Origin of the sequence: Nesterenkonia rhizosphaerae (genome assembly GCF_039544555.1) — a bacterium.
GTDB lineage: Bacteria > Actinomycetota > Actinomycetes > Actinomycetales > Micrococcaceae > Nesterenkonia > Nesterenkonia rhizosphaerae.
The window spans coordinates 1,746,046-1,801,845 of the sequence record NZ_BAABLW010000007.1 but is presented as its reverse complement, the minus strand read 5'-3'; the positions used below and the strand labels follow the sequence as shown (position 1 = coordinate 1,801,845).

Below are 55,800 nucleotides of genomic sequence, written 5' to 3'. Positions count from 1 at the left end.
CTGATCATGTCTCTGGGGCAGCCTGAGGCTGAGGTCGAAAGCCATGCTGGCTTCACCGTCAGCCTGCAGGGCTTCGATGGGCCCTTTGACCTGCTGCTAGGCCTCATCGCCAAGCGCAAAATGGACGTCACCAAGGTCGCCTTGGCGGAGGTCACCGACGAGTTCATCGCTTATGTGCGCACCCTGGACGCGCAGAAGGCCCTGGATGAGTCCTCCAATTTCGTCTTTGTGGCGGCGACCTTGCTGGACCTGAAGATCGCTCAGCTGCTGCCCGGGGCGCAGGTGGAGTCAGAAGAGGATATTGCGGCGCTGGAAGCTCGTGACCTGCTCTTTGCGCGGCTGCTGCAGTACCGGGCGTTCAAGCAGATCGCCGAGCAGCTCAATACAGCAGTTTCCGAGAACGCAGGCCGCTTCCCGCGCCGCCCAGGAGTGCATCCGGACTTAGCCGGTCTGCTGCCGGAGCTGGTGTGGAACACCACCGCCGCAGATATCAAAGCCCTTGCCGAACGCGCCTTCTCGCGGAAAGAGCTCGAACCAGACCATGTAAAGCTGGAGCACCTGCACGCCCACGCGGTCAATGTCCGTGAAGAGATGGCGCTGATGACCCAGCAGCTGCGGGCTGGCGGGGAGTCCACTTTCACGGAGCTGGTCGCCGAGGCCGATAACCGGCTGGTCGTCGTCGTGCGTTTCTTGGGCCTGTTAGAGCTGTACCGGGACCGGCAGGTGGAATTTGACCAGGAGATCCCGTTAGGCGAGCTGCTGGTGCGCTGGTCAGGAACCGACGACGACGCCGCCAGCTCAGCTTCCCGCGCAGCTGCCGAATGGGATCAGGACGATCAAGAGGAAGAACCGGATGACAGCGACACCTGAACGCGAGCAGCTCAGCCATGAAGAAGCCCTCGCAGCGCTCGAGGCTGTGCTGATGGTGACCGAGGAGCCTGTCACCCCGGCAGAACTGGCCACCGCGGTGAAGCTGCCTGAGCACCAAATCGTCCCGCTGCTGGATGAGCTCAAAGCAGACGCCGACGGCACGCCCATCACCGGGACTCCGGAAGAAGCCCGCCCAGCCAGACAGCGCGGGTATGAGCTGCGCGAAGTTGCCGGTGGCTGGCGCTTCTACTCGCGTCTGCGCTACGCGGAACAGGTATCAGCCTTTGTGCTGGGAGGTCAGACCTCGCGGCTCTCCCAGGCCGCTTTGGAGACCCTGGCGGTAGTGGCCTACCGACAGCCGGTCTCCCGCTCGGCGGTGGCAGCCATCCGCGGTGTCAACGTGGACGGCGTCGTCCGCACCCTGGTCCAGCGCGGACTGCTGGACACCGCGGGCACAGACCCCGTGACCGGTGCCACCCTCTACACCACCACAGCGGAATTCCTGGAGCGGCTGGGTCTGGACTCCATAGCGGACCTGCCCCGGCTGTCTCCCCACCTGCCCGGGGTCGAAGACCTCGATGAGGTTGATGAGGCCGGGGACCGCTAGAATTCTTTACCATGACATCTTCGGGAAAGCGCCGCCAGAACAAGCCGGCGCCGCGGGCAGCGCGGGCCGCTCGCACCCCGAACCCGGGGCAGCGCGGCGGGCCGTTTGCAGGCGAGCATCCGGAACGGCTGATCGTCTCCCAACCGCAGCGCTCCAAGCCCCGCCAGGACGAGGCTGAAGCCAACTTCGAGGCAGTGCACACCCCCGATGGCGTGCGCCTGCAGAAGGTCCTGGCCCAAGCCGGAGTGGCCTCGCGTCGGGTCTGCGAAGACCTTATCGCCGAGGGGCGGGTCAGCGTGGACGGCAAAGTCGTCGTCGAACCCGGTGTGCGGGTAGATCCGCAGCAGGTGACTATCCACGTCGACGGCGTGCAGGTCAACCTCGATGTTGAGCACCAGTACGTGATGTTCAACAAGCCGGCGAAGGTGATGTCCACCATGAGCGACCCAGAGGGTCGCCGCAGCATTGACGACTTCCTTAACTCCGAGCAGCGTCGGGCCAGGCTCTTCCACGTGGGCCGTCTGGACTATGACACCGAGGGTCTGTTGCTGCTGACCAACGACGGCGAACTGGCCAATCGGCTCAGCCACCCCTCCTATGAGGTGCCCAAGACCTACCTGGTGGAGGCTGCCGGCAGCGTGTCCAAGCAGACCGCCAAACAGCTTGAGCGCGGCATTGAGCTGGAGGACGGTCCTATTGCCGCTGACACCTGCCGGATTCTGGGCTCTGCCGGCCGGCGCACCATGGTGGAGGTGACCCTGCACTCCGGGCGCAACCGGATTGTGCGCCGCATGTTCGAAGCGATCGGCCATCCCGTCCAGCGTCTGGTGCGCACCGGCATCGGCCGCATCACAATCGGTGACCAGCCACAGGGTACTCTGCGGTCGCTGGGCCCGCAGGAGATCGGTCACTTAAGAGATCTGGCATCAGGCACGGCGGAGGAGCGCTCATGATGGTCGCTCCTGTCACCGCCCCCATCCTGATCCGCGGCACAGGTCTGCTCGGTACCAGCATCGGACTGGGACTGCGTGCTGCCCACTACACCGTGCTGCTCTCAGATCCTTCCCCGACGGCGGAAGCCATCGCCCAGGACATCGGTGCCGGCATCCGTCTTGGTGACGCAGGCGAGGACCTCCCAGGGCTGGTGATCGTTGCCGCCCCACCTGAGGCTGTGGCCGTTGAAGTCGCCAACGCGCTGGTCAGCTACCCGGAGGCCGTCGTCGTCGATATTGCCTCAGTGAAAATCGGGATCCTAGCGCGGCTGCTGGAGATGGCAGCTGATGCTGAGACTGCCCTGACCCGCACCGACCTCAGCCGCTATGTGGGCACCCACCCGATGGCCGGCCGGGAGAAATCCGGTCCGGTTGCCGCCCGTGGCGAACTGTTCACCTCCATGCCCTGGGTGGTGTGCCCGGCAGTTGATCTGAGCACCGGCGAGCAACTATCGGCAGAGACTGCAGTCGCCGACGCCGTCCAGCTGGCCCGCACGCTCGGGGCCAGCGTCCACCGCATGGACCCTTCCACCCACGATGACTCTGTGGCGCTGATCTCACATCTGCCGCAGGTGGCGGCCTCGCTGGTGGCCTCCCGCCTCCAGGACGCCCCAGCAGATGCTCTGGCGCTCTCTGGAAATGGCCTGCGTGATGTCACCCGCATCGCCGCCAGCGATCCGAATCTGTGGGTGCAGATCCTCTCAGCCAATGCGCAGCCGGTGGTGGAGATCCTCTACGGGCTGCGAGAGGACATCCAGCGCCTGATCACCACCTTGGAGGCCCCCACCGCCCCTGGCGGACAGGCTGATATTGCTCAGCTGATTGCCGAGGGCAACGCCGGTGTGGCCCGAGTGCCCGGTAAACATGGTGCCCCACCGCAGTCCTTCGCCGTGGTCACGGTGATCGTTGATGACAAGCCCGGACAGATCGCTGCGGTGCTCAATGACATCGCAGACATCGGGGTCAACGTCGAAGACCTGCGCATGGAGCATTCCGCGGGCCACCAGGTAGGTATGGTGGAGGTGTCCGTGCTTCCGGGCAAGCGTGAAGAACTGGCCCAGGCGCTGACGAATATCGGATGGAAAGTGGTGCTTTCGTGAAGGACAGACTGATCATTGCCGTGGACGGGCCCTCCGGCTCCGGCAAGTCCAGCGTATGCCGGGCTGCAGCAACTCAGCTGGGCGCCGACTACCTGGACACCGGTGCCATGTACCGGGCCGCTACCTGGTACTGCCTGGACCAGCAGGTGGATCTGGATAACGAGGACGCTGTTGCCTTCGCCGTGGAGGAACTGCCGCTGAAAATCTCCACCGACCCGCAGCATCAGGTGATCACCATCGGTCAGACCGACGTCACCGAAGCCATTCGCGAGCCCCGTATTTCCGAGGCGGTCAGCGAGGTCGCTACCAACCGCAAGGCTCGCCAGCTGCTGATCAACGCGCAGCGCCGCATCATTGATGAATCCGGGTTCATTGTGGCCGAAGGCCGCGATATCACCACTGTGGTGGCTCCCGACGCCCAGGTCCGGGTGCTGCTGACCGCCTCCGCCGAGGCCCGGCTTCGCCGTCGTGGTCTGCAGCTGGAGTCAGAATCCGGGGCGGCACAGTCCGCAGAAGCCCTGCAGCGACAGGTGCTGGAGCGGGACAAGAAAGACTCCGCGGCATCGAACTTTACCGAGGCCGCCGACGGCGTGGCCGTTCTGGACTCCTCAGATCTGAGCTTCCAGGAGACCGTGGACTCGCTGCTGAGCCGTATTGCGGCCGTACAGCAGTCCGACACTAAGCAGAAAGCACTGTAGATGGCAGACGAAGAGGAATACACGCCCACCGGTGATGAGGACCGGCTGGCCGAGCGGCTCGCCGCCATCACCGAGGATGAGGCCGAGGCCCGCGCAGCGGCTCTGCGCGCCGGGCTCGAAGACTATGAGCTGGACGAGGAGGACGCCTACCTCCTGCAGCATCAGGACGACGACGGCGACTACATCCCCTATGTGCCCGCGCCCCCGGTGCTGGCCATCGTGGGACGCCCCAATGTGGGTAAGTCCACCCTGGTCAACCGCATCATCCGTTCCCGGGAAGCCGTGGTGGAGGACGTCCCCGGGGTGACCCGGGACCGCGTCTCCTATGACGCGGAATGGAACGGCAAGGACTTCACCCTGGTGGACACCGGCGGTTGGGAGGCTGACGCCAAGGGCGTCCATAAGCGCGTGGCCGAACAGGCAGAGATCGCCGTGGACGAGGCCGACGCCGTCGTCTTTGTGCTCGATGGCCTGGTGGGCGCCACCGCGGTGGATGAAGCCGTGGTCAAGATGCTGCGCCGGAAGAAGAAGCCGGTGCTGCTGGCGGCCAATAAAATCGATTCCACTGTCCAGATGAGCGAGGTCTACCCGCTGTGGAACCTCGGCCTCGGCGAGCCGTTCCCGGTTTCAGCTCTGCACGGCACCGGTACCGGTGACCTGCTGGATGCCGCAATGAAGGCGCTGCCGGATACCGCTCAGCACGGAGGAATGATCCCGCTGGGCGGTCCGCGCCGCGTGGCCCTGGTGGGACGGCCCAATGTGGGCAAGTCTTCGCTGCTGAATAAGTTGGCCGGGTCTGAGCGCGTGGTGGTGGACAATGTCGCCGGCACCACGCGTGATCCGGTCGATGAGCTGATTGAGCTCGGCGGCGAGCAGTGGCGCTTTGTGGATACCGCCGGCATTCGGCGTCGTCAGCATATGGCCTCCGGTTCGGAGTACTACGCCATGCTGCGCACCCAGCGCGCCCTGGATAAGGCCGAGGTGGCGGTGGTGCTGCTGGCTGTTGATGAGCCGGTCTCCGAGCAGGATGTGCGCATCATCCAGATGGCCGTGGACTCCGGACGCGCCCTGGTGCTGGCCTATAACAAGTGGGACCTGCTCGATGAAGAGCGCCGGTACTACCTGGAGCGTGAGATCGAACGCGATCTGGGCCATGTGGCCTGGGCACCGCGGGTCAATGTGTCGGCGAAGACCGGTTGGCATAAGGACAAGCTGGCACCTGCGCTGTCCACTTCGCTGACCAACTGGGAGCAGCGGATCTCCACTGGTCGGCTCAACGCCTTCCTCGGCGAACTGGTGGCGGCTCATCCGCATCCGGTGCGTGGTGGGAAGCAGCCGCGTATTCTCTTCGCGACCCAGCCTGCCTCGCGTCCGCCGAAGTTCGTGCTGTTCACCACTGGATTCCTGGACCCCGGTTACCGGCGGTTCATCACCCGCCGACTGCGCGAGACCTTCGACTTCACTGGTACGCCCATTGAGGTGCAGATGCGGGTGCGCGAGAAGCGCAAGCGCCGCAAATAAGTTGCTTGACGTAGGCCCACAGGATGCAGCTGGTGTGTCTGCTTCACACGGTGGCGCAGTTTGACGTTATTTCTGGCTTGTTGAGGAGCCGAATACGGTCAGAGTGCGCCACCGTATGCGTATCGGCTAGCGGTAGCCCAGGGCTGTCTCGACATCGCGGGTGATTCCGGCCAGGGCGTCCCAGCTGGAGCCTTGGCTCATGATGCTGATGACATAGCTGCCTCCGGGATGGCGCACAATGGCGGCGTCGTGGAGGTAGCCGTTGATGAAGCCTGGCTTATTCAGGACCTGCCCGGTGCTGCCGGCGGGGATCCCTTGCCGGTGGATATTGGCGCCCAACGCATTGCGCAGCCGGTCATGGCTGCCTCCGCTCATGTTCAGCTGCCCTGACTCCAGACGCAGCAACAGAGCTGTGAGGTCGTCGGTGGTGGTCTTGATGCCGGAGTTGCCCTCACCGGGCCCGGTGCCGGTGGCACCTGCTGCGCGGGCGTCGTCGTAGATGCTGGGCCAGCCGAGCTTGGGGCCCAGCACCTCGGGGCAGGGGTTATCGCTGAGCACGATCATGTCCTGGAAGCACTGGGCAACATTGCGACCGCCGGTGACGGGTTCATCCCAGCTGAGACTGCCGGCCTCTACCCGGCGCAGGATGCTGTAGGCCAGGTAGAGCTTATAGGTGCTGGCGGTGGTGTATCGGGTATCCCCGCCTACTGAGGCGCGGCGCCCCTGTCCGCCGACCTCCACCAGGCTGATGGAGATCTGTCCAGGGTAGCTAGCCGCCAGCTGAGCCAGATAGGCGCTGAGGTCACCGCTGAAAACCGTGGGCTCAGAGAACGACGGCGGGGGAGTCGGCTCAGCAGTGGGCACTGGTTCTGCCTGACGGGCTTGTTCCGCGGCGGACTCTTGTGTCTGAGCCTCTGCCTCAGCGCGCTGTTGTTCTGCGCGTTCCTGTTGTGTGCGTTCTCGTTCAGCACGTTCTTCGGCTTCGCGCTGCTGGCGGGCTTGTTCGGCGGCTTCAGCTTCCTGCCGAGCGGCTTCTTCTTGTGCTGTGTGGTGTGCTTGGGCCAGTGAGGCGGCGAATGACCGGACCTCATTGCGCGGCAGCACCCGATCGGTGAATCCCCGCTGAGGATTCGTCACAGTGCGGGCGTGTTCCGAGGTGGCCGATGCTGACTGGGGCTGTGCGCCCTGGTAGGAAGCACTCAGCCGGGCCGCCAGGGAGCTGGCCGCGGCGCGTGCTGATAGTTCCTCCGGCGAGGTGGCGGCAGCTGAGTCCGGGCTCGGGGACTGCTGGCTGACAGTCAGGACTGCAGGTTCGGCAGAGAGGGGCGCGCCAAAGGCAGCGGATGATTCAGCAGGCGGTGTGCATCCGGTGATCAGCAGTGCAGCGGTCAGCGCACCGGCAACAGATTTCCCAGGCACACTCGCTAAAAGGGGAAGACGCGAGTGCATAGGGATCAGAGTAAAAGGATGAAGGCTGAATCCCTGGGATTTCGACGGCGCGTAGGATGCCATGCATGAAACAGCCACCCCTGTCTTTGATCGTGGAGATCCAGCAGAAGTTCGCGGCCCGGGGTATACACAGCGTGGTGGGCGGCTCGGCGGTGCCCGCTTCTTTGGGTCTGGTGGAGGAAGTCCAGGACTGGGATCTGCTCACCGATGCGGCACCCGAGGCGGTTCAGGAGGTCCTGGAAGTGCTGGAGTGCCGCTATGAGCGGCTAGGACCGGCAGGCGTCTTCCGCTCCGCGGGGTTATTCCGGGTGAGCGCTGAGGACCACGCCATCGACATCATTTCCAGATTCACGATCGAGACCCCCGAGGGGCCGGTGCACATACCTGCCCGCGCGGGGGATCAGTGGCAAGGACTGGTGCTGGCCCGTCCGCAGGAGTGGGAGCTGGCGTACCGGCTGATGGGCCGTACCCAGCGGGCTGATCTGCTGCGCGACGCGCAAGCGGCGAGAGATTAACGGGTCAGCGGGTGCACTTTTGGGTGAGACTGAGCGCCCTCCCGCAGGGGCAGGGCCTAGGAGTCGGGTTCCATGAGCAGGATCAGCGTCTCAGCGTCGAGATCGCACTCCAGCTCATAAGTGCCTGATTCCGGAACCTCAACCGCTGCGAAGGCGAAATGCGTTTGACGGCGGCCCTCAGCGTCCAGGCTCTGCGGTTCTGGGATATTGAGGTTTTCGCTTGCCTCTCCCAACGGGAGCTCGCCGATCGTGCAGTCTTGGGGGCCGACATGCGGCAGGCTGGCGCGGCGAGTCAGCAGCCACAGCCTTCCTGTGTGAGGTGTCTCGATGACCGTCTGGCCGTGCGTTTCGCCGTGAATCTCGTCCATGGACTCGAATCGGTCCTGGACCTCACGCAGCTCGGGGTCGTTGGCTGCAGATTCAAGCTCGTCTGCGATGACGGCTTCGCAGGCGCTGGTACTGATTACGGTGATCATCAGCGCGGCGCAGGCCAGTAAGACTCTAGGATTCATGGTTCTTGGCACGGCACCAGTTAATCACTAAACATAGCGCCTGGGCGAGAGCATGCAGGGTGCATAAAAAAGCCCCTGCTTTCCGCATAATCGCTGGGAAGCAGGGGCTTAACTGTTGGTCGGGCTAGCGGGATTTGAACCCACGACCTTCCGTCCCCCAGACGGACGCGCTACCAAGCTGCGCTATAGCCCGAAACCGTGACTTGCCGAGTCAGTTTCCTGTCGGAAGCACCGGAACAGTCTACATCATAAAAATAGCCTGCGTCTCATCGGACACAGGGAACCCGCCGTCGGGCCGCAAGAAAAGCCCGCGGTATACGGCTGAAAATAGCGTCGACTCCTGCTTTTTCGCTGAGTGCAGCCTTGAGCTCAGGTGGGAGTCTGCACTGAGCTGGGAGTTTCCTTAGAGTTCACTTCTGACCTGCAGTTTTAGCTACAGAATCATCGACGATGAAGGGCCGCGGGGGTTACTCTGCCACTGTGCGGACCACTTGGTTCGCTTCACAGACGAAGGTAAGGAGACTGTTTATGCATCGCCTCACCGCAAGAATTCTCGGCGTCGTAGTTCTTTTGCTGGGCGTCGTCGGCCTCTTCATTACCGATGATCACCTGCTGGGGATCATGAATGTGGATCTCCCGCTGGACATCATCCGCATCATTATTGGCGCGGCGCTGCTGTACGTGGGCTTCGGTCCGGCTAGCCATGCCGCCGCCAAGACTCTGATCATCATCGTCGGTGCCATGTATGTGCTGATGGGTCTGCTGGCTCTTGCAGATGACACCCTGTTCGGGCTGCTGCCCACCGGATTTACCGGCTTTGATATCGGCTTCCACTTGGTGGTGGGCATTGCTGCTCTCACGATCGCCTTCATGCCGGTGCGCGACCACGACCGCCATTCGACGATCACTGGTCGACACTGAGCACTCAGGCAGCGTGAGACGCTGACACACTGATATGGGGCGCGGTAGCCTCTGGCTATGACCGCGCCCCATATCTATGTCACCCGGTCCCTGCCCGGGAACTCACTCAGCGCCCTGCACAGCAATGAGCTGCCGGCCGTGGAATCACCACCGGACACCCCAGAACCACCAAGCCGCGCCGAACTGCTCAGCGGGGTCGCTGGAGCGGAAGCTGTGCTCAGCATGGTCACTGACCGCATCGACGCCGAGTTCCTCGAAGCCGCCGGTCCGCAGCTGAAGATCGTGGCGAACATGGGGGTCGGCTACGACAACATTGATCTGCACGCGGCAGCCCAGCGCGCGGTGACCATCACCAATACTCCGGGAGTGCTCGACGACGCCGTGGCTGATCTGACCATGGGCCTTCTTCTGGGCAGCGTGCGTCGGATTGCAGAAGCCGACAGATTCATCCGCAGCGGCACCGCGTGGACCTGGGGACCGCGAGACTTCGTCGGCCTGGACGTCTCCGCCGGTGCGGTGCTGGGCATTGTAGGGCTCGGGCGCATAGGCATGGCAGTGGCTCGACGCGCTCAAGCCTTCGGCATGCGGATCCTGGCTACTGGCAGCCGCGCGACCTCTGAGGAAGCTCGTGCCCTCGGCGTAGTACCCTCCACTCTGGATGACCTGTTGCCGCACATCGATGTGCTGAGTCTGCATTGTCCGCTCGATCCGAGCACTCGTCACCTGATCTCCGCAGCGCAGATGCAGAGCATGAGACCTGGGTCCTGGCTGATCAATACGGCGCGGGGCCCGTTGGTGGATGAGGAAGCACTTGCGGACGCGCTGGAGAACGGACACCTAGCAGGAGCCGGTCTAGACGTGCATGAATTTGAGCCGCAGGTCAATGAGCGTCTGATGGCTCTGGACCAGGTAGTGCTGCTGCCGCATATCGGCTCGGCCGGTGATGCGACGCGGCATCGGATGGCAACCCTGGCAGCCCGCAATATCGCTGAGGTGCTCGCAGGCCGCGGCCCGTTGACCCCCGTGGCGCTTCCGGGGGCCTAAGCAGCAGGGTTAAGCCTTGCGCCCCTGATAGCGTCCCAGTGCCTCATCGCGGAACTCATAGAAGCGGCCCTGTGTGATGGACTCGCGGATCTTATCCACCAGGGTGACGGTGAAGTACTCGTTGTGGATGGTGCACAGTGTGGAGTACAGCATCTCCTTGGCCTTAAAGAGGTGATGCAGATAGGCCCGGGAGTAGTTCTGGCAGGTGTAGCAGCCGCAGGACTCCTCAATAGGGGAGAAGTCCCGCTTGAACTTGGCCTGCGGAATATTGAAGTAACCATCGGCGGTGTAGACCCGGCCGTTACGCGCCACCCGTGAGGGCTGCACGCAGTCGAAGGTATCAGCGCCGTTCTCAATGGCGGTGAAGAAGTCCTCCGGTTCGGAGATGCCCAGCAGATGACGGGGCTTATTCTCCGGCAGTTCCTCAGAGACCCAGCCCACAATGGTGCCCAGATTCTCCTTCTCCAGGGCGCCGCCAATGCCGAAGCCGTCAAAGGACTGCCCCTGAACCTCCATGGCGCCAAGATCCTGGGCGGCCTTGCGACGCAGATCCTCGTACTGTGCCCCCTGCAGCACACCAAAAAGCGCCTGATACGGGCGGTGGCTGCGTTCAGCGGTCAGCTCCCGATGGGCCACCAGGCAGCGCTGCGCCCACAGGCGTGTGCGCTCCAAAGACTCCACCTGGTACTCGCGGGTGTTGAACAGCGTAGTCAACTCGTCGAAGGCGAAGATGATGTCCGCCCCGATCTCATGCTGCAGCTTCATGGAGATCTCAGGGGAGAAGCGGTGGATGGTCCCATCAATATGGGATTTGAAGGTCACGCCGTCGTCATCCACAAACGCGCGGCGCTCATGCTCAGGGGCCACGGCGTCGTCGTTAGCTACCCGCGAGGAGTCCATGGAGATGGTCTTCTTGAACCCCGAGCCCAAGCTCATGACCTGGAATCCGCCGGAATCGGTGAAGGTGGGGCCCGGCCAGTTCATGAACTTCCCGAGCCCGCCGGCGGCGTCGAGGATATCGGTGCCCGGCTGCAGGTTCAGGTGATACGCGTTGGCCAGCACCGCCTGGGCGCCGAGTTCGCTCATCTCATCTGGACGCACGGCCTTGACCGTGGCCTTAGTGGCTACCGGAATGAAGGCCGGGGTCTGAATCTGACCATGCGGGGTGTCGATGGTGCCGGTACGTCCCAGTGCTCCTTCGATCCGGTCATGGACCTGATAGCCGAAGCTGTCCCGGTTCGCCTGGGGATGTGGGGGCGCGGATTCCGGGCTCGGGGCGAAGGGGTCGGCGGCTGGGGCAACAGGTGTATCGGGCACCCGTCGATTCTAGTCGGGCCGACCAAACCCGGATCCGCGCTGGTTTAGCGGACGTAGATGTTGCCGGGATCCTCCGCCAAGGACTGTGCAGCGTGGGGCACCGCGCGCCTCCTAGACTAGGCCGGTGCCTGACTTCACCTGGAACAACCTGCAGCGAACCGCCTACCGGCTCTGGCCGGGGGTGGCGCTTGCACTCATCATCGCCGCTGCCGCCCACCGGCTGATCGCAGAATGGGTTCCGGTCTCCAGTCTGCTGGTAGCCATAATCCTGGGTATCGCTCTGCGCACGCTGGGGTGGGTCCCGGACTGGGCAGAGACCGGGCTGAAATGGTCCGCGAAGTTCCCGCTGCGGCTGGGCATTGTGCTGTTGGGGCTGCAACTGGCGGTAGGGGATGTGCTTGGGCTCGGGGCCGAGGTCATCGTCATTGTGCTGGTCACCGTGGTGGTGACCTTCTTCGGGATGCGCCTACTTGGTCCCTTGATGAGGGCAGATAAGACGACGACGGCGCTGCTGGCCACCGGTACTTCCATCTGCGGCGCATCGGCAGTGGCTGCGGCCGCTTCAGTACTGGACCGTGGCGATGGACGCGATGCTCAGGGCCGGCACATTGAGTCGGCCACCGCCACCGCACTGGCTGTGGTGACTCTCTACGGCACCGTGGCCATGCTGGTCCTGCCGGTCCTGGTTCCGATGCTGAGTTTGGGTGAGCGTGAAGCCGGCGTGTGGATCGGGGCCAGTGTTCACGAGGTGGGGCAGGTGGTGGCCGCGGGTGGCCTAGTAGGCGCCACTGCACTATCGGTGGCCACCATGGTCAAGCTAGCCCGAGTCCTGCTGTTGGCACCGGCAGTGGTGACGCTGCGGCTGGGGGAATCCCGCGGGCAGGCGAAGGGCCAACAGGGCCTCGCGGGTGGAAAGCGACCACCGCTTTTGCCATGGTTCGTGGTCGGCTTTCTGGCCGCAGTAGCACTGAACTCGCTCTGGCCTCCTGAACCAGGAGCCGCAGACTTTATTGCCCAGGTGACCACCATGTTGCTGACCGTGGCGATGGTGGGAATCGGTGCGGCGGTGAACCTCAAAGACCTCCGACGCACAGGCGGCCCGGCACTGGCACTGGGCGCGGCAGGTTCCCTCATTGCTGGCGGAGTTGCGCTCTTGGGAGTGTGGCTGCTGCTGTAGGGGAGGAGCGCCGACCGCGAGACCTCGACACCTGCCCTCGACACTGGTTCGAATCTATGTTCGAATAGGTGCATGCGATGGCAGGGCCAGAAGATTGCTGACGACGACGGCGCGGCACTTCTTCCTATGAAGGGCTTGGTCCGCAGTGTGCGCACTCCGGACTTTGAGGGCGTGACCTTCCATGAGGTTGCCGCAAAGAGTGCGCTGAACCGGGTTCCGGAGCAGTCGAATATGCCGTTCCGTTGGACCGTGAATCCCACTCGCGGATGTCTCCACCGCTGTGTCTATTGCCTGAGTCCCGAAACGCTAGTCCTCATGGCTGATGGGCGGCATAAACCTATTGCAGAGATAAAAGTGGGCGATCGAATAGTAGGTACAGAGCTCAGAGGGCGCTACCGCTACTTTGTTGCCACAGATGTCAGTGCTGCCTGGCGCACGAGGAAACGTGCACAGCGCATTACCCTCGCGGATGGTACGGAGCTGGTCGCGAGCCGAGATCACCGGTTTCTGACTGAACGCGGATGGAAGTTTGTTGCACAAGAGCCTGCCGTAGCGAGCCAACGACCGCATTTGACGGTCAACAATAAACTAATGGGTTTTGGTCTGGGCGGTGCCCTAGCTGGTTATATGCCGCCACAGCAGAGTCTCGAGTATCGACGCGGCTACTTGGGTGGCATGATCCGGGGTGACGGAATGCTCGTCGATCGAACATACACACGGAAAAGCACGGGAAAGCCCTACAGGGTGACGATTTTCCGGCTCGCTTTGGCCGACTCAGAAGCGCTGATACGCAGTCACGAGTTCCTTGCCGCCGAGGGGGTTTCCACTACCTTCCGGCCATTCACGACGCAAACTGAAAAGCGTGCGGCTATGACAGGTATTTTCACCGCGACACGGGACGGTTATCAGCGTATTAAAGAAGTGATTCGTTGGCCAGAAACACTGAGTGAGGACTGGTGCAAGGGGTTCCTATCAGGCATATTCGATGCCGAAGGATCATTGTCGGGGAGCGCGCTAAGGGTCTCGAACAAGGATGATGAAATCCTGTGGCACCTAGAGAGTGCATTAGGTGTCTTGGGGATTCCATTCATTCGGGAACCTGTTGCTCCGAATGGAGTGACGACGATCCGAATCACCGGGGGCAGGGCCTCGTACCGCCGCTTCTTTCAGCTAACGGATCCTGCCATAACGAGGAAGTTGACCCTCCTGGGGAAAGCCGTGAAGACATTCTCAGACCTCCGGGTCCAGAGTGTGGAGGACCTTGGGTCTGACCAGGACATGGTGGACATCACAACTGGAACTGGGGACTTCATTGCCAACGGGGTGATCAGCCACAATTGCTTCGCGCGCAAGACTCACGAGTATCTGGATCTGGACTCTGGCAAAGACTTCGATACGCAGATCGTGGTGAAGACCAATATTGCCGAGGTGCTGCGTGCTGAGGTGAATAAGCCTTCCTGGAAGCGTGAGCACGTGGCGTTGGGAACCAATACCGATCCCTATCAGCGCGCTGAAGGGCGCTATCAGCTCATGCCTGGGATTATTCGGGCCTTAGCTGAATCCGGGACACCGTTCTCTATTCTCACCAAAGGCCCGCTGCTTAAGCGGGACCTGCCTCTCCTTGTTGAAGCGGCCCAGCACGTGCCGGTATCGGTGGCAGTTTCCTTGGCCATGACCGATCCGCAGTTGCAGCAAAAGGTGGAACCTGGGACTCCTGACCCACGCGCCCGGCTGAACCTGATTAAAGCAATCACCGACGCTGGCCTGGAGTGCAACGTATTGGCCATGCCGATCTTGCCGTGGCTTACGGACTCCACGGCCGCTCTCGACCAGTTGCACTCATCCTTAGCGGAGGTCGGAGCCAACTGGGTCAGCACTGGTGCCCTGCATCTGCGGCCCGGTGCCCGCGAGTGGTTCATGCAATGGCTTGCCGCAGAGTATCCGGAGCTTGTGCCTAAATATCGCCGTATCTATCGCAGTGCCAAAGGCGGGTTCAGCACATATGTCTCTAGTGAGTACCGGCAATGGTTGGGAAAGCGGGCTGCCGAGGCCCGCCGTCGTCACGGTTTTGAGCGGCACTCCGATGTCACCTGGCGGGAGCGGGTCTCGCCGGAGAAGCCGCTGGACTCTCCTGCCTGGGATGCTTCCCAGTCTGAACTCCCAGGACTGGAGCTCACGCCCACGGGCCAGCCCGCGCTGTTCTGACTAGCCTTTAAGACCGCCGGTTGCCGGTGTCCTTCCTCGATGTTGACGGTGCTGACCTTCGGCGAGGGCTGGACGTTACTCAAGCGGACCTCTATCTCTTGGGTGACGGTTCAATCGCGCCCATACTTCACCGAGGCTCGGTCCACCCGGAGGGCGTCCCTGTCGAAATTCTGCGAAAAGGGCCACCCGCTGTTCCGGTGTTGCCCCAACGGCGTCCATGAACAACTCAAGGTTGACTTCCGAGTGCTCGAAAAGTGGGGCTGCCATTTTGAGTTCAACGGAGGCGTTGGGGTCCTTACCCGCCATGACTCGCAAGCTCGGGTGTCTTTCAGCGAGAAGATCGAGTGCTGCGGAGGTGCTAGAGCCAAATATCAGCATCTGTGCAACGTCCGCTTCAGGGAAACAAGCTACCGCTTCAGCGTGCCTCGACGACAAGTCAGGCTGCATGGCCAGCGTGCCTCTCTCGCGCCTGTCCCCTGCAACTATGATCCGTTCGCGCTCATCTGCTGAGACATGGGGCACTCCGCCTAAAAAGCTAGAGCTGTGGCCGTCAAGGTGCACGTTCTTCTCCTCATCGCATCGCGCGCTCAGTCTAGAGATGCTCGTCACGCATGGGAAGATGGCGCCGCCTAAGGAGGGCTCTCCTGCCGTGGGGCACAGTGACCTCACCTTTCGTGACCAGCCTTCACGGCGGCCGGTTGCCGGTGTCCTTTTACGCTCCCGAAACAAAGACGTGATTGTATGCAATCAGGCTTCGATGTGACGCGCTTCATGAAAGGACACCGGATCTATGACATTCACCCACGCAGAGGACTTCACCACCAGGCCCACCTTGGAAGGGCATTTCGGGATGTCTGCCTCCACCCACTGGCTTGCCACCGCCTCTGCCCAGGCAGTGCTGGAACGCGGGGGCAATGCTTTTGACGCCGCCGTCGCCGGAGCGTTTGTGCTGCACGTGGTGGAGCCTCATCTCAATGGACCCGGCGGGGATATGACCGGACTTTTTGTCACCGCGGAGGATCCTTCCCACCCCACAGTTCTGATGGGTCAGGGGCCCGCCCCGGCAGCGGCAACTCTGGAGCACTACACAGGCCTTGGCCTTGACCGGGTGCCCGGAGCCGGCGCCCTGGCAGCGGCGGTGCCGGCCGCCGTCGACGCCTGGCTTCTACTGCTGCGCGATCACGGCACATGGGATCTCGCCGATGTCCTGGCATTCGCTATCGACTACGCCGAAAACGGTCACCCGGTGGTTCCGCGTGTGCCGGCAACCATCCGCACCGTCAAGGAACTCTTCGAGACGCACTGGCCGACCTCGGCCCAGCACTGGATGCCAGACGGGGAGATCCCGAAGCCAGGTCAGATCATCACCAACCGCCCCTACGCCCAGGTCCTGCGGGAGCTCATCGAGGCAGGAAGTGACACTTCCAGCAGAGAGGAGCGGATCGATGCGGCACGTCAGCAGTGGAAGACCGGCAAGGTCGCCCGAGTGGCCGCAGATTTCGTCACTACATCCCACCGCCACTCCGACGGCGGCGATTACGCCGGTGTGATCACCGCCGAGGACTTCGCCAGCTTCTCAGCCGGTTATGAAGACGCCGTCAGCATTGAGTTCCGCGGTTACACGATCGCCAAAATCGGACCGTGGGGACAGGGACCTGTCCTGCTGCAGACCCTGAAAATCCTCGACGGCTTCGAGGACCACCGGTTGGATCCCGGCACTGAGTTGGGCGCACACACCATCTTGGAGGCGCTGAAGCTGGCAATGGCTGACCGGGATACCTACTATGCCGATGGCCAGGTCCCCCTGGAGACACTGCTCAGCGATGACTACGCGGCACAGCGTCGTCAACTCATCAGCGAAGAGGCCTCCCTGGAGTTCCGGCCAGGGGACATTCCCGGCATGAAGAAGGTCCTGCCGCTGTTGGAGGAAGCCGACGGCGGAAGCGGCAGCGCATTCGGTGGGGGAGAGCCCACAGTCAGCCGCGATGGTGAGACCAAGGGCGATACCTGCCATATCGACGTCGTGGACCGCTGGGGCAACATGATTTCAGCGACCCCCTCTGGAGGGTGGCTGCAGTCCTCACCTACGATCCCTGAGCTGGGTTTCCCGCTGGGTACCCGACTGCAGATGAACTGGCTGGATCCGGAGTCGCCCAGTGCGCTGCAGCCTGGCCGGCGTCCGCGCACCACGCTGACCCCTACGCTGGTGTTTAAAGACGGCCAGCCAGTGATGGCCCTGGGCACTCCCGGTGGAGACCAACAGGACCAGTGGCAGCTGCTTTTCCTGCTGCGCTATTTGGTGGGCGGGCACACTCCGCAGCAGGCCATTGATGCTCCGGCGCTGCATACCACCGCCTTGCCGTCTTCCTTCTGGCCGCGCCAGTGGACTCCCGGGGGCGCCGTCGTTGAGGACCGGTTGGGAGAGGAGGTCATCTCCGGGCTGGAGCACCGCGGGCACCGCATCACTCATGCAGGCGACTGGACGCTGGGCCGGCTCTCCTGCGTGACCCGTGACCCGGCTACTGGGCGGCTGCAGGCCGCCGCGAACCCGCGTCAGGCGCAGGGCTACGCAGCAGGACGATGACTCGCGATTCTCGTTCCGGGACTGTGACCAAACAGATCCGGGGAGACATCATCAACGGAGAACTCCCCGCCGGCTCGCGACTGACAGAAGCACTGCTGGCTGAGCGCTACCAGGTCTCGCGGATCCCGGTTCGGGAATCATTGCGGGCCCTGGCAGCCGAGGGGCTGGTGGAGATTCGCCCCTATGCGGGGGCGAGGGTGGCTGCAGTCCCTGATGATGATGCGGCCGATCTCTTCGCGATTCGCATCGAGCTAGAAGGTGCGACGGCGCGGCGGGCAGCTGAGCGTTCCCGGAATATTGCGAGCGCCGGGGGAGGGGGCGCTGGATTCCAGCAGCTGCGCGATCAGCTGGGCCAGGTGCTGATTGCTGGCGATGCGGCAGTCTCCAGTGGTGACTTCAGGGAGCTGGCTGCACTGAATATGCGTTTCCATCAGCTGGTGGCTGAGCTCAGCGGCAGCGCGACGCTGGCGTCACTGCAGGAGCAGATCTCTGGCCGCATCGAATGGCTGTATTCAGTGAATCTCACTCAGCGCGGCGGCCAGGCGTGGGCGGAACACCACCAGATTCTCTCGGCCATCGATGCAGGGGATCCACTGCGTGCGGTGGAGCTGATGAGCGGGCATGTGCGGAAGTCCAAGGAGTCATACTTTAAGCACATTGCAGCGAAGCAAGCTGCTTCCTCGGCAGAGGTGAGAGACTGAATCCATGAGCGTTATCAAGATCAATGCCATCACCGTCCCGGAGGGTTCAGGCGATGAACTCGGTAAGCGCTTCGCCGCCCGTCATGACTCGATGAACGGCACCCCCGGGTTCCTGGGATATGAGCTGCTGCAGCCCACAGATGGTCGCAACACCTGGCTGGTCATCACCCGCTGGGAATCGGAGGATGACTTCGAGAACTGGCGCAACTCTCAGCAATTCCAGAAGTCCCACGGAAACACCGACGACGACGCCGAACCTCGTCAGAAGCCTGTGGGCATGTCTGCTGAACTATGGAGCTACACGGTCTCGGTCACTGGCTGACATCGTGTCCAACTAGGTTCCAGCCACCGGTGCTGGTAACCTATATCGGTCAGCTCACGGGCTGACCCCCGCCTCCGTAGCTCAGGGGATAGAGCGTTGGTTTCCGGTACCAAAGGCCGCAGGTTCGAATCCTGCCGGGGGCACTCTGCGAAAAAGCCCTGCATCTCGTTGTTTGGAGATGTGGGGCTTTTTCTTTGCTTCGATTCGTCTCACACAGGTCCAATGCCGGGTCTTTAGTTCGCTGGGCCCCAAAAGTGGCGGCAACGGCCGGACCCTAGCAACGGCTCGTTATGTGATCGTGATTATCTCCGAAACGCCAGAGTGACTGATCTCTCGACAAGCGGCATAAATCCCCGAGAATTCAAGGATCGAAGAGGATGGCCGCCGCAGTTGCCACCTTCTCGGTGGTCCCTCTCGTTATCCGGATGTTACATACGTTATGAAGTTGTTATATAGTCCTCTGTGTCTTCGGACGGCCCTCGTGTCGATCCGCTGCTTGGTCTCGCCCCACCGGGGAGGCGAAGCATCTAACTACCGCAAATAGACAGAGGACTTTGAAATGACCAGCAACACCAACAGCCGCTCCGGCGGACAGCAGCGTCGCACTGCACGTCTGAGCCGCGCGACTCTCACCGGCCGGGCCACTGTAGTCGCACTGGCAGCAACAGGACTCGTAGCCAGTGGCGGAGTCGCCGCCAACGCCGAGACTCCTGCAGAGGCAGGACGTGCGGCCACCACCATTGACCTCGGTGCTGCGTTGCAGGCCGAGCCCGCATCTGCGAACTCTGCAGTGACCGTCGCCGCGGGCGCTGACATCCCCCTGAGCTTTGACCGCCCCATGGTCAAGAGCACACCCGCTCCGGAACCAGCACCGCAGCCCGAACCGGTCGAAGAGACCGTAGCCGCTGAGGCACCAGCTGAGCCCCAGGGCACTGTCCAGCCTGCCCAGGAGCCCCAGGCCACTCCGCAGTCTCAGCCTGCACAGGCCACCGCGCCTACCGAATCCGCGCCTCAGCAGACGGCGCCCGCTGAGTCCGCCCCGCAGCAGTCAGCCTCCGCTGACACCAGCAGCGGAACAACCGTGGCCTCCTCCAGCGCCGCCCCAGCTCCAGCCACCAACGGCAACGGCCTAGTCCAGGCTGCCTATGCAGGTATCGGTTCACCCTACGTCTGGGGTGGCACCTCCACTGCTGGTTTCGACTGCTCCGGCTTCGTCAATTGGGTCTACAACCAGGCTGGCCGCGGTGGACTTCCCCGGACCACCTATGCAATGGAAGCTTCGCTGCAGCATGTCTCCAGCCCGCAACCCGGTGACATTGTGCTGGCCAACGGTTCCTCCCACGCCGCAATCTACGTCGGCAACGGCCAGGTCATCTCCGCAACGCCATCCGGCGGTGTGCGTCTGCACGGCATGCACGAGGGCTGGCACCGGGTCAACGCCATCGTCCGCGGCTGACCCAGTGGTTGATTTCCTAGGGTTTCGTCAGCAACTGTGAGTTTTGACCTCTAGCCTGAGGTGATGAACTCAGCCCAAGGCGATGAATCCGACGATGCCGCTCCGGGAAGCCGCAACTCCCAGAGAGCAGCTAGTGCTTCCCAAGCAGTGAAAGAGCTCGGGGAAACCGCGACCGGAAGAGCCTCCGGGGAACGGGCCACCGAGATTGAGGAGCGTTGGGAGAACCGGCTGGCCTGGCCGGTGCTGATCGCCGCGATCGTCTCGGTGCCAGCGGTGTTCCTGACCCTGCTGGATGAGCCCTTCGAGATGATCGGTCATATAGGACTGTGGCTAGCCACAGTCGTGCTCGTGGTAGAGACCGTGGTGCTCTTTCTGGTCTCTCCGAAGAAGATCGAATGGGTCCAGCGCAACTGGTGGCTGATTGGACTCACTGTAGTCGCGACCCTCGCCGTGATCTTCAGCGTCGGCCCCATGCAGCTCTTCCGTTTGCTGCGCAGCGTAGGCGCCCTGCGCGTGATGCGAGCCAAGCAGGTAGCCAAAGCAGGGGAGTCACTGGGGAAGAAGGGTAGATCCCAGTGGCGTCAGCACCTCGGTAAAGTGCTGGCCACCTTGGTGGTCGGTGCCTTCGTCGTGATCGCGCTGATCGACCCGGAGTCTGAGGCTCGCATGTTCCTTGAGAATCTGGTGGGCGAGGAGTGGGCGATCGCGGCGGCCTTCGCCGCAGGCATCGTCACCATGGGCGCCATGTACCTCCTAGTGCGCGAGCCGCGGGACCAGAACGACCGCGACAGCACTGCCAAGGAATAGCGTATTAATGAAGGCCCGGAGACATCCGCAGTCTCCGGGCCTTCATTATGTTGGAATTCAGTACGCTACAGCGAAGCGTGTCCTCCGGTGCCGGGGCTTCTCAATCTCATCTACCACCGCAATAGCAAGGTCCTCGGCCGAGAGATCCGAGTTGCCGTCCTCGTCATTGAGCAGAACATCGCCGCCTAGCCGGTAATTGCCCTTGCGCTCACCGGGGTTATAGGCGCCGAAACCAGCGGCAGGGCTGACGTAGAACCAGTCCAGGGAGTCATCGCTGCCCTGCAGCTTCTCCCATACGCTGATCAGCTCAAAGGCCTCGGGCTTGAACTCTTCGGGGAAGCCGTCAGTATCGACCAGACGTGGACCATCTTCGGCGACTTTCAGGGAGCCGGCGCCGCCAATCACGCCGACGCGGATGCCGGTCTCCAAGGCGATAGGAATGAGGGTCTGGGCGACCTCAAGCACTTTGCCCTCCATATCGCCCCGCGGCGCCAGGGCCAGAATCAGCACGTCGGTCTGCTGCGCAAGCTCTTTAAGGAAGGTTCCGTCGGTAGCATCGCCACTGACATAGCGCGGCCCCTCAGCCTGTTGCTCGGTAGCCCGTCGTGCCACAGCGGTGACCTCATGTCCGCGTGCTGCAGCCTCCTGCGCAATGGCTGCGCCAGCATAGCCGGTGCCACCTAGAACTGTGATTCGTGTCATCGAAGCGCTCCTTGCCGTTGTTGTCCGCAAATGGGGTCAGTGCAAGAACAACGACGGCGCCCCCACACTTCCCGGCGCCCCCACACTTCCCACAGGTGCGCCCCTGGCTGGAGGCTGACGTGCTTAGGATGGGTTATGCCCGAGCTTCCTGAGGTGCACGCCCTAGCTGCTGACCTGAGCTCCCGACTGGGAGGCCGCCACGTTGAGCGCCTGGACCTGCTGTCTTTCACCGCGTTGAAGACCTTTGATCCGCCTGCTTCGGCACTGAATGGACTTCAGGTGCAGGCAGTGACCAGGCATGGTAAGTTCCTAGATTTTGTGATCGGCGAGTTGCATCTGGTGGTTCATTTGGCCTTGGCCGGGTGGATCAGATGGCGCGAGGATGCTCCGCCGTCGGCACGTCCACGAAAGAGCGCCATCGCTGCGCGCCTGGTGCTGGAGGATGGTTCGGGTGTGGATTTCACGGAGGCCGGAACCAAGAAATCCTTAGCCCTGTATCTGGTCAAGGACCCAGCAGAAGTTCCCGGCATAGCACAGCTGGGTCCGGATGCCCTCGCAGTGAATCAGGAGGAATTCGCGCAACTGCTCGCTGGCCAGGGCAAGGCGCGGATCAAAACAGTACTGCGCAAGCAGTCGGTACTCGCCGGGATTGGCAATGCCTACTCAGATGAAATCCTCCATGCTGCGCGGATGTCGCCGTTTCACCCCGCGGACATGAACGACGACGACGCCGCCCGGCTCTATGCTGCGATGCGCCAGGTGCTTCTTGGGGCAATAGACCGCACCGAAGGGCACCCGGCCAGTGAGCTGAAGAAGGAGAAGAAATCAGCTTTGTCAGTTCACGGCCGATTCGGTGAATCCTGTCCGGTCTGCGCTGACAGTGTTCAGCAAGTCGTCTATGCAGATTCCAGCTTCCAGTACTGCCCTACCTGCCAGACAGGGGGCAAGAAGCTCTCAGACCGCGGCATGGACAGACTGCTGAAATAGTCAGCCACGAGCCGAGCTGCCCGGCAGATCAGTCCAGGCAGAACTCGTTGCCCTCGGGATCTGTCATCACAATGAAACCGTTGCTCATCGGCGGGGCGGGCTCATGGCGTTCCCCACGCTGAGCGCCCAGAGCTACTAGCCGAGCACATTCTCGCTCAAGGACTGCCATCCGCTCTTCACCCTCAAGACCTGGCGCGGCCCGCACATCCAGGTGTACGCGGTTCTTGGCGCTCTTAGCCTCCGGGACCTGCTGAAAGAAAATCCGTGGGCCAACGCCGTCGGGATCCTCGAGGGCTGAGGCACTGTTGCGCTGCTCCTCTGGCACCCCGGCTTGGTCCAGGAAGGTGTCCCAGGCTGCTTGACCGTCCTCGCCCGGTGCCAGTTCTACCCCAGGTGGTGCCGGGTGTACGTAGCCGAGAACCTCTGCCCAGAATGAGGAGAGCGCTGCGGGGTCCTTGGCATCAAATGTGATCTGAATGGTGCTGCTCATGGTCTTCGCTTTCTTTCGGACGGTGGGGAATGGGACTGATCACCACTGGTGTGGCTGCTGCAGGAGCTTCAAGATTGCAGCCTCGCGCAGATTCTCGGCCCTGCGAGCTCTGACGTGGGTGCGGGGGCGGCAGTCTTGCACTTCTTCCCGGGCCGTTCGTCGCCGAGCCTGGTGTTCTGCCCAGCCCGTCAGGGCCTGACCCAGTCCCAGTATGAGTCGTTCATGCGGTGAATAGTGAGGAAGGACTGACATTGCTCTGCTCCTCTCTCTTAAGAGTTCTTCGGTAGATCACACTGTTCCAGTGATACCGGACAGATCGTGTCCGTAATGCGTGGGAGACTGTGAGCATGTCTTCGGAGGCGACGGTCGAGCGTGTTCTGCGCTTGTTATCCCTGTTGCAGCGGCGCCCGGTATGGACCGCTGGGGAACTGGCCGAGGAGTGTGGCATCACGGATCGGTCAGTCCGCCGAGACATTGAGCGCCTGCGTACCCTGGGCTACCCGGTGCAGGCTACCGCCGGGGTAGGCGGGGGATACCGGCTGGGAGCTGGGCGCGAACTGCCGCCCTTGCTGCTGGATGATGATGAAGCGACAGCCACTGCTGTTTCCCTCAGGATGGCAGCCGGGGGAACCGTGGCAGGGATCGGCGATGCTGCCCTGCGAGCCTTGGCCAAGATTGATCAGGTCATGCCTCCGCGCCTGCGTGGCAAAGTGCAGGCGCTTCACGACGCCACTGAGACGCTGGCGGGCACTGGTGAGGTCGACGTCGACATGTTGACTACCCTGGCGCAGGCTTGTCGGGAGCAGGTGCAAGTGCGGTTCGAGTACAGGTCTCATGACGGCCCTGCGCTGCAGCGAAGAGCGGAACCGCTGCGCATGGTGGCAGCGGGGCCGCGCTGGTACTTGATGGCTTATGACTTGCAGCGTGCGGACTGGCGGACTTTCCGACTGGACAGAATGCGGTCAGTGGAGACCACCACTTTCAGGTTCAGGCAGCGTGACCATCCGGACCCTGGTGAATACGTCCATAGCTCAGTGACCGCTTCGCCCTATCAGTATGTTGCTCGCGTTCGCTTGCATGCACCGGCTGAAGAGGTGCTGCGTAGGGTGCCGCCTCAGGTGGCGCGCATTGAAGCGGACGACGCCGAAGGGTGGTCCCTGTTCATCGCCGGGGCGCACGATCTGGAGTGGCTAGCCCTCTACCTCGCATCCCTGAACGTGGAGGTGGAGATCGTGGAGCCCGAGGAGCTTCGCGACGTCGTAGCGCGTTTGGCCAACAGTCTGAGCAGTATGGCCTCCGGTGCCCCGAATGCGGCGCCTGATTAGAGTACCGACGCGTGCCGGCCTAAGCTCGAGCCCTATCCGCATCGGCTCGTACTGGGTTGGGCCGGCGCCGGGACCGATCAGCCGCTGATGAACCTTTGGCGCAGATCTTCTGGCAGTCGATCGATAGCTAGGCGAAGAGCTGGACGCGGGATCCGCCGGTGATGACGGTCGAGGAAATCCACCAAGCGCTCTTGGTCAACTAGGCCGATTTCACGCAGGGCAGTCCCTACTGGCCTGGTCACTAACTCGGACTCGTCGTCGAGCAGCATCTCCACCAGGGTCTCAGGGTCGTGAAGATCTCCTGACCGGATGATCCAGAAGGCGGCGGTGATGGCTGTCCGGCGCTCCAAGGCTGTTTCGGAGCGGGCGAGGTCGAAGAGCGGCTCCCGGGACTTATCGAGAAGGTACCAGCCCACTACCCGAGGTGCAGCTCGATCCACCAGATCCCAGGCAGTGAGCAGATGGTGGTGGCTGAGGTAGGTCTCGTACAGTGCCCGGCGGTCATAGTCGTGGAGACCGCGGCGTCGTGCTTTGAAATCCAGGATGGCCACACCGACCATGCGCATTTCATACCACCGGCTGGTCAGTAGGGCAGAAACCTCCGGCAGTGGGAGATCCACCCAGGCCTTGGCGGTGTCAAAGACATCCTTCATTCGCACCCCGAGGGGTTCCATGCCGCTCTCTGCAGGCAACCGGCGGAGGATCTTCTCCCGTTCGGTCTGATTGTTGAGGCCCTCCAGTGTTGCGCACACGGCATCGACTCCGAGAACGGTCATCGCAGAGTTCGGCCTTCCATAAAATCAAGGCCTGCAGCCGCTAGCGCGGGTTCCAGAATGCGGATGGCCTTGGGTCCGACCCCGTGAATGGACAGGAGCTCCTTGCGAGTGTGCTGGGCGACCTCGGCGAGGCTGCTGATTCCCGCATGGTGCAGCTCGCGTACTGCAGTTTTGCCCATCTCGTTGGGTAGGTCTCCCACGGGCCGAACATCAGGGGTGTCAGCCATGACTGATCTCTTTCGTGTCGGGGTGGTTCAGGCATCAAGAGGATCGGCGATGATCTGCCAGGCATGACCATCGGGGTCGGTGGCTACGCCGGTGAACCCCCATTCCTGCTGCTCCGTCTCGGCCAGTATTTTTCCACCGTTTGCACGCATACGCTCCAGAGTGCCGCTGACTTCTTCGGCGGAGGTGACCTGAAGGCTCAACAGCACCTCGCTGAGCCCTGCGGGCGCAACATCTCCCTTACCGAGGACCCAGCTGAAGCCGCCGGCTGGAATCAGCATGAGAGAGGTGCGTTCGTCGAGGCTGAATTGCAGGGGCTCGGGTACTCCGTCCGCAGCCGGCTCGCCAAGGGGTTTGAGGCCGAGCGTCACCTGATAGAAGTCATAGCTTCGCTTCCGGTCTTCGATAGGCAGTGCAATGGTGACTGATCGCCTGATCATGAGCTCAACACCTCGGACTCCAGGCGGGCGTAGCTGGTTTCCATACCCCCTGTCATGCCGGTGGCAAGAATGGAGTCGCGCATGTCGGCATCGGCGTAGGTGATCACCAGCGTCAGCAGAGTTCCATCTTCCAATGGTGTCAGCGTCTGCTCATTCAGCGTGGCAGGACCAGGGAAACCCTCCATCGATTCGGTGGTCACCTCGCGGTAGGGAGGGGCGGATTCTTTGAGCTCCCCGGTCAGGGCGAAGGGCTCACCGTCGACCCCGGGCTCGGGAGTCCATGCATAGCGGTAGGTATCACCGACGGCGTGGGCCACCGTCACCTCGCTCATTACCCAACCGTCAGGCCCCAGCAGCCAACGTTTCAGCAGTTCTGGATCATGGTGAGCCTGCCAGACCTGCTCTACGCTGCCGCGGATGATGCGGGTGAATCGTGCCTGCGTCTGGCCGAGTAGCTGAGTGTCCACACCGTGACCGGCGGCGAAGCTGCGCAGATCCGTCACGACGTCGTCGATCTGAGCCATGGCGGCGCGAGTGCCTTCCTCCATGCCCATGTTCAGCAGCTGCTGCAGTTCGTCTGCAGAGTTGAAGTAGGTGGTGGTGGTCAGCCGGGAGCCGTCACCTGCGGCTTCGAAAAGAAACTCCATGCGCATAGAGGGCATCTCTTCGTTGGCTTGGCCGTCCTCAGCTGCGAACCCGTCGCGGACTTCAAAGCTGTGCCCTTCTTCTACGGTGAGGAACTCCCAGTAGCCAGCTGAGCGGTCGCCGTCGGGACCGGTCATGTAGTACTCACTGCGACCTCCGGGGTAGAGATCGTGCCGAGTAAAGGTCGCTGGATACTCCGGCGGGCCCCAGAATTTCTCGATCTGCCGCGGGTCGGCGTAGGCGTCCCAGAGCCGACGCACTGGGACGGGGAACTCGGCCACGATAGTCATGGTCAGGCTATCTAAGTCTTTGCTGATGGAAGTGAGTGGCATGGCTAGATCCTTCAGGTCAGGGGAGCGTCAGTCCCCAGCTAATAAGGTGTCGAGTTGATCGATGCGTCCCCGCCAGATGCGCTCGTAGGCGTCCAGGAGGGACTGAGCTCGGCGGAGTGTCTCCGGATTGCCGCTGATCCGCCGTTCGCGTCCGCTGCGTTGTTTAGTGACCAGCCCTGCTGTTTCCAGGACTGTAATGTGCTTCTGCACGGCCGCGAAGGACATGTCATAGCGGTGGGCCAGGTCAGAGATGGAGGCTTCCTCGGTGAGGGTGCGGCGAATGATGTCACGGCGTGTGGCATCGGCCAGTGCCCGGAAGATCCGGTCCACTTCGTCGTCACTGAGAGCAGGCTGCTGAACTTTATGTGAAACCATTTGGTTGAACGTTAAGCGATGGCTGCAGGAGCGTCAAGACCTATCGGCCCGAAAATTCTTCGCCGGGACTGTCGATCTTCCCGCGTGCGGATCGTCAGGATAGTGTCGGGCTGATCGGCTCGGCGTCTGGCACCCGGAGTACACCTAGATGCGCTCCGGGATGAGATAGGGAGAGATGATGAAGTACGCATTGTTGCTGATGGGCCGCGTGGATGACCCGAACTGCGGCGAAGATGGAGGGGCAGACCCCCAGGAGTTCTTTGCATACGATCAGGAGATCACTTCCGCTGGCGTGGTGGTGTCCTCCTTCGCGCTGGAGGATCCGGAGCACGCGGTGAAGGTGGAAACCAACTCCACCGGAGACCTTGTGGTCTCCAGCGGACCCTTCGCTGAGGTCCAGGAGTTCGTGGGAGGCACCTACATCATCGAGGTGGACGACATCGATGAAGCGGTGGCCTGGGCGAAGAAGAGCCCAGGGGCCAAGCCCGGAGGGCATGTAGAGGTCCGCCCTGTAGCGCCCTACTGAGCGGTCGCTTCTTGACTGAGACATCTCAGGACACGGTGCGCAGCGCACTGGAGTCCATCAGCGTCGAAGGTCGGAGCCGAATCCTGGCAAGCCTGGCCCGACGCTTTTCGGACCTGGACCTGGCTGAGGAGATGCTCCAAGAGGCTATGGTCCAGGCGCTGCGCACCTGGGGCCGCGATGGTGTTCCTGTGGTACCCGAAGCCTGGTTGACCACAGTGGCCGCCAGGCGCGGTATGGATATGCTCCGCCAGGATCAGGCTCGTGCTCGGATGATTCCGAGGCTAGGGGTGCTTCAGGAAAGAGAGCCGGCGGCCGCTACTGAACTGGACCCGGCGCAGGTGCTAGACGACGAACCTGCGGTCACCGATGAGCGCCTGGGACTGTTCTTCGCCTGCGCCCATCCGCTGCTGAAACCTGAGGAGCAGGTGGCTCTCACACTGCGGTTCCTCGCCGGGTTGAGCACCGCAGAGGTGGCACATGGCCTGTTGGTGCCGGTAGCGACCATGCAGCAGCGCATAGTCCGGGCCAAGCGCCGGATCAGATCACTCGGAATCTCCTTTGAGATCCCCACCCGGCAGATGCTGCCGGAGCGGCTGGGGGCAGTGCAGCGGGTGGTGTATCTGCTCTTTGCGGAGGGATTCGCTCGTTCAGCAGGTGGAAGCCATATCCAGGACGACCTCACGGAGGAGGCCGTTCGATTGGCCCGACTCCTGCGCGCGCTGATGCCAGGTTCCGCCGAGGCTACAGGGCTGCTGGGTCTTCTGCTGCTGACTCAGGCCCGGCGTCCGGCCAGAACTGACACCACCGGCCGGCCGGTGCCGCTGGCAGATCAGGACAGGTCACTGTGGGATCTGAAGCTGCTCTCCGAAGGTCTGGAGCTTGCTGAGCGAGCAGCACGCGCACCGGGTGCAGGCCGCTACGCCATCCAGGCGGCGATCGCGGCTGTTCACGCTGAAGCAGCGGATCTCAGTTCCACGGATTGGCCCCAGATCGTGGTGCTCTACCGAATGCTGGAGTCCTACGAGCCCACACCGGTAGTCTGGCTCGGGCGCGCGGTGGCGATTGGGCGGGCTCGGGGACTGGACGAAGGTCTCAGCAGTTGGAGGTGCTGGCAGCAGATCCAGCACTTCAGAGGTTCCGTGCCTATCACGTGGCCCGGGCTGTGACACTCCAGGAGCTCGGCGACGACGCCGCGGCGGCCTCAGCCTATGAACGAGCCCCGGAACTGGCCGGTAATGCGGCCGAGGATGAACTCCTCGTCGAGGCACTGGCGACAGTGCGGCCGAGCCGGTGATACCTGCTGGTTCGGCTTCCTGCGGCTAGTCCACTGCTCTCAGCAGGACTTCGGCAAGGTCTGCAGGGCGACTGAACTGTGGCCAGTGTCCGGTGGGCAGGTCGATGAAGCGCAGATCCGTGAGCCTTGGCAGTTCCGCAGTCGGTGCGAAGCCGCCGGCTGACCTTCGCTGAAGGCCTCGAACTCCGGTAGTGCTATCAGCCCCTCCGTGACGGGAAGGTCTTCTAGGACCGGGAGCCGCGCAGCGGGGACAGCGCTGCGATGAGTCCTGCGAGCGTAAATACACCCACGATGACGCTAAGAGTCCAGTAGTACCCAACCAGCCCCGCAAGAGCGCCGCCCAAGAGTGCACCCAGTACCGCCATGGTGCGGTTCGCTGCCCGCATTGTCGCGTGCATTCGCCCCAGGAGGTGGGCCGGTGTCGCGGCTTGGCAGTAGCCCATCTCATTGGGATCCTCGAATCCCATGCAGAATCCGTAGAGAGCTTGGGCCAGGCAGAGGATCGTTAATCCCCATACCTGATTGTCCGGTGCAAGCAGGACCAGCGCCCATGCTGCCGGATAAGTGAGCCGGGCGCCGATCACCGTGTTTCCCTCGCCGAACTTCCTTCCGAAGAACGGTGCGATAAGAGCCCCGCCTAAGGCCGCGAGCCCGGCAATAGCTAGGGTTGCACCGTAGAGCAGCGCAGGGAGATCCAGGTGGCGCAGCGCAAAGAGCGCGAATACTGTCACTGCCGCGCTGTTGGCGAGAAACCAGGTATGTGTAGACAGTGCAAGCGGGCGCAATGTCCGGTGGCGGTAGAGAAAGCGCATGCCGTCGCGAATATCAGTCCAAAGTCTCGGCTTCGCGGCACGAGCATCCTTCTGCGGTTCGGCGATGGGCACACATGCATAGACCAGCGCAGAGGCTAGGTAGGCCGCTGCTCCGCCTGCAATGCTCAGCGGAGCTCCGAGAAAACTCGTGGCGGCTCCGCCCAGGGGTGGGCCGGAGGTCTGTGCCACAGTCATGGCTTGACCGATTCTGGCGTTGGCGCTGACTAGCTGGTTGCGGCTCACGAGCCGTGGCAGGGTTGCTTGTTGGGCCGCTGCTGTGAATACGCCAAAAGTGCCTGCAATGAAGAGAGCGGCTCCAACTCCGGGCAAAGAGAGGTGGCCAAGCCACCACATGAGTGGAACGAGACCAAGCGCCATACCGGTACCTAAGGTGCTCCACACCAGTACCGGCTTTCTGCGCCAGCGGTCGATGAGTGCGCCCGCCACTAGGCCCACCAGTAGGTAGGGAAGAAACTGCGCGGCGCGGATGATGCCCACTTGTGCCTCGGAGGCCTCAAGCACATTGATGATCAGCGCGTCTACGGCAATGGTGGTGACTGACAGGCCAAAGAACGTCAGTGTTCCAGAAGACCAGAATCGAAGGAACCCGGGCTGACTCATAGGGCCCTGTGGGGCTGGTGTCGCAGGTTCCATCTCTGAAGACTACTTGTCCTCTCGCATGCGCAGGTTCACCACAGCCGAGGCCCGATCATGCGCTCGGCGATAGCGCTCTCGCGCTGCGCCTCGGCATGGTGGTGTCTTTCACGCAGATGGATTCGACGAGTGCGGACGGTGGCCCGATGCGTAGCGGCAGCCAGTGCGCGTGCCTGCGCCCAGCCAGTCAGGAGCACACCAATTCGGAACGCGATACGTTCGATCGGGGAGTGTGTCAGGATCGCGGAGCTCATGATGGGATCTTTCTTCTCGAAGGGTCAGCCTGTGCGGCTTACTGGGGGACTTAACCTAGCTTGCAGAGAAATCTCTGCATATGGCCACTATATGTTTGCAAAGGTTTCTTTGCAATACTTTCGGGGTGCTGGGTTGGAGATCAACTCCGCACGCGGTGTTGCTGTCCCTGGTCCGATCGCGTGCGCCAGCGGGGGACCGGCGGTCTCGCCGTAATTCGGCTGGCAAGGGTAGACGCACCCAGTAGGCGTTCATAGACTGACGGCGCCAGCCCTTGATGAGGCAGCCCAGTCAAGCGAATGCAATCAAGAGCGGAGTGACTATGAGCACCGTCGTCGAACATGTCCTGGCAGCCCCATCCCGGTACGTCCAAGGCCGGAACGTCATTCAGAAGCTGGGAAGCCATCTGAAGTCCTTGGGCTCCACACCTTTGCTGGTAGCCGACGATGTGGTCTGGGAGATCGTGGAGGACTCCCTGGCTAAGGGCTTTGAAGAATCGGACCTTCCTGTGACCCGTGTCGGCTTCGGCAAATTCGCTACGGCGGAGGCTGTGGACTCCCTCGTAGAGACTCTTCGCAACGGGGGTCACGATGTCATCGCCGGCATCGGCGGCGGTTCCACCATCGATGCGGTCAAAGCCGCAGGCCACCTCGCCGGCATCAGCTGGGCAAGTGTCCCCACGGCGGCATCCTCGGACGCACCCACCTCAGCGCTCGCGGTGATCTACACCGATGAAGGTGAGTTCGTGGAATACCGCTTCTTCCCCAAGAATCCGGACCTGGTGCTCATCGATACTGTCCTGGTGGCCAATGCCCCGGAGCGGTTCCTGGTCGGGGGCATCGGAGATGCGCTGGCCACCTGGGTGGAAGCACGCGCCGTTGCTAAGACCCGGGCCAAAACCATGGTGGGCGATGCCCCAACCTATACCGGCACCGCTCTTGCGGAACTGTCGTGGAAGATTCTGTGGGAGAACGCCCTGGATGCCCTGGATGCTGTGCGCTCCAGAACGGTTACTCCCGCCTTAGAGGCCGTGGTGGAGGCAAACACGCTGCTCTCCGGTCTCGGCTTCGAATCCGGGGGACTGGCCGCGGCCCACGCCATTCATAACGGCATGACAGCTGCCCCACAGACCCATGGCCTGACCCACGGTGAAAAGGTCAATATCGGCACACTGACCCAGCTGATCATGGAGGGTGCGCCATCGGCGGAGATCGAAGACTTCATAGTCTTCAGCACCAAGGTTGGACTCCCGAATAGCCTGGCCGAAATTGGCCTGACTCCAGAGGATCAGAAGGAGATTCGCGCTATCGCCGAAGCTGCCACGGTCGAAGGCGAGACCATCCACAATATGCCCTTCACGGTGACCCCGGAACTGGTTGCCGAGGCTATGACCGTGGCTGAGACCCTCTCCCGCCGCATCCGCGCAGAGCACGGCCTGCCCGAACCGCAGCTGTATCGGGCCCAGCACTAAGAAGCTGGCTGCTGAGGCCCTCGCGCCGGTGCAGCAGTCATTACGACGGCGACGTCGTCGTCGCCTGATGCTGGAGTGAGCTGAGGGCGGCGACGACCACCGGGCTGCTGGCTTGCGACGTCCGCACATGAGCCACAATTCTCCGCACCGGTGTCGGATCGCTCAGCTGCCGCACCACTAGGCCCTCTGGCATATCGAGCAGCGCCAGCGGAGGCAGCACAGTGATCCCCAGGCCGGCGCGAATCAGACTCAGTGCCGCGTGGTGGTCATCTAATCGTGCTGAGAAGACAGGGGAGTATCCGGCCGCCTGGCAGGCGCTGCGGATGATTCGACCCGTCGGGCTGTCGTGGATGTCATGGTCCACCCACATCTCCTGGCTCAACTGGCTCATGCTCACGCTGCCTTGACCGGCAAGGTCATGGTCTGCAGGGAGCACGGCATGCAGCTCCTCCAGCATCAGGACTTCACGGGTGTAACCCTCGAGGTGAGTCTCTACCTCTTCTGGAACTTCGTTTCGGATATCGATATCAGCTGGTCGCGGTCCCGGTGCTGCGTGCGGTTCGTTGAGACTGACCTCCACGGTCAGTTCACGTTCAACCCGCCGAGCCGCGGTGATGGCATCCGGCAGCCATTGCTGGGATGCCGAGGAGAAGCAGGCGATGGAGAGATGCGTGCTGCGCCCGTGCCGCAGGTCCTCGGCTAACCGTGCTAACCGGTCGAGCCCCGCTAGAGCCTCGGCGGCATGTTCTGCAAGGTGTTGAGCAGCCGACGTCGGACGTATGCCACGACCGTCACGCTCAAAGAGCACCAGATCGGTTTCCCGCGCGAGGGCAGAGAGATGCTGGCTGATTGTGGCAGGGGAGTAGTGCAGGTTCCGAGCCGCAGCCTGGATGGAACCAGCCGCTACTACCGCCTGCAGAACGCGGAGGCGTTGGGGATTCAGCACATCCTTCATTATTCGTTACTGGCGAATGATTCGCCATGTTTCATTGCTTGTGCCCACGTAGAGTGCGGGCCAGCATGGAACAGTGAGTCTCAGCACCTACTTCGCACTGGTCGGCGTCGCGGTCATCTTGGCCGTGACCCCCGGACCGGACACGATGCTCTCACTGCGCTATGCGCTGTCCTCCCGCCGTGCCGGGTTGGGTGCCGCCACCGGCTCCTCCCTGGCGGCCTTCGCCTGGGCGGCGCTAGCAGCCACCGGACTGGCGGCCCTTTTTGAGACTTCACCCCTGGCCTACGAGATCCTCAGTCTGGTGGGTGGCGCTTATTTGATTCTCCTGGGTGTCCGTGCGGTGTCCGTTGCACGGCTGCGCATGCGCGCAGTCTCCCTGGCGCGAACCCAGGAGAAGATGCTTGTAGGTGCCGGGGAATCTCAGGCGTCACCTGCTTCACTGACGAACGGAGATGTCGTTGACGTCCCTGCTGCTGCCCCAGTGAAAATCCTGCGCGCCCGCACCGGGCTGCTGGCAGGGATGGCCACGTGCATGACCAACCCCAAAGTGGGGCTGTTCTTTCTCGCCCTGTTCCCGCAGTTCACTCCGCAGGAAGCGCCGCTTGTCTTCACGGTGGGAGTGCTCGGAGGAACTGTTGCGCTGACCATGTATCTGTACCTGATCGGCGTCGTCCTCTTAGTAGATGGGGCAAACCGCTGGCTGTCGAATCCGTGGATCACCGGGTGGATCGAACTGGTCAGCGGCGCAACCCTGATGGTACTGGGCCTCTACATGCTCACCACCGGAGGTTGGGGACTTACCCAACTGCTGACTGCCTAGGTCGCCGATCCGGCGCGGTGGGAGTGCTGCCGTGAGGCTTTAGGATGGTTGGGTGACTCCCGAAGAACTTTCCGCAGCCGTACAGTCCGTTCTCACCGACGCCGTCGAAGCCGGTGAGCTGAACCTCCCCGAAGGTTCGGTGCCGCAGGAAGTCCGCGTGGAGCGACCCAAGAACCGCGACCACGGCGACTGGGCCACCACCGTCGCCCTGCAGCTGGCCAAGCCCGCAGGCGCCAACCCCCGCCAGCTGGCTCAAGTACTGGCCTCACGTATCGAGAACATCGACGGCGTCTCCGCAGTGGACATAGCCGGTCCCGGATTCATCAACATCACCCTCGATGCCGCCGCTGCAGGACAGCTGGCCAAGAACATCGTCGACGCGGGCGAGACCTTCGGTCACACTCAGGCTCTTGCCGGGCGCACGGTGAACCTGGAGTTCGTCTCTGCCAACCCCACCGGTCCGCTCCACATCGGCCACACCCGCTGGGCGGCACTGGGCGACGCCGTTGCTCGGCTGCTTCGCGCCTCCGGGGCCGAGGTCACCAGCGAGTACTACATCAACGACGCCGGCAACCAGATGAACGTCTTCGCCAATAGTGTGATGGCCCGCATCCACGGTGAAGACGTCCCCGAGGGTGGCTACCCCGGTGAATACACCAAGGATCTAGCTGCAGAAGTCCTCGCCGCCCGGCCCGAGGTCAAAGACATGCCGCGAGAAGAGGCCCTGCCGATCGTTCGCGAGCTGGCGTATCAGTCCCAGATGGCGCAGATCCAGCAGACTCTGGCTGATTTCGGCGTGCACTTCGACGTCTACTTCTCTGAAACCACTCTGCACAGCGAGGGCAAGATCGAATCCGCGATCGACACCCTGCGCCAACAGGGACATATTGACGACCGCGACGGCGCCATCTGGCTGCGCACCACCGACTTCGGTGACGATAAGGACCGCGTGCTCATCAAGGCTGACGGGGAACCTACTTATTTCGCCGCCGACGCCGCCTACTACCTCACCAAGCGCGAGCGCGGTTTTGAGGAGAAGATCTACCTGCTGGGGGCCGACCACCACGGGTACGTCGCGCGGCTGAAGGCGATTGCTGCCTGCGCAGGAGATGACCCGCAGAGGAACATCGAGATCCTCATCGGACAGCTGATGAGCGTGCGCGGAGCCAAGCTCTCCAAGCGTGCCGGCAACATCATCGAACTCGCGGACCTCATCAACTGGCTGGGCACAGACGCGCTGCGCTACACGCTGGCACGGTTCCCCGCTGACTCACCCATCGATGTGGACCCCGAGCTCCTGCAGTCCAAGACCAACGACAATCCGGTCTTCTACGTCCAGTACGCCCACGCCCGGGCCTGTAACGCGGCCCGCAATGCCGCCGCCTTCGACGTCGCCCGCACCCGTGAGGACGGTCAGCCCGCTTTCGACGCCAGCCTGCTGACCCACCCCACGGAAGAGGAGCTGCTGGCGCACCTGGGCCGCTTCCCCTCCACGGTCGCCTCCGCCGCGGAGCTGCGCGAACCGCACCGGGTGGCGCGCTACCTCGAAGCATTGGCCAGCGCATACCACGCGTGGTACGCCAAATGCCGCATGTCCCCGAGCACCCATCAGGACGGCACAGTTGACGAGGTCACCGACCTCCACCGGACTCGGCTGTGGCTCAATGACGCCACCGCCCAGGTGCTGCGCAACGGACTGAGCCTGCTGGGCGTCTCTGCGCCGGAAAAGATGTAAGGGAACCCCGCATGAACCTCGCACACCCCCTGGCACCGGAATGGCTCAGCCCCCGGACCGATACCGCAGATCTCGAAGCCGCACTACTTCCTCGCGACGCAGTGCGCAACGACGAGGGCGAACTGACTCTCGGCGGGGTCAGTGTCAGTGCCCTGGCGGCTGAGCACGGAACACCGCTGTACGTGATCTCCGAAGCCGAGTTTCGCACCCGGGCCCGCGAGTTCCGCGAAGCCTTCGCCGCAGCCTTCTCCGCCGATGACAGCGGTGCAGGAGCAGAGGTGGATGTCTACTACGCGGGCAAAGCCTTCCTCTCCACCCATGCGGCACGCTGGGCAGCAGAAGAAGGTCTCTGCGTGGACACCGCCAGCGGGGGAGAGCTGGCCATCGCCCTTGCTGCTGGGGTTACCCCTTCCCGCATCGGGCTGCATGGTAACAATAAGTCCGAGGCTGAAATCCGGCGCGCCCTGGAGGCCGGAGTAGGCCGGATCATCGCTGATTCCCTGGACGAGATCGATCGGATCTCCCAGATCGCTCAGAGGCTAGGCGTCGAAGCGCCCGTGATGCTGCGGCTGACCCCAGGCGTGCACGCCTCCACCCACGAGTACATCGCCACCGCCCATGAGGACCAGAAGTTCGGGCTCTCGCTGACACCGGCGGTGGACTACCAGCGTTCAGATCACGACGACGCCGCGAACCCATACCTGGGCTCACCGGCCTGGATGGCAGTAGAGCGCGCGCTGGATGCCCCAGGGATCAACCTCCTCGGCCTGCACTGCCACATCGGATCGCAGATCTTCGAAGCTGCAGGCTTTGAGGTTGCCGCCGGAAAGCTCATCAGCTTCTTGGGCCAGCTGCAGCAGGCCCACCAAGTCGTCCTGCCGGAACTAGACCTCGGCGGCGGTCACGGAATCGCCTACACCGAAGCTGATACCCCACGCGCCCCGCGGGAGATCGCCGAAGCCCTAGCTGCCGCAGTGCGCACTGCCTGCGCCGAACACGGCATCGGCATTCCGCGGCTGAGTATCGAGCCCGGCCGCGCCATTGTGGGGCCTGCAGGAGTGACCCTCTACAGCGTCGGCGTGCAGAAGGACGTCGTCGTCGAAGACGGTGTGACCCGCCGGTATATCGCTGTGGACGGCGGTATGAGCGACAACGCCCGCACGGTGCTGTACGACGCCGATTACTCAGCAGTAGTAGCCAGCCGGCAGATCACCGGCGAGCACCTGCTGTCTCGCATCGTGGGCAAACACTGCGAATCCGGAGACATCGTAGTGCGAAACGTATACTTGCCAGCGGCTGTGCGCCGGGGAGATCTGCTCGCGGTTCCAGCCACCGGCGCCTACTGCCACTCGCTGTCGAGCAACTACAACTACCTGACCCGCCCGGCCGTCGTCGCCGTAGCTCAGGGTGAATCCCGAGTGCTCATCCGCCGGGAGACAGAGGAACAGATGCTCAGCCGCGATACCGGCTACGCGCCCTGACCGGCTGCTGACTGCCAGTAGTCACAAAATAGTTACCAGGCGAAGAGGTGGGAATGGCTCAGGCCGAGGACATCGTCAGGATCGGACTGCTCGGTGCAGGAAATGTGGGCGCCCAGGTGGCCCGCACGCTCGTGGAAGAACGCGAGCTGATCTCAGCGCGGGTGGGCACACCGGTCAAACTCATTGGCGTAGCGGTGCGCGACCCCGAGGCTCCGCGTGACTGGAAGATCCCGGGCGAACTGCTCACTACCGACGCTGAGGCGCTGGTGGATGAAGCTGATCTCATTGTGGAGCTCATCGGAGGCTATGAGCCGGCAGGTGCGCTCATCGAACGCGCCCTGCGCCGCGGAGCCGCTGTGGTCACCGGCAACAAGGCCCTGCTGGCAACCCGCGGAGCAGAACTCGATGCCATCGCCGCAGAGACCGGCGCCGTGCTGCGCTACGAGGCTTCAGTAGGCGGTGCGATACCGATCCTGCGGCCCATCGAGGAGTCCCTCTCCGGTGATCGCATCACCAAAGTCATGGGGATCGTCAACGGCACCACCAATTACATCCTGGATCAGATGGACACCACCGGTGCCGCCTTCGGCGATGCCCTCGCTGAGGCCCAGAAGCTCGGCTATGCCGAAGCGGATCCTACTGCTGATGTAGAGGGGCACGACGCCGCGGCAAAGGCTGCCATCTTGGGCACGCTGGCCTTCCATGCACCATTCACCCTGGATGAGGTCTACTGCGAAGGGATCTCCCAGGTCACTGCCGATGATATTGAAGCCGCAGCCGCCTCCGGCTATGTCATCAAGCTGCTGGCCATCGCCGAGAAGCACGATGACGGCGCAGTGCTGCGAGTACACCCCACCCTGTTGCCGCGCACCCACCCGCTGGCCAGCGTCCGCGGAGCCTTCAACGCGGTATTTGTGGTGGCGGAAAATGCCGGAGAGCTGATGTTCTACGGTCAGGGCGCCGGAGGCAAACCCACCTCCTCAGCCATTATGGGCGACGTCGTGGCTACCGCCCGCCGGCTGCGCGCCTCCGTGGCTGAGACCCCCACAGTGCCGGCCGGTGCCCACCTGCCTGCCCTGCCCATCGAACGGGCCACCACCCAGTACTACATCGATATGCAGGTTGCCGACAGGGAAGGCGTCATCGCTGAAATCGCTCAGGTGTTGGCAGATCACCACGTCTCCATCGAATCGATGCGCCAGCCCGGCAGCGTGAGCGTAGAGGGTGAGGTGGAATCCGGGGAGAGCCTGGGTGCCCAGGTGCAGATTGTCACCCATCTGGCCCTGGAGAAAGACCTCGACGCCACGGTCAAACAGCTGAAGAGCCTGGATGTGGTCAAATCAGTGACCTCCGTGCTGCGCGTCGAAGTCGAGAAATAACCCCTCCCGCACCCCGGCGCGCACGCGTCACAAGACCTTTATAGTCAGTTCAGAGAACGGAGCAGCACGTGGCCCATCAGTGGCGAGGAGTGATCCGCGAATACGCCGAACGTCTTCCGGTGACAGAATCCACCGAAGTGATCACGCTGGGGGAGGGCGGTACCCCACTGGTACATGCCCCGGCGCTATCGGCACTGGTGGATGGCACGGTGTACCTGAAGGTGGAGGGGATGAACCCCACCGGATCCTTCAAGGACCGCGGCATGACTATGGCTATCACCTCCGCGGTGGCCGAAGGGGCCAAGGCCGTGGTCTGTGCCTCTACCGGAAACACCTCTGCCTCAGCAGCGGCCTACGCCACCCAGGCTGGCCTCACCTGTGCGGTGCTGGTGCCGGCAGGCAAGATCTCCATGGGCAAGCTCTCTCAGGCAGTGGCCCACGGTGCCGAACTGATCCAGATCGACGGCAACTTTGACGGCTGCCTGGACATCGCGCGCAAACTCGCCGAGAACTATCCGGTCTTCCTGGTGAACTCGGTGAATCCCTCCCGCATCGAGGGGCAGAAGACCGCCGCCTTCGAAGTGGTCGACGCCCTGGGGGATGCCCCGGACTACCACCTGCTGCCGGTCGGCAACGCCGGGAACATTACCGCGTACTGGAAGGGCTACCAGGAGTACGCGCAGCCCTGGAAGAAACCCGCTAACCCCGGTAACCCGGCCCACGACGACGCCGTCGAGCTGCCTGCCGTGGCCACCAAGACGCCCATTATGTGGGGTTTCCAGGCCGCTGGCGCTGCACCTATCGTGGCTGGCCACCCCATCACCGAACCCGAGACTGTGGCTACCGCGATCCGGATCGGCAATCCCGCCTCCTGGGAGAAAGCCGAAGCTGCACGTGATGAATCCGGCGGCGTGATCGAGGCCGTGACCGATGAGGAGATCCTCGCAGCTCATCGCTGGCTGTCCTCGAAAGAAGGTGTCTTTGTGGAGCCCGCCTCCGCCTCCGGAGTGGCTGGTCTGATCAAGAAGCACTCCGCCGGTGCTGCACCGGCCGGGAAAACCTGGGTGATCACCGTCACCGGCCACGGCCTCAAGGACCCCGACTGGGCCATCAACAACCCGGCGCTGCAGAACGAAAACGGCGAGGGAGCCCAGCCTACTCAGGTCCCGCAGGATGTGGAGACCGTGGCGCGAGCACTGGGCCTCTGAGGCTGGATCGAGGACGACGGAGCATGTCAGCAGCCGAAGTGAACCATCTGGGCCAGCTGGGCCAGGGGCAGCCGCCGGAAGCCGCAGCCGGCTCAGCAGCCGAGCCGTTGAGGACACCGCTGGAGCAGCCGCTGGTCTTCACGCTGCGGGTCCCGGCCACCAGCGCCAACCTTGGACCCGGATATGACTCCATGGGCTTGGCTCTTGAACTACGTGATGAGATCGAAGTAGAGGCACGTCCGCGGAAGAACCCGGCGCAGCCGGCGGTGGACGTCGTCGTCGTTGGTGAAGGTGCCGCTGATCTGCCTACCGATGCTTCGCATCTGGTGGTCGCCGTCGTGGAGAAGATCCTCGCCGCCAAGGGCTACTCCCTTCCTGATCTGAGCGTCCGGGCCACCAACGTCATTCCGCACTCGCGGGGACTGGGTTCATCGGCTGCGGCCATCGTGACGGCCGTGCTCACCGCAGACCAGCTGCTGCGTGCCTCCGCAGAAGGCATAGGTCTCAGCGATGATGAGAAGCTGCAGATCGGTTCACGGATTGAAGGACACCCTGATAATTATGTGCCCGCCTTGCGCGGGGGAGTCGGTATCTCCTGGGAGAGCTCGCCTGAGGGCGACGGCGCCCGCCGTTTCCGCACCGCCGCGCTTGAACCGCACCCGGAGTTGACGGCGATAGTTGCCATCCCTGGTTTTGTGCAGTCCACCGAAGCCGCCCGCGGATTGCTCCCGCCAACGGTCTCTCACACCGCGGCCGCCCGCAACAGCGCCCGTGCCGCCCTTCTGGTGCACGCCTTGACGCAGGACCCCCACCTGCTGCTGGAGGCCACCGAGGATTCGCTGCACCAGGAGTACCGACGGCCGGCTTTCCCCGCTGCGATGGCGCTGGTGGACTCGCTGCGGGCTGCGGGATTCCCCGCTATGATCTCCGGTGCCGGCCCCGCTGTGCTGACCCTGGTCACCACAGAGCGGGCCGCGGCGGTGAGCCAGCATATTGAAGCCTGGGGACGGCAGAGAGACACCGCAGACACGTTCCGACCGGTCAATCTGCTTCTGGCCCGTTCAGGTGCTACAGTGGAGTTAAGCCCCTAGTTAGCGCAGACGCAGATCTGCGAGGGGATCATTGCAGTTCTCCCATGCAGAGCGCATCACTTCTTATGGAGAACTGGTCATGCAATCCCGACGGTCACATCTGAGAAGCCGTTGACGAGACCGCAGGCCGAGATCATGCACATGTTCAGCGCGCCTGCCCGACGAGGGAGAAGGAAACCTTCGTGACAGACACCATCACTGAGGCACAGCCTCAGGACGCCGACAAGGCACCCAAGAACTCTGAAGCCCCCAGTGGAGGACTCGCGGGTCTTAAGCTGGCTCAGCTGAAGGCCCTGGCATCCCAGCTCGGCATTGCCGGCTCATCCCGGATGCGTAAATCTGACCTGGTTGAGGCGATCTCTGCCCACCAGCGCGGTGGCGCTGTAGCCGACCGCAAGAAGACTGCACCCGCTGAGAAGACGGAGGCCGAGAAGAGCACCGCTCCGAAGGCCGACGCTCAGCAGGACCGTGCTGAGAAGGCCGGCACCGAGAAGAACAGCACTGAGAGGAGCGGCGGCGAGAAGAACAACGCCGAAAAGACCTCCGAGTCCAACGGATCCGCTGAGCAAGCTTCTCAGGACGAGGCGCCGCGTCGCGGCGGACGCAACCGCCGCAGCAATAACGCTGAGGGCGAGCAGGAGCGCGGTCAGGACGAGCAGTCCGGACAGAAGGGCTCCGAGGACGATTCCGAGGGGGTTCAGTCGCGCAATAACGGCCGCAACCGGCGCAACCGTGACCGCCGCAATGACGACTCCCAGCAGGGTGAGCGCCAGAACAACGAGCGCAATAACGACCGGCAGAACAATAATGACCGGGCGTCTCAGGACAATGACAACGACGGCGACGACGAGGGCCGCGGACGTCAGCGCAATGATCGCAACGATCGCGGCGACCGGGGCGATCGCGATGACCGCCGCAACCGTCGTCGTAACCGCAATGAGCGCAACCGTCGCGGTCGCACTCGCGGCCCGGAGCACGATGACACCGAGGTCACCGAAGACGATCAGCTGATCCCGATCGCCGGCATCCTGGATGTACTCGACAACTACGCTTTTGTGCGCACCTCCGGCTACCTGCCCGGTCAGAATGACGTCTATGTGGCGCTGGCCCAGGTGAAGAAGTACAACCTGCGCAAGGGCGATGTGGTCACTGGCTCCATCAAGGCCCCGCGTGAGGATGACAAGCCGAATAAGCGGCAGAAGTTCAACGCTCTGGTCAAGGTGGACAAGGTCAATGGCCGTCCCGCTGAGTCCAACACCGATCGCGTGGAGTTCGGCAAACTGGTCCCGCTCTACCCGCAGGAGCGTCTGCGTCTGGAAGGCGGCGATCCCAAGGCCGTCGGCCCGCGCGTCATCGACCTGATCGCCCCCATCGGCAAGGGTCAGCGTGGCCTGATCGTCTCCCCGCCGAAGGCCGGTAAGACCATGATCTTGCAGGCCGTGGCCAACGCGATCAAGACCAATAACCCAGAGGTGCACCTGATGATGGTGCTCGTTGACGAGCGCCCCGAAGAGGTCACCGACATGCAGCGCACCGTTGATGGTGAGGTCATCGCCTCCACCTTCGACCGTCCCGCCGATGACCACACCACTGTGGCCGAACTGGCCATTGAGCGTGCCAAGCGCCTGGTGGAGCTGGGCAAGGACGTCGTCGTGCTGTTGGACTCCATGACCCGTCTGGGCCGCGCCTACAACCAGGCCGCTCCGGCTTCGGGCCGTATCCTCTCCGGCGGTGTTGACGCCTCTGCGCTCTACCCGCCGAAGCGCTTCTTCGGTGCTGCCCGCAATATCGAAAACGGCGGCTCACTGACCATTTTGGCCACCGCTCTGGTAGAGACCGGTTCCAAGATGGACGAGGTGATCTTCGAGGAGTTCAAGGGAACCGGCAATATGGAGCTGCGGCTGTCCCGTCAGCTGGCAGATAAGCGGATCTTCCCGGCAGTGGATGTCACCGCGTCCTCCACCCGCCGCGAAGAGGCTCTGCTCTCCCCGGACGAAGTCAAGATCATGTGGAAGCTGCGCCGGGTGCTCTCAGGCCTGGACCAGCAGCAGGGACTGGAACTGCTCATGAACAAGCTCAAGGAAACACAATCCAACGCTGAGTTCCTGATGCTGATCTCCAAGACCACCCTCGGCGAGAACGGCAAGTAGCTACGCATCAGAAGCCCGGGCCGAGCATACTGCTCATGGCCCGGGCTTCTGCCGTATCAGCGAAGACCACCACACTGATTAAGGACGTATCTGCATGAGCACCCAGATCAACCCCCGCATGTTCGACTCCGTCGGCACACTGCTCGAAGAGCATAAGGAGCTGCAGTCCAAGCTCGCTGAGCCGGAGACCCACGCAGACCAGGCGCTGGCCCGGAAGCTGGGACGCCGCTATGCGCAGCTCAACGGCGTGGTCGAGGCACATAAGCGCTGGAGACAGCTGCAGGATGATCTGGAGACCGCCCAGGAGTTCGCCGACGACGACGCCGAGTTCGCCGCCGAGGTGCCACGCCTACGTGCTGCACTGGATGCTGCAGCGGAGAAGCTGCTGCGAATGCTCATCCCGCGTGATGAGAATGATGCTCGCAACGCGATCCTGGAGATCAAGGGCGGTGCCGGCGGTGACGAGGCGGCGCTTTTTGCCGGCGACCTGCTGCGCATGTACACCCGCTACGCCGAAGCCAAGGGCTGGAAGACTGAGATTATCTCCTCCACCGCTTCTGATCTGGGTGGATATAAAGATGTACAGGTGGCCATTAAGGCCAATACCAATGATCCGGCTGAAGGGGTGTACGCCCACCTGAAGTTCGAAGGTGGTGTGCACCGTGTCCAGCGTGTGCCGGAGACCGAATCCCAGGGGCGAATCCACACTTCAGCAGCGGGCGTGCTGGTGCTGCCCGAGGTTGATGAGCCCGAGGAGATCGAGATCAATCAGAATGATCTCAAGATCGACGTATACCGCTCCTCGGGGCCGGGCGGGCAGTCGGTGAACACCACGGACTCCGCTGTGCGCATCACCCACCTGCCCACCGGCATTGTGGTGGCCATGCAGAATGAAAAATCGCAGCTGCAGAATAAGGAAGCCGCTATGCGCGTGCTCCGGTCCCGGCTGCTGGCCCACCAGCAGGAACAGCTGGACGCCGAGAGCGCTGCGGTGCGCAAATCCCAGGTGCGCACCATGGACCGATCGGAACGCATCCGCACCTACAACTTCCCCGAGAACCGGATCGCTGACCATCGCACCGGCTATAAGGCGTACAACCTTGATGCCGTGATGAACGGTGACCTGGAGCCAGTAGTGCAGTCCTGTATCCAACTGGATGAGCAGGAGCGGCTCGCCGCGCTCGGCGATTCGGATGGCTGATCTGCAGAATCTGCTGCGGCAGGCCGTTGCCCAGCTGCAGCACGCTTCAGTTCCCTCTCCACGTGCAGATGCCGAGTTGCTGGCAGGTCATGTGCTGGGTCTGACTCGCTCACAGCTGCAGCTGAAGGCAGTGACCGGTATGGAGGTCAGCGACGACGACGCCGAGCGGCTTGCGGGCCTGCTGACAGAGCGTGCCCGCCGCATCCCGCTGCAGCACCTCACCGGGACCGCGCCCTTCCGGCGCCTGGAGCTCAAAGTCGGCCCGGGGGCGTTCATTCCTCGACCAGAGACCGAAACCGTAGTCCAGGCCGCCCTTGATGAACTCATCCGGCTCGAGTCGGCCGGTGTGAGACGACCGCGTGTTGTGGACCTGGGCACTGGTTCTGGCGCTATCGCCGCTGCCATAGCCAGTGAACACCCATCAGCCGAGGTCCATGCCGTGGAACTCTCCGCGGAGGCTGCCTCCTGGGCAGAGCTGAATTTCGCTCACCTGCCCTCTGGTTCAGCCGAAGTCACGCTTCACCGCGACGACCTGCGCAACTTTCCTGATGGCTGGGAGGCAGAGTTCGACGTCGTCGTCTCCAATCCGCCCTATATACCTGCCGATATGGTCCCCCAGGACGAGGAAGTGCGGGTCCATGACCCGGAGCTTGCTCTCTACGGCGGGGGAGCCGATGGCCTGGAGCTGCCGCGGGCGGTGATCACCGCAGCCCAGCGTCTGCTGGTGCCCGGTGGCTGGTTCATCATGGAACACGCTGAGGTACAGGCCCCGGCACTGCAGCAGATCTGTCGCGCCCAGCCACAGCTGAGCCAGGTCAGCACGCACCAGGATCTCACTGGACGCGACCGTGCCACATCTGCACGCTTCGCAGTGTCATCGGAGCCCGAATCAGCAAGCCGCACCGGATAAGCGTGAAAGAATACACCGCGTGAGTGAGACCTTCGACGTAACCAGTCCGCAGACCCGTACCGCGGCGATCGACGCCGCCCGGGATGCTGTCCGCCGCGGTGAATGCGTAGTGCTCCCCACTGATACCGTCTACGGCATCGGTGCCGACGCGTTCTCGCCACAGGCCGTCGCCGTGCTGCTGGCCGCTAAAGGACGCGGCCGCAATATGCCGCCACCGGTGTTGATCGCCCGCCAGGAGGTTATGGATGCCCTGGCTACCGAGATTCCTGATTCGGCACGCGCCCTGGCGGAAACCTTCTGGCCCGGGGGGCTTACTCTGATTCTGCGCTCGCAGCCGTCTTTAGCGTGGGACCTGGGGGAGACCCGTGGGACAGTTGCCCTGCGAATGCCGGCAGACGAGGTTGCCCTGGAACTGCTAGCGGCCGTGGGGCCGATGGCGGTCTCCAGTGCCAATCGCACCGGGATGGCCGCGGCTACCACTGCCGCACAGGCTCAGGAGATGCTGGCCGAATCAGTCTCGATCTACTTGGAAGATGGGGAGCGCAGCACCAGCGCAGCTTCCACTATTGTCGACTGCACCCGCGAGGTGCCCACCGTGGTTCGTCAGGGAGCTATTCCGCTGCACGAGCTCCAGGCGATCGTCCCCGACGTCACGGCTGCAGAGACCGAATGATCTATTTCCTCATTGTGCTGACCGTCTCGGCGGTGACCACCTACGTGCTCACCCCGCCGGTCCGGCGCATCTCCTATCAGTTGGGGATCTACACCCCTATCCGCGAGCGTGACATTCACTCCGTGGTCAAACCGCGCTGGGGCGGTGTAGCTATCTATGCAGGAATGCTCGCCGGGTTGGGCGCTGCAGCCTTCATTCCCTACCTCAGCGGGCTGTTCAGTGATCTCACCCCGGTCATCGGGTTGCTGCTGGCCTCGCTGCTGATTGTCATCACGGGAATGGCCGATGATGCATGGGATATCCACTGGGCGCTGAAACTTGCCGCGCAGGTGGGCTGCGGCATCATCCTGGTGCTGCATGGGATCCAGCTAGAGGTCATGCCGGTGGGCTGGCTCGGCGTCGGCGGCCCGTTGCTGCAGGCATGTCTGACGGTGTTTCTGGTAGTGGCAACAATCAATGCGTTTAACTTCATTGACGGCCTGGACGGGCTGGCCGCAGGAGTGGCCGCCCTGGGCGGCTCGGCCTTCTTCCTCTACAGCTACCTGCTGACGCTGTCCATCAATGAGTTTGACGCATCAAATCTTGTGACCCTGCTCATGGCCATATTGGTGGGATCCTGTCTGGGCTTCCTGCCGCATAATTTCCATCCCTCCACGGTGATTATGGGGGATACCGGTGCCATGCTGCTGGGACTGATCATGGCAGCCGGGGCTTTGATCGTGACCGCATCTCTGGAACTGTCCCAGGAAACCTTCCGCTTCAGGAACATCCCGGCGTATATGCCGATACTGCTGCCGTTGGCGGTGATGCTGCTGCCGGTCCTGGATCTGGCGCTGGCGGTGATCAGGCGCACCGCCCGCGGAGCGTCCCCATTCAGCCCGGACCGTGGTCATCTGCACCATAAGCTCATCGATTCTGGCTACACCCATCCGCAAGCTGTGCTGCTGCTCTATCTCTGGGCTGGCCTGTTTGCCTTCGGATCCATCTCCTTCAACTTCCTGCCATGGTGGCTCGTGAGTATCGGACTGCTGCTGGCCCTCGCCGCTGCCGTCATCCTGACGCTGAGTCCTTGGCTACGCCGACGTGTGTTGCGGGCCCGACGAGCTGCAGCACAGCAGGCCCTCATGGCAAGAAAGGAGGCCAGGCAATGAGCAGAAACTCCTCGGCTCTGTCTCGTTCCCTTATTCGACTCTGTTCCAGAAGAGCACGCCGCACGATTCGTCACGACCCGCAGGAGAGACACACATGAGTCACGATGACGTGAGTTCCTCGCAGCGACCTACCGGGGCTGAGTCCGCGTCACGGCCGTCGACATCAAGTAGCCGTAGTTGGCGAAGCATCCTTGTGAGTACAGTGCAGTTCTGTTTCCTATTTGCAGCAGTTGCCGCGGGGGCAGCCGGTCTGTTTGCTGGGTGGGAGGCGGCCGCCTCTGCTTCGATCGGAGGCGGGACCATTACTGTGCTGGCTGTAGCCTCCGTAGCTGTCGTCCACTGGGCAGATCGCACAGTGCCAGAGCACCTTGTCACTGTATATCTTGTGACGTTCGTGATGAAGCTTCTCCTGCTCGGCGCACTGCTGGCGTTGCCAGTGCCGCAATGGGTGGAACGGGGGTGGGCGGGCATGACCGCGATTGTTGTCGTGCTGGTCTGGCAAGGAGTGATGCTCCGAGGTTTTACTCAACTACGCCACACTGTGAGTCCAGATTCGTCGCGGACGCCATAACACGAGCGAAACGTAGCCTAAAAAGACCCTCCAAGACTTGTCCATGGTCTTCACAGCAGAGTAGGTGAGAGCTACGTTCGAAGCGGCTAAAGATTTCACAGTCTTTTAGCCAACAGTGACAGGCGATGGCATGAGTACAAAGGAACAGGAGTGGTTTCGTATGTCGGCAAAAATGAAGGCAGGTAAAGCGCTAGGCGTCCTAACAGTAGCTGGAGGGCTGGCAGTGGCAGGTGCAAGCCCCGCCGCCGCTTCTTCCTACCAGGACGGGCGGTGTGACTCCGCTCAAGAAGGTGTTGCCTGGTCCATGCTGGCAGCAGGGGGCACCAGCGCCCTGGCGGGGATGGCCGGTGGTCCCGCCGTAGCGGCGGCTGCCGGAGTAGCAGGCGCTATGGGTGCCGCCTTTACTGCCAGCCCACAAGCGATAGCAGAGTGCCGCTAAGAATTGCTTAGGGTAGAGGTGGGGGCAGCGCAACAGCGCTGCCCCCACCTCTACCCTAAGCACGAAATACGGTGCACACTCGAAGCGTCCCGGGTAGCCTATTGAGGGACTTCAGAGGCGGAGAGGCATAGTTCTACAGAATGTAGTAATGTTGTCGCGACGGGCAGAGATGTGGTTGCCGCCACGGTCAGCTTTCTTGAGCGGGCCGTGGATCAGCCGGTTATTCCGTTCGATCAAATTTCCTCGCCCCTTTTTGAACGAAGCTGAATTACTGAAGTTTCGTCGACGACCGATGAGAGGACCAGCGTTGCTGTCGCTTGCCCTGAGAGCCGCCGATGGAGGCGAGTTCCAGCCGCCCACAATCAACGACACCCACCTGCCGGACATCATTCCGTGGGGAGCCGATTGGGGCACCTTCTTCGGCAAGAACATGCTGGCCGTGCTTCTCTCGGTGATTGTTGTCTGGGCGTTCTTCCACTTCGCAATCCGCCGCCAGTCCCTGGTGCCCACCCGTACCCAGTTCGTTGCTGAGAGCATCTACGGCTTTGTGCGCAACAGCTTCGGCCGCGACATCATCGGCGAGAAGGAATTCAAGGCCTGGGTGCCGTTCCTCTTCGCAGTGTTCACCTTCGTGCTGGTGAACAACCTCTTCGGTGCCATTCCGGTGCTGCAGATGCCCACCTTCTCCCACGCGGGACCTGCCTATGTCATTGCAGGCATTGTTTACGTGGTGTGGGTCGGCGTCGGCTTCCAGCGCTACGGATTGAAGTTCATCAAGCTGGCGACTATCCCCTCAGGGATCCCCAAATGGATTACTCCGGCGATCTTCGTGCTGGAGTTCATCTCCAACTTCATCGTCCGGCCAGTGACGCACTCAGTGCGTATCATGGCGGTTCTTCTGGCTGGTCACATCATCGTGATGCTGATCTCCGGCGGTGCGGAGCACCTTGTAACCCAGGCTGAGAATATCGGTCTGAATATCTTGGGCTTCGGCATTCTTCTTGGTGGCATCCCAATGTACTTCCTGGAACTGCTGATCATGGTGGTCCAGGCCTACGTCTTCACCCTGCTCACTGCGATCTACCTGCAGGGGGCCCTCGAGGCAGACGCCCACTAGAGGCGCAGGGTGCACACACCCGCATAGTTTTCTAACTGAATACTCCGTAAGAAAGCGCCGGACCACCCGGCACCTTCACAAGAAAGAGAGCACATGGAAATCACCGGTAACCTCAACATGATCGGCTACGGCCTGGCAGCTGTCGGCTCCGCAATTGGTGTGGCCATGGTCTTCGTTGCCTACATCAACGGTGTTGCCCGCCAGCCCGAGGCACAGCGCGTGCTGCAGCCCATCGCCATCTTCGGCTTCGCTGTGGTTGAGGCGCTCGCGATCTTCGGTCTCGCACTCGCCTTCGTCCTCTAATCACTTAAGGACTTATCGCGAGCAGCTGGGGGCACGCCCCCGTCTGCAAAGCGTCTGAAGATCAGATCTCAAGAGAAATGGGTGAACACATGATCAGCACCGCACTGATCCAGGCCGCGGACGGCGATGCCAACCCCTTCTTCCCAAACCCCTGGGAGATGGCGGTGGCCTTCCTGGGCTTCATCGTCCTGCTCTTCATCATCGTCAAGGTGGTGGCCCCGAAGTTCGAGGCCACGTATGAGAAGCGTGTGCAGGCGATCGAGGGCGGCATCAACGAGGCCGAGGAGGCTAAGGCCGAGGCCGCGGCTCTGAAAGCCGAGTATGAGCAGCAGCTCGCCGATTCTCGTGCCGAGGCATCCCGCACCCGCGAGGAAGCTCGTGCCGAGGCAGCCCAGATCGTGGCTGAGGCTCAGGAGAAGGCCGCCGCTGAGAGCGCCCGGATCCGTGAGCAGGCTCAGGCCCAGATTGAAGCAGAGCGCGCCAGCGCAGCTGCACAGCTCAAGGCCGACGTCGGCAGCCTCGCCACCCAGCTGGCAGGCCGCATTGTCGGTGAAGCTCTGGAAGACGACGCCCGCTCCCAGCGAGTGGTCGACCGTTTCCTTGCTGATCTTGATGCTGAGCAGAACCGGGCAGGAGCGACCCAGTAATGGCGGCGGTGACCAGCGAATCCCTGGCAAGCCTGCGGAGCGACCTTGCAGCAACCATCTCTTCCGCCGATCTCTCGGTGGCCGATGAGCTGTTCGCTGCGCTGGACGTCCTGGAGGGTTCGGCATCGCTGCGCCGGTCACTGACAGATCCTGCACGGCAGCCGGCAGAGCGGGCAGCCCTGGCGCGCACGCTCTTCGGCAATAAGGTCGCCGAGCCCACTGTCAGCGTTCTGGAGGCAGCAGTCTCCCGGCGCTGGAGCTCTGAACGTGACCTGGGGGACGCCCTGGAGACCCTTGCCGTCACCGTCACCGCAGCTAAAGCGGAACGCGACGGGCTCAGCGGTCTTGAGGACCTGGAAAGCGCGCTGCTGGGATTCCGCCACACGGTTGCCGAGTCCCATGAACTGCAGCGCGCCTTCACCGATGCACAGGCAACACCGGAGGCTAAGCAGCGACTTGCCGCCCGGCTGACCCCCAGCGTTCCCGCTGAGGCGCGCCTGCTCATTGATCGCGCTGTGACCCAGCCCCGCGGAGTGCGCCCGACCAGGCTGGTGGAGAAGTTCGCTTCGGCGATCGCCGCCCGTCAGCAGCGCTGGATTGCGCAGGTCACCGTGGCGAAGCAACTGGACAGCGCCTACCTGCAGAAACTGTCTACCAGCCTGGACAAGTACTTCGGCAGGGAGCTGAAGCTCGACGTCGTCGTCGACCCCGCAGTGGTCGGCGGCATCCGGGTACAGGTGGGGGATGAGGTAGTCGACAGCACCGTCGCTGCCCGACTCAATAACCTGAGCCGGACACTGGCCCGCTAGCTCACGCTGGCAACAATACGAATCTTTGAACCGAACGGCCGCCGACGGTGCGGCCACTGATAGAGGAGAGCAGGGACTGCAGATGGCCGACTTGACCATCAACGCCGACGACGTCCGCAATGCTTTGACCGAGTTCGCTGCGTCTTACGAGCCTGGCGCGGCAGAACGAGTCGAGGTCGGACGTGTGATCTCGGCAGCCGACGGAATTGCACGAGTGGAGGGACTTCCCTCCACTATGGCGAACGAGCTGCTTCGCTTCGAAGACGGAACCCTGGGCTTGGCCCAGAACCTGGACACCCGCGAAATCGGCGTGGTGATCCTGGGCGAGTTCTCCGGCATCGAAGAAGGCCAGGAAGTGACCCGCACCGGCGAGGTGCTCTCCGTTCCGGTGGGTGACAAGTTCCTGGGCCGCGTGGTGGACCCGCTGGGCAACCCGATCGACGACCTCGGTGAGATCGAAGCCGAGAGCCGCCGGGCGCTGGAGCTGCAGGCACCTTCGGTGGTGCAGCGTAAGTCGGTCCACGAGCCGCTGCAGACCGGCATTAAGGCTATCGACGCCATGATTCCGATCGGCCGTGGTCAGCGTCAGCTCATCATTGGCGACCGTCAGACCGGTAAGACCGCCATCGCCATCGACGCGATCCTCAACCAGAAGGCCAACTGGGAATCCGGCGACGTCAACAAGCAGGTCCGCTGCGTGTACGTCGCTGTGGGACAGAAGGCTTCCACCATTGCTGCTGTGCGCCAGACCTTGGCCGATCGCGGTGCCCTGGAATACACCACTATCGTGGCTTCCCCGGCATCCGACCCGGCAGGCTTCAAGTACCTGGCACCCTTTGCAGGCTCGGCTATCGGCCAGCACTGGATGTACGGCGGCAAGCACGTGCTGATCATCTTTGATGATCTCTCCAAGCAGGCTGAGGCCTACCGTGCTGTGTCCCTGCTGCTGCGCCGCCCGCCGGGACGCGAAGCATACCCGGGTGACGTGTTCTACCTGCACTCACGCCTGCTGGAGCGTTGCGCAAAGCTCTCCGATGAGATGGGCGCCGGCTCCATGACCGGACTGCCGCTGATCGAGACAAAAGCCAATGACGTCTCCGCCTACATCCCGACCAACGTCATCTCCATCACCGATGGTCAGATCTTCCTGCAGTCGGACCTCTTCAACGCTAACCAGCGTCCCGCTGTGGACGTGGGCATCTCGGTGTCCCGCGTGGGTGGCGCTGCTCAGGTCAAGGCCATGAAGAAGGTCTCCGGCACACTGAAGCTGGATCTTGCCCAGTACCGGGATATGCAGGCCTTTGCGATGTTCGCCTCGGACCTTGATCCCGCTACCCGCCAGCAGCTGGTGCGCGGCGAGCGTCAGACCGAGCTGCTCAAGCAGGCCCAGTACACCCCGTACCCGGTTGAAGAGCAGGTCGTCTCCATCTGGGCCGGCGCTCAGGGCCACCTCGATGACGTGGAGCTGGCTGATATCAAGCGCTTCGAAGCCGAGTGGATCGATCACCTCAAGCGCAAGACTGACGTGCTCACCAACATTGCTGCCACCGGCAAGCTCGAGGACGACACCCTCAACACGCTGAACGAAGCCATCGTGGACTTCAAGAACGCTTTCCAGTCGGAAGGCTCCCAGTCCATCCTGGGCAACGAGACCGCTGAGGCTCTCTCGGCTGAGGACATCGAACAGGAAGAGATCGCCGCTCAGAAGTAGCGGATGCACCGAACTCTTCGACTGACTACTTAGGGAAGGACAAGCATGGGAGCCCAGATCCGGGTCTATCGCCAGAAGATCGCATCGACTTCGTCGATGAAGAAGATCTTCAAGGCGATGGAGCTGATCGCGACCTCGCGCATCGGCAAGGCGCGCAGCCGCGCACAGGCGGCCTCGCCCTATGCCGAGGCCATCACCCGTGCGGTCTCGGCCGTGGCCTCGCAGAACGATATCGAGCATGTGCTTACGCAGAAGGCGGATGCGCCTAAGCGTGCGGCAGTGCTGATTATGACCAGCGACCGTGGTTTGGCCGGAGCGTATTCCACCAACGTGCTCAAGCGCGCTGAATCGCTGACTGCACGGCTGAAGGAAGACGGCATTGAGGTGCGTCCGTACCTCTACGGTCGCAAGGCTCAGGCCTTCTACGACTTCCGTGACCGTGAGTACGACAAGGTCTGGACCGGCCAGACGGATGCGCCCGCAGTTGAGCGCGCCCGCGGGATCGGTCAGACACTGGTCGAGCGCTTCACTCAGCCCACTGAGGAGGGCGGCGTGGACGAGCTTTACCTGGTCTACACGCAGTTCAAGTCGATGGTCAGCCAGGAGCCGGTGGTTCAGCGACTGTTGCCACTCGCTGTTGTCGCGAAGGAAGCCGAGTCTGCCGAGGAGTTCCTGCCTCAGTACGATTTTGAGCCCTCCGCCGAGGAGGTGCTGGACGAGCTGCTGCCGAAGTACATCGAGTCCAAGATCTTCGCCGCAATGCTCGAAGCCTCCGCCTCCGAACTGGCCGCACGTCAGCGCGCAATGAAGTCCGCTGCAGATAACGCAGACGAACTCATCCGCAAGTACACGCTGCTGCGTAACAACGCTCGCCAGGCCGAGATCACCCAGGAGCTCACCGAGCTCATCGCCGGTGCAGACGCGCTGGCTTCGTCCTAAGCCCTTTGACATCATCAAAGATCAAGTGAAGTGAGAGAGATGACTGCCACTACTGCAGAACAGAGCCCCGCCGGGGCCGTTCAGCCCGGAGCGACCGGACGGATCGCCCGCGTGATCGGCCCGGTTGTGGACATTGAGTTCCCCGCTGACGCCATTCCAGAGATGTACAACGCTCTGACCTCCGAGCTGACCATCGGCGGACAGACTCGCAAGATCACCTTCGAGACCGCCGCCCACCTGGGCGACAACATCGTGCGTGCCATCTCCCTGCAGGCCACTGACGGCCTGGTCCGCGGTGTGCCCGTGCGGGACACCGGTTCTCCGATCAGCGTGCCCGTCGGCGACACTGTCAAGGGACATATCTTCAACGTCCTCGGTGAGACTCTCGATATGCCCATCGAGGACCTCGAGATCGAGGACCGTTGGCCCATCCACCGCCAGGCACCGAACTTCGCGGCTCTGGAGGGCTCCACCGAGATGCTGGAGACCGGCATCAAGGTGATCGACCTGCTGACCCCGTATATCCAGGGCGGCAAGATTGGCCTCTTCGGCGGCGCAGGTGTGGGCAAGACGGTCCTCATCCAGGAGATGATCACCCGTGTGGCCCGTAACTTCGGCGGTACCTCGGTGTTCGCCGGCGTCGGCGAGCGTACTCGTGAGGGCAACGACCTCTGGGTCGAGATGGAAGAGGCCGGCGTTCTCAAGGACACCGCCTTGGTGTTCGGCCAGATGGATGAGCCCCCGGGAACGCGTCTGCGCGTAGCCTTGACCGGTCTGACTATGGCTGAGTACTTCCGTGATGTGAAGAACCAGGACGTGCTGCTCTTCATCGATAACATCTTCCGCTTCTCCCAGGCCGGCTCTGAGGTCTCCACCCTGCTGGGTCGTATGCCCTCGGCAGTGGGTTACCAGCCGAACCTGGCTGATGAGATGGGTGTTCTGCAGGAGCGCATCACCTCCACCCGCGGTCACTCGATCACCTCCATGCAGGCCGTTTACGTGCCTGCTGATGACTACACCGACCCGGCACCGGCCAACGTTTTCGCACACCTGGACGCCACCACCGAGCTTTCCCGTGCGATCGCTTCCCGTGGTCTGTACCCGGCGGTGGATCCGCTGACATCCACCTCGCGCATCCTGGACCCGCAGTACGTGGGCCAGGAGCACTACGACTGCGCCACCCGCGTGAAGCAGATCCTGCAGAAGAACAAGGAACTGCAGGACATCATCGCGATCCTCGGCGTGGACGAGCTCTCCGAAGAGGACAAGATCATCGTCTCGCGCGCTCGCCGCATCGAGCAGTTCCTGTCCCAGAACACCTACACTGCTAAGCAGTTCACTGGTGTCGAAGGCTCCACAGTGCCGATCAAGGACACCATCGAGGGCTTCAACGCCATCGCCAATGGCGACCTTGACCACATCCCGGAGCAGGCGTTCTACAACATCGGCGGCCTGGACGACGTCGAGAAGAAGTACGCCGAGATCCAGAAGAAAGGCTGATCATGGCTCAGCTCGACGTTCAGGTCGTAGCCTCTGACCACGCTGTGTGGTCGGGGCAGGCCAAGTCGGTGCGCGCGCGCACCGTGGAGGGCGACATAGGCATCCTGCCCGGTCACACCCCGGTACTCGCCCTGTTGGGCGAGGGCGAGCTGGTGGTGGAGCCGGTCAGTGGCACCGCTGTGAAGGCCCAGGTCAGCGGAGGTTTCTTCTCCGTCGACCATGATCGGGTCACCATCGTCGCCGACGACGCCGAGCTCTCCAACGGCTGATCCCTCAGCCTGACTCTCACTTCACACTCACGTGATGGCCCCCGGTTCCGCCGGGGGCCATCGGTGTATCTGCCCGACTCCGCGCGGGCCGAGACCACACGATAGGATCGATGACCGTGCGATTGGTGATAGCAACATGTTCGGTGACCTATTCCGGTCGGCTCAATGCCCATATGGCTCTGGCGAAGCGCCTGCTGATGGTCAAAGCTGACGGAGCGGTGCTTATTCACTCAGACGGAGGCTCCTATAAACCGCTGAACTGGATGTCGCCACCAGCGACGATGCGGGTGAGCGCACCGGATGAGCATCAGGCCGAGGCCGGAATTCAAGAGGTGTGGACAGTATCCGCTACCAAATCAGATGACACCTTAAAGATCCTCATCTCAGAGATTCACCACGATTCCTCGCATGAGCTTGGCACCGATCCCGGGCTGGTCAAGGACGGTGTCGAGGCAGATCTGCAACGACTGCTGTCGGAACAGATCGAGCGGCTGGGGGATGGGCACGCCCTGATCCGCCGTGAACACCCGACCCCCATCGGGCCGGTAGACATTCTGGCCAAGGGTCCTCAGGGAACTGTGGCAGTAGAACTTAAACGTCGCGGCGATATCGACGGTGTGGAGCAGCTGACCCGCTA

57 protein-coding genes and 2 tRNA genes (2 of these 59 cut by a window edge) are annotated in these 55,800 nt (G+C 62.6%); 45 read left to right on the top strand and 14 right to left on the bottom strand.

The features are described from left to right. The 7 genes in view from ABEA23_RS14150 to der are tightly spaced (at most 11 nt apart) and all read left to right on the top strand, a layout consistent with a single transcriptional unit that may run on beyond the window. Positions 1-4: the 3' end of a ParA family protein gene (locus tag ABEA23_RS14150; protein ID WP_044496504.1), read on the top strand. The gene continues 884 nt to the left of window position 1, outside the view; 4 of the gene's 888 nt are visible here — the last part of the coding sequence; its start codon lies beyond the left edge, outside the window; its stop codon occupies positions 2-4. A 2-nt stretch (positions 5-6) separates the two neighbouring features. Beyond that, a complete protein-coding gene (locus ABEA23_RS14145) occupies positions 7-870 on the top strand; it encodes a segregation and condensation protein A (RefSeq protein WP_345478620.1) in 864 nt (287 codons plus the stop codon). Continuing rightward, the gene (gene scpB, locus ABEA23_RS14140; protein ID WP_345478619.1) at positions 854-1,477 is read left to right on the top strand and encodes an SMC-Scp complex subunit ScpB; all 624 of its coding nucleotides are present in this window, start codon (positions 854-856) and stop codon (positions 1,475-1,477) included. The genes ABEA23_RS14145 and scpB overlap by 17 nt, the downstream gene beginning before the upstream one ends. Before the next feature lie 11 nt (positions 1,478-1,488). Continuing rightward, positions 1,489-2,430, top strand: a complete 942-nt coding sequence (locus ABEA23_RS14135) for a pseudouridine synthase (protein ID WP_345478618.1) — start codon at positions 1,489-1,491, stop codon at positions 2,428-2,430. After that, a complete protein-coding gene (locus tag ABEA23_RS14130) occupies positions 2,427-3,569 on the top strand; it encodes a prephenate dehydrogenase (RefSeq protein WP_345478617.1) in 1,143 nt (380 codons plus the stop codon). Before ABEA23_RS14135 ends, ABEA23_RS14130 begins: the two co-directional genes overlap by 4 nt. Further along, a complete protein-coding gene (gene cmk / locus ABEA23_RS14125) occupies positions 3,566-4,267 on the top strand; it encodes a (d)CMP kinase (protein WP_345478616.1) in 702 nt (233 codons plus the stop codon). The genes ABEA23_RS14130 and cmk overlap by 4 nt, the downstream gene beginning before the upstream one ends. Further along, positions 4,268-5,788: a ribosome biogenesis GTPase Der gene (der, locus tag ABEA23_RS14120; protein ID WP_345478615.1), complete on the top strand. Its 1,521-nt coding sequence runs from the start codon at positions 4,268-4,270 to the stop codon at positions 5,786-5,788. A gap of 126 nt (positions 5,789-5,914) precedes the next feature. Here der and ABEA23_RS14115 read toward each other — a convergent pair whose 3' ends face one another. After that, complete coding sequence (locus ABEA23_RS14115; protein WP_345478614.1) at positions 5,915-7,207, bottom strand: serine hydrolase; 1,293 nt, start codon at positions 7,205-7,207, stop codon at positions 5,915-5,917. A gap of 95 nt (positions 7,208-7,302) precedes the next feature. On the opposite strand from ABEA23_RS14115, the gene ABEA23_RS14110 reads away from it, so the two are divergent. Continuing rightward, complete coding sequence (locus tag ABEA23_RS14110; protein ID WP_345478613.1) at positions 7,303-7,752, top strand: hypothetical protein; 450 nt, start codon at positions 7,303-7,305, stop codon at positions 7,750-7,752. Between the two features lie 56 nt (positions 7,753-7,808). Here ABEA23_RS14110 and ABEA23_RS14105 read toward each other — a convergent pair whose 3' ends face one another. Then, positions 7,809-8,264, bottom strand: a complete 456-nt coding sequence (locus tag ABEA23_RS14105) for a hypothetical protein (protein ID WP_345478612.1) — start codon at positions 8,262-8,264, stop codon at positions 7,809-7,811. Positions 8,265-8,380: 116 nt separating this feature from the next. Further along, positions 8,381-8,457: transfer RNA gene (locus tag ABEA23_RS14100), tRNA-Pro, on the bottom strand. Positions 8,458-8,792: 335 nt separating this feature from the next. Between ABEA23_RS14100 and ABEA23_RS14095 the strand changes: the two genes are divergently transcribed. Together ABEA23_RS14095 and ABEA23_RS14090 are read left to right on the top strand one after the other, a co-directional pair. Beyond that, complete coding sequence (locus ABEA23_RS14095) at positions 8,793-9,185, top strand: DUF4383 domain-containing protein (protein ID WP_345478611.1); 393 nt, start codon at positions 8,793-8,795, stop codon at positions 9,183-9,185. A gap of 57 nt (positions 9,186-9,242) precedes the next feature. Continuing rightward, the gene (locus tag ABEA23_RS14090) at positions 9,243-10,229 is read left to right on the top strand and encodes a 2-hydroxyacid dehydrogenase (protein WP_345478610.1); all 987 of its coding nucleotides are present in this window, start codon (positions 9,243-9,245) and stop codon (positions 10,227-10,229) included. A gap of 9 nt (positions 10,230-10,238) precedes the next feature. On the opposite strand, the gene tgt is transcribed toward ABEA23_RS14090, so the two are convergent. Continuing rightward, a complete protein-coding gene (gene tgt, locus ABEA23_RS14085; RefSeq protein ID WP_345478609.1) occupies positions 10,239-11,546 on the bottom strand; it encodes a tRNA guanosine(34) transglycosylase Tgt in 1,308 nt (435 codons plus the stop codon). Between the two features lie 124 nt (positions 11,547-11,670). Here tgt and ABEA23_RS14080 point away from each other — a divergent pair, with 124 nt between their 5' ends. From ABEA23_RS14080 to ABEA23_RS14045, 8 genes are all read left to right on the top strand, one after another. Continuing rightward, a complete protein-coding gene (locus ABEA23_RS14080; protein ID WP_345478608.1) occupies positions 11,671-12,723 on the top strand; it encodes a YeiH family protein in 1,053 nt (350 codons plus the stop codon). A 72-nt stretch (positions 12,724-12,795) separates the two neighbouring features. After that, positions 12,796-14,928, top strand: coding sequence for an intein-containing Rv2578c family radical SAM protein (locus ABEA23_RS14075; RefSeq protein ID WP_345478607.1), 2,133 nt, complete (start codon positions 12,796-12,798; stop codon positions 14,926-14,928). A 790-nt stretch (positions 14,929-15,718) separates the two neighbouring features. After that, the gene (locus ABEA23_RS14070; RefSeq protein WP_345478606.1) at positions 15,719-17,512 is read left to right on the top strand and encodes a gamma-glutamyltransferase family protein; all 1,794 of its coding nucleotides are present in this window, start codon (positions 15,719-15,721) and stop codon (positions 17,510-17,512) included. After that, positions 17,509-18,213: a GntR family transcriptional regulator gene (locus ABEA23_RS14065; RefSeq protein WP_345478605.1), complete on the top strand. Its 705-nt coding sequence runs from the start codon at positions 17,509-17,511 to the stop codon at positions 18,211-18,213. Before ABEA23_RS14070 ends, ABEA23_RS14065 begins: the two co-directional genes overlap by 4 nt. A gap of 4 nt (positions 18,214-18,217) precedes the next feature. After that, positions 18,218-18,535 carry an antibiotic biosynthesis monooxygenase family protein gene (locus tag ABEA23_RS14060; RefSeq protein WP_345478604.1) on the top strand — a complete coding sequence of 106 codons (318 nt, stop codon included), beginning with the start codon at positions 18,218-18,220 and terminating at the stop codon, positions 18,533-18,535. Positions 18,536-18,605: 70 nt separating this feature from the next. Then, positions 18,606-18,678: transfer RNA gene (locus ABEA23_RS14055), tRNA-Arg, on the top strand. 416 nt (positions 18,679-19,094) lie between these two features. Further along, a complete protein-coding gene (locus ABEA23_RS14050) occupies positions 19,095-19,991 on the top strand; it encodes a C40 family peptidase (RefSeq protein WP_345478603.1) in 897 nt (298 codons plus the stop codon). Between the two features lie 63 nt (positions 19,992-20,054). Beyond that, positions 20,055-20,798, top strand: coding sequence for a hypothetical protein (locus tag ABEA23_RS14045; protein WP_345478602.1), 744 nt, complete (start codon positions 20,055-20,057; stop codon positions 20,796-20,798). A 57-nt stretch (positions 20,799-20,855) separates the two neighbouring features. Here the strand turns inward: ABEA23_RS14045 and ABEA23_RS14040 are convergent, their stop codons facing one another. After that, positions 20,856-21,500: an NAD(P)-dependent oxidoreductase gene (locus tag ABEA23_RS14040; RefSeq protein WP_345478601.1), complete on the bottom strand. Its 645-nt coding sequence runs from the start codon at positions 21,498-21,500 to the stop codon at positions 20,856-20,858. 135 nt (positions 21,501-21,635) lie between these two features. Here ABEA23_RS14040 and ABEA23_RS14035 point away from each other — a divergent pair, with 135 nt between their 5' ends. Then, entirely contained in the window at positions 21,636-22,487 is an 852-nt protein-coding gene (locus ABEA23_RS14035) for a DNA-formamidopyrimidine glycosylase family protein (protein ID WP_345478600.1), read from the top strand. 28 nt (positions 22,488-22,515) lie between these two features. On the opposite strand, the gene ABEA23_RS14030 is transcribed toward ABEA23_RS14035, so the two are convergent. After that, positions 22,516-22,977 carry a VOC family protein gene (locus ABEA23_RS14030; RefSeq protein WP_044494547.1) on the bottom strand — a complete coding sequence of 154 codons (462 nt, stop codon included), beginning with the start codon at positions 22,975-22,977 and terminating at the stop codon, positions 22,516-22,518. Between the two features lie 347 nt (positions 22,978-23,324). Here ABEA23_RS14030 and ABEA23_RS14025 point away from each other — a divergent pair, with 347 nt between their 5' ends. Then, positions 23,325-24,302 carry a helix-turn-helix transcriptional regulator gene (locus tag ABEA23_RS14025; protein ID WP_345478599.1) on the top strand — a complete coding sequence of 326 codons (978 nt, stop codon included), beginning with the start codon at positions 23,325-23,327 and terminating at the stop codon, positions 24,300-24,302. Positions 24,303-24,379: 77 nt separating this feature from the next. Here ABEA23_RS14025 and ABEA23_RS14020 read toward each other — a convergent pair whose 3' ends face one another. From ABEA23_RS14020 to ABEA23_RS14000, 5 genes are read right to left on the bottom strand one after another with little or no spacing between them, the layout of a single operon-like run. Continuing rightward, a complete protein-coding gene (locus ABEA23_RS14020) occupies positions 24,380-25,078 on the bottom strand; it encodes a DNA alkylation repair protein (protein WP_345478598.1) in 699 nt (232 codons plus the stop codon). After that, on the bottom strand, positions 25,075-25,305 hold the full coding sequence (locus ABEA23_RS14015; protein WP_345478597.1) for a helix-hairpin-helix domain-containing protein: 231 nt from the start codon (positions 25,303-25,305) through the stop codon (positions 25,075-25,077). Before ABEA23_RS14015 ends, ABEA23_RS14020 begins: the two co-directional genes overlap by 4 nt. Before the next feature lie 27 nt (positions 25,306-25,332). Next, complete coding sequence (locus ABEA23_RS14010; protein WP_345478596.1) at positions 25,333-25,743, bottom strand: VOC family protein; 411 nt, start codon at positions 25,741-25,743, stop codon at positions 25,333-25,335. Further along, positions 25,740-26,720, bottom strand: a complete 981-nt coding sequence (locus ABEA23_RS14005) for an SRPBCC family protein (protein ID WP_345478594.1) — start codon at positions 26,718-26,720, stop codon at positions 25,740-25,742. The genes ABEA23_RS14010 and ABEA23_RS14005 overlap by 4 nt, the downstream gene beginning before the upstream one ends. Positions 26,721-26,747: 27 nt before the next feature. Next, complete coding sequence (locus tag ABEA23_RS14000) at positions 26,748-27,095, bottom strand: ArsR/SmtB family transcription factor (RefSeq protein ID WP_345478593.1); 348 nt, start codon at positions 27,093-27,095, stop codon at positions 26,748-26,750. Between the two features lie 175 nt (positions 27,096-27,270). Between ABEA23_RS14000 and ABEA23_RS13995 the strand changes: the two genes are divergently transcribed. From ABEA23_RS13995 to ABEA23_RS13985, 3 genes are read left to right on the top strand one after another with little or no spacing between them, the layout of a single operon-like run. Continuing rightward, on the top strand, positions 27,271-27,621 hold the full coding sequence (locus ABEA23_RS13995) for a YciI family protein (protein WP_345478592.1): 351 nt from the start codon (positions 27,271-27,273) through the stop codon (positions 27,619-27,621). 11 nt (positions 27,622-27,632) lie between these two features. Next, positions 27,633-28,787, top strand: a complete 1,155-nt coding sequence (locus ABEA23_RS13990) for an RNA polymerase sigma factor (protein WP_345478591.1) — start codon at positions 27,633-27,635, stop codon at positions 28,785-28,787. After that, complete coding sequence (locus ABEA23_RS13985; RefSeq protein WP_345478590.1) at positions 28,784-28,915, top strand: hypothetical protein; 132 nt, start codon at positions 28,784-28,786, stop codon at positions 28,913-28,915. Before ABEA23_RS13990 ends, ABEA23_RS13985 begins: the two co-directional genes overlap by 4 nt. A 224-nt stretch (positions 28,916-29,139) precedes the next feature. Here the strand turns inward: ABEA23_RS13985 and ABEA23_RS13980 are convergent, their stop codons facing one another. Next, positions 29,140-30,381, bottom strand: coding sequence for an MFS transporter (locus ABEA23_RS13980; protein WP_345478589.1), 1,242 nt, complete (start codon positions 30,379-30,381; stop codon positions 29,140-29,142). 35 nt (positions 30,382-30,416) lie between these two features. Beyond that, positions 30,417-30,635 carry a hypothetical protein gene (locus ABEA23_RS13975; protein WP_345478588.1) on the bottom strand — a complete coding sequence of 73 codons (219 nt, stop codon included), beginning with the start codon at positions 30,633-30,635 and terminating at the stop codon, positions 30,417-30,419. A 320-nt stretch (positions 30,636-30,955) separates the two neighbouring features. Between ABEA23_RS13975 and ABEA23_RS13970 the strand changes: the two genes are divergently transcribed. Beyond that, on the top strand, positions 30,956-32,104 hold the full coding sequence (locus tag ABEA23_RS13970; protein WP_345478587.1) for a glycerol dehydrogenase: 1,149 nt from the start codon (positions 30,956-30,958) through the stop codon (positions 32,102-32,104). A gap of 40 nt (positions 32,105-32,144) precedes the next feature. Here ABEA23_RS13970 and ABEA23_RS13965 read toward each other — a convergent pair whose 3' ends face one another. Continuing rightward, positions 32,145-33,050: a LysR family transcriptional regulator gene (locus ABEA23_RS13965; protein WP_345478585.1), complete on the bottom strand. Its 906-nt coding sequence runs from the start codon at positions 33,048-33,050 to the stop codon at positions 32,145-32,147. Between the two features lie 82 nt (positions 33,051-33,132). On the opposite strand from ABEA23_RS13965, the gene ABEA23_RS13960 reads away from it, so the two are divergent. From ABEA23_RS13960 to nucS, 21 genes are all read left to right on the top strand, one after another. Continuing rightward, positions 33,133-33,879: a LysE family translocator gene (locus ABEA23_RS13960; protein WP_345478584.1), complete on the top strand. Its 747-nt coding sequence runs from the start codon at positions 33,133-33,135 to the stop codon at positions 33,877-33,879. 52 nt (positions 33,880-33,931) lie between these two features. Then, a complete protein-coding gene (gene argS / locus ABEA23_RS13955; RefSeq protein ID WP_345478583.1) occupies positions 33,932-35,614 on the top strand; it encodes an arginine--tRNA ligase in 1,683 nt (560 codons plus the stop codon). An 11-nt stretch (positions 35,615-35,625) separates the two neighbouring features. Further along, positions 35,626-37,095 (top strand): diaminopimelate decarboxylase, encoded by a 1,470-nt coding sequence (gene lysA, locus ABEA23_RS13950; protein ID WP_345478582.1) that lies wholly within the window; start codon positions 35,626-35,628, stop codon positions 37,093-37,095. A 53-nt stretch (positions 37,096-37,148) separates the two neighbouring features. After that, on the top strand, positions 37,149-38,474 hold the full coding sequence (locus tag ABEA23_RS13945) for a homoserine dehydrogenase (RefSeq protein WP_345478581.1): 1,326 nt from the start codon (positions 37,149-37,151) through the stop codon (positions 38,472-38,474). 68 nt (positions 38,475-38,542) lie between these two features. Further along, complete coding sequence (thrC, locus tag ABEA23_RS13940) at positions 38,543-39,682, top strand: threonine synthase (protein WP_345478580.1); 1,140 nt, start codon at positions 38,543-38,545, stop codon at positions 39,680-39,682. A 23-nt stretch (positions 39,683-39,705) separates the two neighbouring features. Then, positions 39,706-40,773, top strand: coding sequence for a homoserine kinase (thrB, locus tag ABEA23_RS13935; RefSeq protein ID WP_345478579.1), 1,068 nt, complete (start codon positions 39,706-39,708; stop codon positions 40,771-40,773). Between the two features lie 182 nt (positions 40,774-40,955). Beyond that, positions 40,956-42,923 carry a transcription termination factor Rho gene (gene rho / locus ABEA23_RS13930; protein WP_425577198.1) on the top strand — a complete coding sequence of 656 codons (1,968 nt, stop codon included), beginning with the start codon at positions 40,956-40,958 and terminating at the stop codon, positions 42,921-42,923. A gap of 118 nt (positions 42,924-43,041) precedes the next feature. Beyond that, the gene (gene prfA, locus ABEA23_RS13925; RefSeq protein WP_345478697.1) at positions 43,042-44,124 is read left to right on the top strand and encodes a peptide chain release factor 1; all 1,083 of its coding nucleotides are present in this window, start codon (positions 43,042-43,044) and stop codon (positions 44,122-44,124) included. Beyond that, entirely contained in the window at positions 44,117-45,034 is a 918-nt protein-coding gene (gene prmC, locus ABEA23_RS13920; RefSeq protein WP_260072193.1) for a peptide chain release factor N(5)-glutamine methyltransferase, read from the top strand. The genes prfA and prmC overlap by 8 nt, the downstream gene beginning before the upstream one ends. Before the next feature lie 10 nt (positions 45,035-45,044). After that, complete coding sequence (locus ABEA23_RS13915) at positions 45,045-45,707, top strand: L-threonylcarbamoyladenylate synthase (protein ID WP_420873606.1); 663 nt, start codon at positions 45,045-45,047, stop codon at positions 45,705-45,707. Beyond that, positions 45,704-46,858 carry an MraY family glycosyltransferase gene (locus tag ABEA23_RS13910; RefSeq protein WP_345478578.1) on the top strand — a complete coding sequence of 385 codons (1,155 nt, stop codon included), beginning with the start codon at positions 45,704-45,706 and terminating at the stop codon, positions 46,856-46,858. Before ABEA23_RS13915 ends, ABEA23_RS13910 begins: the two co-directional genes overlap by 4 nt. Before the next feature lie 701 nt (positions 46,859-47,559). After that, entirely contained in the window at positions 47,560-47,868 is a 309-nt protein-coding gene (locus ABEA23_RS13905; RefSeq protein ID WP_345478577.1) for a hypothetical protein, read from the top strand. A 307-nt stretch (positions 47,869-48,175) separates the two neighbouring features. Beyond that, positions 48,176-48,985: a F0F1 ATP synthase subunit A gene (atpB, locus tag ABEA23_RS13900; protein ID WP_345478576.1), complete on the top strand. Its 810-nt coding sequence runs from the start codon at positions 48,176-48,178 to the stop codon at positions 48,983-48,985. Between the two features lie 93 nt (positions 48,986-49,078). Then, a complete protein-coding gene (locus tag ABEA23_RS13895) occupies positions 49,079-49,288 on the top strand; it encodes a F0F1 ATP synthase subunit C (protein WP_345478575.1) in 210 nt (69 codons plus the stop codon). 89 nt (positions 49,289-49,377) lie between these two features. Next, positions 49,378-49,935 (top strand): F0F1 ATP synthase subunit B, encoded by a 558-nt coding sequence (locus tag ABEA23_RS13890; protein WP_345478574.1) that lies wholly within the window; start codon positions 49,378-49,380, stop codon positions 49,933-49,935. Beyond that, positions 49,935-50,744 carry a F0F1 ATP synthase subunit delta gene (locus ABEA23_RS13885; RefSeq protein WP_345478573.1) on the top strand — a complete coding sequence of 270 codons (810 nt, stop codon included), beginning with the start codon at positions 49,935-49,937 and terminating at the stop codon, positions 50,742-50,744. Before ABEA23_RS13890 ends, ABEA23_RS13885 begins: the two co-directional genes overlap by 1 nt. 82 nt (positions 50,745-50,826) lie before the next feature. After that, positions 50,827-52,455, top strand: a complete 1,629-nt coding sequence (gene atpA / locus ABEA23_RS13880; RefSeq protein ID WP_345478572.1) for a F0F1 ATP synthase subunit alpha — start codon at positions 50,827-50,829, stop codon at positions 52,453-52,455. 45 nt (positions 52,456-52,500) lie between these two features. Then, the gene (locus ABEA23_RS13875; RefSeq protein ID WP_345478571.1) at positions 52,501-53,394 is read left to right on the top strand and encodes a F0F1 ATP synthase subunit gamma; all 894 of its coding nucleotides are present in this window, start codon (positions 52,501-52,503) and stop codon (positions 53,392-53,394) included. Positions 53,395-53,433: 39 nt separating this feature from the next. Continuing rightward, entirely contained in the window at positions 53,434-54,894 is a 1,461-nt protein-coding gene (atpD, locus tag ABEA23_RS13870) for a F0F1 ATP synthase subunit beta (RefSeq protein WP_345478570.1), read from the top strand. A 2-nt stretch (positions 54,895-54,896) separates the two neighbouring features. Beyond that, positions 54,897-55,163, top strand: a complete 267-nt coding sequence (locus tag ABEA23_RS13865; RefSeq protein ID WP_345478569.1) for a F0F1 ATP synthase subunit epsilon — start codon at positions 54,897-54,899, stop codon at positions 55,161-55,163. A gap of 116 nt (positions 55,164-55,279) precedes the next feature. Continuing rightward, on the top strand, positions 55,280-55,800 hold the 5' portion of the coding sequence (gene nucS / locus ABEA23_RS13860; RefSeq protein ID WP_345478696.1) for an endonuclease NucS. Its footprint extends 172 nt past the window's final position; 521 of the gene's 693 nt are visible here — the first part of the coding sequence; it begins with the start codon at positions 55,280-55,282; the stop codon falls past the right edge of the window.

What these genes read in the sequence shown, in the direction of transcription:
- ABEA23_RS14145 (WP_345478620.1), top strand. Translation starts at nt 7, where the DNA reads ATGTCTCTGGGGCAGCCTGAGGCTGAGGTCGAAAGCCATGCTGGCTTC.
- scpB (WP_345478619.1), top strand. Translation starts at nt 854, where the DNA reads ATGACAGCGACACCTGAACGCGAGCAGCTCAGCCATGAAGAAGCCCTC.
- ABEA23_RS14135 (WP_345478618.1), top strand. Translation starts at nt 1,489, where the DNA reads ATGACATCTTCGGGAAAGCGCCGCCAGAACAAGCCGGCGCCGCGGGCA.
- ABEA23_RS14130 (WP_345478617.1), top strand. Translation starts at nt 2,427, where the DNA reads ATGATGGTCGCTCCTGTCACCGCCCCCATCCTGATCCGCGGCACAGGT.
- der (WP_345478615.1), top strand. Translation starts at nt 4,268, where the DNA reads ATGGCAGACGAAGAGGAATACACGCCCACCGGTGATGAGGACCGGCTG.
- ABEA23_RS14110 (WP_345478613.1), top strand. Translation starts at nt 7,303, where the DNA reads ATGAAACAGCCACCCCTGTCTTTGATCGTGGAGATCCAGCAGAAGTTC.
- ABEA23_RS14105 (WP_345478612.1), bottom strand. Translation starts at nt 8,264, where the DNA reads ATGAATCCTAGAGTCTTACTGGCCTGCGCCGCGCTGATGATCACCGTA.
- ABEA23_RS14095 (WP_345478611.1), top strand. Translation starts at nt 8,793, where the DNA reads ATGCATCGCCTCACCGCAAGAATTCTCGGCGTCGTAGTTCTTTTGCTG.
- ABEA23_RS14090 (WP_345478610.1), top strand. Translation starts at nt 9,243, where the DNA reads ATGACCGCGCCCCATATCTATGTCACCCGGTCCCTGCCCGGGAACTCA.
- ABEA23_RS14075 (WP_345478607.1), top strand. Translation starts at nt 12,796, where the DNA reads ATGCGATGGCAGGGCCAGAAGATTGCTGACGACGACGGCGCGGCACTT.
- ABEA23_RS14070 (WP_345478606.1), top strand. Translation starts at nt 15,719, where the DNA reads ATGACATTCACCCACGCAGAGGACTTCACCACCAGGCCCACCTTGGAA.
- ABEA23_RS14065 (WP_345478605.1), top strand. Translation starts at nt 17,509, where the DNA reads ATGACTCGCGATTCTCGTTCCGGGACTGTGACCAAACAGATCCGGGGA.
- ABEA23_RS14060 (WP_345478604.1), top strand. Translation starts at nt 18,218, where the DNA reads ATGAGCGTTATCAAGATCAATGCCATCACCGTCCCGGAGGGTTCAGGC.
- ABEA23_RS14050 (WP_345478603.1), top strand. Translation starts at nt 19,095, where the DNA reads ATGACCAGCAACACCAACAGCCGCTCCGGCGGACAGCAGCGTCGCACT.
- ABEA23_RS14045 (WP_345478602.1), top strand. Translation starts at nt 20,055, where the DNA reads ATGAACTCAGCCCAAGGCGATGAATCCGACGATGCCGCTCCGGGAAGC.
- ABEA23_RS14040 (WP_345478601.1), bottom strand. Translation starts at nt 21,500, where the DNA reads ATGACACGAATCACAGTTCTAGGTGGCACCGGCTATGCTGGCGCAGCC.
- ABEA23_RS14035 (WP_345478600.1), top strand. Translation starts at nt 21,636, where the DNA reads ATGCCCGAGCTTCCTGAGGTGCACGCCCTAGCTGCTGACCTGAGCTCC.
- ABEA23_RS14030 (WP_044494547.1), bottom strand. Translation starts at nt 22,977, where the DNA reads ATGAGCAGCACCATTCAGATCACATTTGATGCCAAGGACCCCGCAGCG.
- ABEA23_RS14025 (WP_345478599.1), top strand. Translation starts at nt 23,325, where the DNA reads ATGTCTTCGGAGGCGACGGTCGAGCGTGTTCTGCGCTTGTTATCCCTG.
- ABEA23_RS14020 (WP_345478598.1), bottom strand. Translation starts at nt 25,078, where the DNA reads ATGACCGTTCTCGGAGTCGATGCCGTGTGCGCAACACTGGAGGGCCTC.
- ABEA23_RS14015 (WP_345478597.1), bottom strand. Translation starts at nt 25,305, where the DNA reads ATGGCTGACACCCCTGATGTTCGGCCCGTGGGAGACCTACCCAACGAG.
- ABEA23_RS14010 (WP_345478596.1), bottom strand. Translation starts at nt 25,743, where the DNA reads ATGATCAGGCGATCAGTCACCATTGCACTGCCTATCGAAGACCGGAAG.
- ABEA23_RS14005 (WP_345478594.1), bottom strand. Translation starts at nt 26,720, where the DNA reads ATGCCACTCACTTCCATCAGCAAAGACTTAGATAGCCTGACCATGACT.
- ABEA23_RS14000 (WP_345478593.1), bottom strand. Translation starts at nt 27,095, where the DNA reads ATGGTTTCACATAAAGTTCAGCAGCCTGCTCTCAGTGACGACGAAGTG.
- ABEA23_RS13995 (WP_345478592.1), top strand. Translation starts at nt 27,271, where the DNA reads ATGATGAAGTACGCATTGTTGCTGATGGGCCGCGTGGATGACCCGAAC.
- ABEA23_RS13980 (WP_345478589.1), bottom strand. Translation starts at nt 30,381, where the DNA reads ATGGAACCTGCGACACCAGCCCCACAGGGCCCTATGAGTCAGCCCGGG.
- ABEA23_RS13975 (WP_345478588.1), bottom strand. Translation starts at nt 30,635, where the DNA reads ATGAGCTCCGCGATCCTGACACACTCCCCGATCGAACGTATCGCGTTC.
- ABEA23_RS13970 (WP_345478587.1), top strand. Translation starts at nt 30,956, where the DNA reads ATGAGCACCGTCGTCGAACATGTCCTGGCAGCCCCATCCCGGTACGTC.
- lysA (WP_345478582.1), top strand. Translation starts at nt 35,626, where the DNA reads ATGAACCTCGCACACCCCCTGGCACCGGAATGGCTCAGCCCCCGGACC.
- ABEA23_RS13945 (WP_345478581.1), top strand. Translation starts at nt 37,149, where the DNA reads ATGGCTCAGGCCGAGGACATCGTCAGGATCGGACTGCTCGGTGCAGGA.
- thrB (WP_345478579.1), top strand. Translation starts at nt 39,706, where the DNA reads ATGTCAGCAGCCGAAGTGAACCATCTGGGCCAGCTGGGCCAGGGGCAG.
- prfA (WP_345478697.1), top strand. Translation starts at nt 43,042, where the DNA reads ATGTTCGACTCCGTCGGCACACTGCTCGAAGAGCATAAGGAGCTGCAG.
- prmC (WP_260072193.1), top strand. Translation starts at nt 44,117, where the DNA reads ATGGCTGATCTGCAGAATCTGCTGCGGCAGGCCGTTGCCCAGCTGCAG.
- ABEA23_RS13910 (WP_345478578.1), top strand. Translation starts at nt 45,704, where the DNA reads ATGATCTATTTCCTCATTGTGCTGACCGTCTCGGCGGTGACCACCTAC.
- ABEA23_RS13905 (WP_345478577.1), top strand. Translation starts at nt 47,560, where the DNA reads ATGAGTACAAAGGAACAGGAGTGGTTTCGTATGTCGGCAAAAATGAAG.
- ABEA23_RS13895 (WP_345478575.1), top strand. Translation starts at nt 49,079, where the DNA reads ATGGAAATCACCGGTAACCTCAACATGATCGGCTACGGCCTGGCAGCT.
- ABEA23_RS13890 (WP_345478574.1), top strand. Translation starts at nt 49,378, where the DNA reads ATGATCAGCACCGCACTGATCCAGGCCGCGGACGGCGATGCCAACCCC.
- ABEA23_RS13885 (WP_345478573.1), top strand. Translation starts at nt 49,935, where the DNA reads ATGGCGGCGGTGACCAGCGAATCCCTGGCAAGCCTGCGGAGCGACCTT.
- atpA (WP_345478572.1), top strand. Translation starts at nt 50,827, where the DNA reads ATGGCCGACTTGACCATCAACGCCGACGACGTCCGCAATGCTTTGACC.
- ABEA23_RS13875 (WP_345478571.1), top strand. Translation starts at nt 52,501, where the DNA reads ATGGGAGCCCAGATCCGGGTCTATCGCCAGAAGATCGCATCGACTTCG.
- atpD (WP_345478570.1), top strand. Translation starts at nt 53,434, where the DNA reads ATGACTGCCACTACTGCAGAACAGAGCCCCGCCGGGGCCGTTCAGCCC.
- ABEA23_RS13865 (WP_345478569.1), top strand. Translation starts at nt 54,897, where the DNA reads ATGGCTCAGCTCGACGTTCAGGTCGTAGCCTCTGACCACGCTGTGTGG.